The sequence below is a fragment of the Mesobacillus sp. genome, from assembly GCF_057785455.1.
This window is the reverse complement of record NZ_JBYNSB010000025.1, coordinates 1-56,446: the sequence shown is the minus strand read 5'-3', so window position 1 is coordinate 56,446 and position 56,446 is coordinate 1. Positions and strand designations below refer to the sequence as shown.

At 39.9% G+C, this 56,446-nt stretch carries 61 protein-coding genes; 46 read left to right on the top strand and 15 right to left on the bottom strand.

Annotated features, from left to right (window positions below):
* Positions 1–187 precede the first annotated feature (187 nt).
* Positions 188–646, top strand: coding sequence for an STAS domain-containing protein (locus tag AC3EBE_RS09770; protein WP_488594837.1), 459 nt, complete (start codon positions 188–190; stop codon positions 644–646).
* Positions 647–693: 47 nt separating this feature from the next.
* On the opposite strand, the gene AC3EBE_RS09765 is transcribed toward AC3EBE_RS09770, so the two are convergent.
* Positions 694–1,119 carry a CBS domain-containing protein gene (locus AC3EBE_RS09765; RefSeq protein ID WP_488594836.1) on the bottom strand — a complete coding sequence of 142 codons (426 nt, stop codon included), beginning with the start codon at positions 1,117–1,119 and terminating at the stop codon, positions 694–696.
* A 133-nt stretch (positions 1,120–1,252) separates the two neighbouring features.
* On the opposite strand from AC3EBE_RS09765, the gene AC3EBE_RS09760 reads away from it, so the two are divergent.
* Positions 1,253–2,278 carry a threonine aldolase family protein gene (locus AC3EBE_RS09760; RefSeq protein WP_488594835.1) on the top strand — a complete coding sequence of 342 codons (1,026 nt, stop codon included), beginning with the start codon at positions 1,253–1,255 and terminating at the stop codon, positions 2,276–2,278.
* A gap of 72 nt (positions 2,279–2,350) precedes the next feature.
* Here AC3EBE_RS09760 and AC3EBE_RS09755 read toward each other — a convergent pair whose 3' ends face one another.
* Entirely contained in the window at positions 2,351–3,139 is a 789-nt protein-coding gene (locus AC3EBE_RS09755; protein ID WP_488594834.1) for a GNAT family N-acetyltransferase, read from the bottom strand.
* A 168-nt stretch (positions 3,140–3,307) separates the two neighbouring features.
* On the opposite strand from AC3EBE_RS09755, the gene AC3EBE_RS09750 reads away from it, so the two are divergent.
* The 4 genes from AC3EBE_RS09750 to AC3EBE_RS09735 are packed head-to-tail and all read left to right on the top strand — an operon-like array spanning position 3,308 to position 5,374.
* Entirely contained in the window at positions 3,308–3,613 is a 306-nt protein-coding gene (locus AC3EBE_RS09750; protein WP_488594833.1) for an antibiotic biosynthesis monooxygenase family protein, read from the top strand.
* Positions 3,610–3,969, top strand: coding sequence for a hypothetical protein (locus AC3EBE_RS09745; RefSeq protein ID WP_488594832.1), 360 nt, complete (start codon positions 3,610–3,612; stop codon positions 3,967–3,969). The genes AC3EBE_RS09750 and AC3EBE_RS09745 overlap by 4 nt, the downstream gene beginning before the upstream one ends.
* A 9-nt stretch (positions 3,970–3,978) precedes the next feature.
* Entirely contained in the window at positions 3,979–4,641 is a 663-nt protein-coding gene (locus AC3EBE_RS09740) for a cobalamin B12-binding domain-containing protein (protein ID WP_488594831.1), read from the top strand.
* A complete protein-coding gene (locus AC3EBE_RS09735; protein ID WP_488594830.1) occupies positions 4,628–5,374 on the top strand; it encodes an STAS domain-containing protein in 747 nt (248 codons plus the stop codon). Before AC3EBE_RS09740 ends, AC3EBE_RS09735 begins: the two co-directional genes overlap by 14 nt.
* Before the next feature lie 103 nt (positions 5,375–5,477).
* Here the strand turns inward: AC3EBE_RS09735 and AC3EBE_RS09730 are convergent, their stop codons facing one another.
* Positions 5,478–5,660 (bottom strand): hypothetical protein, encoded by a 183-nt coding sequence (locus AC3EBE_RS09730; RefSeq protein WP_488594829.1) that lies wholly within the window; start codon positions 5,658–5,660, stop codon positions 5,478–5,480.
* 728 nt (positions 5,661–6,388) lie between these two features.
* On the opposite strand from AC3EBE_RS09730, the gene AC3EBE_RS09725 reads away from it, so the two are divergent.
* The 6 genes from AC3EBE_RS09725 (at position 6,389) to AC3EBE_RS09700 (ending at position 13,342) form a co-directional block, all read left to right on the top strand.
* On the top strand, positions 6,389–7,666 hold the full coding sequence (locus AC3EBE_RS09725) for a S8 family peptidase (protein ID WP_488594828.1): 1,278 nt from the start codon (positions 6,389–6,391) through the stop codon (positions 7,664–7,666).
* Positions 7,667–7,928: 262 nt separating this feature from the next.
* Positions 7,929–9,149: a helix-turn-helix domain-containing protein gene (locus AC3EBE_RS09720; RefSeq protein WP_488594827.1), complete on the top strand. Its 1,221-nt coding sequence runs from the start codon at positions 7,929–7,931 to the stop codon at positions 9,147–9,149.
* 344 nt (positions 9,150–9,493) lie between these two features.
* Positions 9,494–9,622: a hypothetical protein gene (locus tag AC3EBE_RS09715; protein WP_488594826.1), complete on the top strand. Its 129-nt coding sequence runs from the start codon at positions 9,494–9,496 to the stop codon at positions 9,620–9,622.
* Positions 9,623–9,724: 102 nt separating this feature from the next.
* Positions 9,725–12,010, top strand: a complete 2,286-nt coding sequence (locus AC3EBE_RS09710) for an ATP-dependent DNA helicase (RefSeq protein WP_488594825.1) — start codon at positions 9,725–9,727, stop codon at positions 12,008–12,010.
* A 182-nt stretch (positions 12,011–12,192) separates the two neighbouring features.
* Complete coding sequence (locus AC3EBE_RS09705) at positions 12,193–12,720, top strand: sigma-70 family RNA polymerase sigma factor (protein ID WP_488594824.1); 528 nt, start codon at positions 12,193–12,195, stop codon at positions 12,718–12,720.
* A complete protein-coding gene (locus AC3EBE_RS09700) occupies positions 12,710–13,342 on the top strand; it encodes a hypothetical protein (RefSeq protein ID WP_488594823.1) in 633 nt (210 codons plus the stop codon). The genes AC3EBE_RS09705 and AC3EBE_RS09700 overlap by 11 nt, the downstream gene beginning before the upstream one ends.
* A 79-nt stretch (positions 13,343–13,421) precedes the next feature.
* Here AC3EBE_RS09700 and AC3EBE_RS09695 read toward each other — a convergent pair whose 3' ends face one another.
* Entirely contained in the window at positions 13,422–14,150 is a 729-nt protein-coding gene (locus AC3EBE_RS09695) for a hypothetical protein (RefSeq protein ID WP_488594822.1), read from the bottom strand.
* A gap of 20 nt (positions 14,151–14,170) precedes the next feature.
* Positions 14,171–14,812 carry an alpha/beta hydrolase gene (locus AC3EBE_RS09690; protein ID WP_488594821.1) on the bottom strand — a complete coding sequence of 214 codons (642 nt, stop codon included), beginning with the start codon at positions 14,810–14,812 and terminating at the stop codon, positions 14,171–14,173.
* 194 nt (positions 14,813–15,006) lie between these two features.
* Between AC3EBE_RS09690 and AC3EBE_RS09685 the strand changes: the two genes are divergently transcribed.
* From AC3EBE_RS09685 to AC3EBE_RS09675, 3 genes are all read left to right on the top strand, one after another.
* On the top strand, positions 15,007–15,630 hold the full coding sequence (locus AC3EBE_RS09685) for a class I SAM-dependent methyltransferase (RefSeq protein ID WP_488594820.1): 624 nt from the start codon (positions 15,007–15,009) through the stop codon (positions 15,628–15,630).
* Between the two features lie 395 nt (positions 15,631–16,025).
* Positions 16,026–16,301 carry a YkvA family protein gene (locus AC3EBE_RS09680; protein ID WP_488594819.1) on the top strand — a complete coding sequence of 92 codons (276 nt, stop codon included), beginning with the start codon at positions 16,026–16,028 and terminating at the stop codon, positions 16,299–16,301.
* 122 nt (positions 16,302–16,423) lie between these two features.
* On the top strand, positions 16,424–17,251 hold the full coding sequence (locus AC3EBE_RS09675; protein WP_488594818.1) for an STAS domain-containing protein: 828 nt from the start codon (positions 16,424–16,426) through the stop codon (positions 17,249–17,251).
* Positions 17,252–17,286: 35 nt separating this feature from the next.
* Here the strand turns inward: AC3EBE_RS09675 and AC3EBE_RS09670 are convergent, their stop codons facing one another.
* Entirely contained in the window at positions 17,287–19,029 is a 1,743-nt protein-coding gene (locus AC3EBE_RS09670; protein ID WP_488594817.1) for an AAA family ATPase, read from the bottom strand.
* Between the two features lie 312 nt (positions 19,030–19,341).
* On the opposite strand from AC3EBE_RS09670, the gene AC3EBE_RS09665 reads away from it, so the two are divergent.
* Entirely contained in the window at positions 19,342–20,586 is a 1,245-nt protein-coding gene (locus tag AC3EBE_RS09665) for an MFS transporter (protein WP_488594816.1), read from the top strand.
* A gap of 91 nt (positions 20,587–20,677) precedes the next feature.
* On the opposite strand, the gene corA (AC3EBE_RS09660) is transcribed toward AC3EBE_RS09665, so the two are convergent.
* On the bottom strand, positions 20,678–21,628 hold the full coding sequence (gene corA, locus AC3EBE_RS09660) for a magnesium/cobalt transporter CorA (protein ID WP_488594815.1): 951 nt from the start codon (positions 21,626–21,628) through the stop codon (positions 20,678–20,680).
* 161 nt (positions 21,629–21,789) lie between these two features.
* Here corA (AC3EBE_RS09660) and AC3EBE_RS09655 point away from each other — a divergent pair, with 161 nt between their 5' ends.
* The 5 genes from AC3EBE_RS09655 (at position 21,790) to AC3EBE_RS09635 (ending at position 26,583) form a co-directional block, all read left to right on the top strand.
* Positions 21,790–22,329, top strand: coding sequence for a CBO0543 family protein (locus tag AC3EBE_RS09655; protein ID WP_488594814.1), 540 nt, complete (start codon positions 21,790–21,792; stop codon positions 22,327–22,329).
* Between the two features lie 149 nt (positions 22,330–22,478).
* Entirely contained in the window at positions 22,479–24,152 is a 1,674-nt protein-coding gene (locus tag AC3EBE_RS09650; RefSeq protein ID WP_488594813.1) for a DUF6044 family protein, read from the top strand.
* Between the two features lie 19 nt (positions 24,153–24,171).
* Positions 24,172–25,209, top strand: a complete 1,038-nt coding sequence (locus AC3EBE_RS09645; protein ID WP_488594812.1) for a glycosyltransferase family 2 protein — start codon at positions 24,172–24,174, stop codon at positions 25,207–25,209.
* Positions 25,163–25,639, top strand: a complete 477-nt coding sequence (locus AC3EBE_RS09640) for a GtrA family protein (RefSeq protein WP_488594811.1) — start codon at positions 25,163–25,165, stop codon at positions 25,637–25,639. The genes AC3EBE_RS09645 and AC3EBE_RS09640 overlap by 47 nt, the downstream gene beginning before the upstream one ends.
* A 113-nt stretch (positions 25,640–25,752) precedes the next feature.
* Entirely contained in the window at positions 25,753–26,583 is an 831-nt protein-coding gene (locus AC3EBE_RS09635) for an undecaprenyl-diphosphate phosphatase (RefSeq protein ID WP_488594810.1), read from the top strand.
* Positions 26,584–26,663: 80 nt separating this feature from the next.
* On the opposite strand, the gene AC3EBE_RS09630 is transcribed toward AC3EBE_RS09635, so the two are convergent.
* Positions 26,664–26,816: a YpzG family protein gene (locus tag AC3EBE_RS09630; protein ID WP_488594809.1), complete on the bottom strand. Its 153-nt coding sequence runs from the start codon at positions 26,814–26,816 to the stop codon at positions 26,664–26,666.
* 548 nt (positions 26,817–27,364) lie between these two features.
* Between AC3EBE_RS09630 and AC3EBE_RS09625 the strand changes: the two genes are divergently transcribed.
* The 3 genes from AC3EBE_RS09625 to AC3EBE_RS09615 all read left to right on the top strand — a co-directional run bounded on the left by AC3EBE_RS09625 (position 27,365) and on the right by AC3EBE_RS09615 (position 30,151).
* Complete coding sequence (locus AC3EBE_RS09625; protein ID WP_488594808.1) at positions 27,365–28,306, top strand: ABC transporter ATP-binding protein; 942 nt, start codon at positions 27,365–27,367, stop codon at positions 28,304–28,306.
* On the top strand, positions 28,303–29,247 hold the full coding sequence (locus AC3EBE_RS09620; RefSeq protein ID WP_488594807.1) for an ABC transporter permease: 945 nt from the start codon (positions 28,303–28,305) through the stop codon (positions 29,245–29,247). The genes AC3EBE_RS09625 and AC3EBE_RS09620 overlap by 4 nt, the downstream gene beginning before the upstream one ends.
* A 346-nt stretch (positions 29,248–29,593) precedes the next feature.
* Positions 29,594–30,151, top strand: coding sequence for a GNAT family N-acetyltransferase (locus tag AC3EBE_RS09615; protein ID WP_488594806.1), 558 nt, complete (start codon positions 29,594–29,596; stop codon positions 30,149–30,151).
* Between the two features lie 36 nt (positions 30,152–30,187).
* Here the strand turns inward: AC3EBE_RS09615 and AC3EBE_RS09610 are convergent, their stop codons facing one another.
* Positions 30,188–32,305, bottom strand: coding sequence for a transglycosylase domain-containing protein (locus AC3EBE_RS09610; RefSeq protein WP_488594805.1), 2,118 nt, complete (start codon positions 32,303–32,305; stop codon positions 30,188–30,190).
* 329 nt (positions 32,306–32,634) lie between these two features.
* Here AC3EBE_RS09610 and AC3EBE_RS09605 point away from each other — a divergent pair, with 329 nt between their 5' ends.
* From AC3EBE_RS09605 to AC3EBE_RS09595, 3 genes are read left to right on the top strand one after another with little or no spacing between them, the layout of a single operon-like run.
* Positions 32,635–33,168 (top strand): RNA polymerase sigma factor, encoded by a 534-nt coding sequence (locus AC3EBE_RS09605; protein WP_488594804.1) that lies wholly within the window; start codon positions 32,635–32,637, stop codon positions 33,166–33,168.
* Entirely contained in the window at positions 33,155–34,666 is a 1,512-nt protein-coding gene (locus AC3EBE_RS09600) for a hypothetical protein (protein WP_488594803.1), read from the top strand. Before AC3EBE_RS09605 ends, AC3EBE_RS09600 begins: the two co-directional genes overlap by 14 nt.
* 19 nt (positions 34,667–34,685) lie before the next feature.
* A complete protein-coding gene (locus tag AC3EBE_RS09595; protein ID WP_488594802.1) occupies positions 34,686–35,102 on the top strand; it encodes a hypothetical protein in 417 nt (138 codons plus the stop codon).
* A gap of 67 nt (positions 35,103–35,169) precedes the next feature.
* On the opposite strand, the gene AC3EBE_RS09590 is transcribed toward AC3EBE_RS09595, so the two are convergent.
* Positions 35,170–35,505, bottom strand: coding sequence for a winged helix-turn-helix transcriptional regulator (locus tag AC3EBE_RS09590; protein ID WP_488594801.1), 336 nt, complete (start codon positions 35,503–35,505; stop codon positions 35,170–35,172).
* A gap of 190 nt (positions 35,506–35,695) precedes the next feature.
* Here AC3EBE_RS09590 and AC3EBE_RS09585 point away from each other — a divergent pair, with 190 nt between their 5' ends.
* Entirely contained in the window at positions 35,696–36,274 is a 579-nt protein-coding gene (locus tag AC3EBE_RS09585; RefSeq protein ID WP_488594800.1) for a GNAT family N-acetyltransferase, read from the top strand.
* A gap of 89 nt (positions 36,275–36,363) precedes the next feature.
* Here AC3EBE_RS09585 and AC3EBE_RS09580 read toward each other — a convergent pair whose 3' ends face one another.
* Positions 36,364–37,035 (bottom strand): DUF4352 domain-containing protein, encoded by a 672-nt coding sequence (locus tag AC3EBE_RS09580; protein WP_488594799.1) that lies wholly within the window; start codon positions 37,033–37,035, stop codon positions 36,364–36,366.
* A gap of 58 nt (positions 37,036–37,093) precedes the next feature.
* Positions 37,094–38,479 carry an alkaline phosphatase gene (locus AC3EBE_RS09575; RefSeq protein WP_488594798.1) on the bottom strand — a complete coding sequence of 462 codons (1,386 nt, stop codon included), beginning with the start codon at positions 38,477–38,479 and terminating at the stop codon, positions 37,094–37,096.
* Positions 38,480–38,809: 330 nt separating this feature from the next.
* On the opposite strand from AC3EBE_RS09575, the gene AC3EBE_RS09570 reads away from it, so the two are divergent.
* From AC3EBE_RS09570 to spoIIP, 3 genes are all read left to right on the top strand, one after another.
* Positions 38,810–39,436 (top strand): histidine phosphatase family protein, encoded by a 627-nt coding sequence (locus AC3EBE_RS09570; RefSeq protein ID WP_488594797.1) that lies wholly within the window; start codon positions 38,810–38,812, stop codon positions 39,434–39,436.
* A gap of 272 nt (positions 39,437–39,708) precedes the next feature.
* Complete coding sequence (locus AC3EBE_RS09565) at positions 39,709–40,647, top strand: magnesium transporter CorA family protein (RefSeq protein WP_488594796.1); 939 nt, start codon at positions 39,709–39,711, stop codon at positions 40,645–40,647.
* Between the two features lie 135 nt (positions 40,648–40,782).
* A complete protein-coding gene (gene spoIIP / locus AC3EBE_RS09560) occupies positions 40,783–41,913 on the top strand; it encodes a stage II sporulation protein P (protein ID WP_488594795.1) in 1,131 nt (376 codons plus the stop codon).
* Positions 41,914–42,114: 201 nt separating this feature from the next.
* On the opposite strand, the gene corA (AC3EBE_RS09555) is transcribed toward spoIIP, so the two are convergent.
* Positions 42,115–43,065: a magnesium/cobalt transporter CorA gene (gene corA / locus AC3EBE_RS09555; RefSeq protein ID WP_488594794.1), complete on the bottom strand. Its 951-nt coding sequence runs from the start codon at positions 43,063–43,065 to the stop codon at positions 42,115–42,117.
* Between the two features lie 365 nt (positions 43,066–43,430).
* On the opposite strand from corA (AC3EBE_RS09555), the gene AC3EBE_RS09550 reads away from it, so the two are divergent.
* From AC3EBE_RS09550 to AC3EBE_RS09540, 3 genes are all read left to right on the top strand, one after another.
* Positions 43,431–43,820: a VOC family protein gene (locus AC3EBE_RS09550; protein WP_488594793.1), complete on the top strand. Its 390-nt coding sequence runs from the start codon at positions 43,431–43,433 to the stop codon at positions 43,818–43,820.
* Positions 43,821–43,900: 80 nt separating this feature from the next.
* Complete coding sequence (locus AC3EBE_RS09545; RefSeq protein WP_488594792.1) at positions 43,901–44,632, top strand: ZIP family metal transporter; 732 nt, start codon at positions 43,901–43,903, stop codon at positions 44,630–44,632.
* Between the two features lie 165 nt (positions 44,633–44,797).
* The gene (locus AC3EBE_RS09540) at positions 44,798–45,349 is read left to right on the top strand and encodes a GNAT family N-acetyltransferase (protein WP_488594791.1); all 552 of its coding nucleotides are present in this window, start codon (positions 44,798–44,800) and stop codon (positions 45,347–45,349) included.
* 33 nt (positions 45,350–45,382) lie between these two features.
* Here AC3EBE_RS09540 and AC3EBE_RS09535 read toward each other — a convergent pair whose 3' ends face one another.
* On the bottom strand, positions 45,383–46,051 hold the full coding sequence (locus AC3EBE_RS09535; RefSeq protein WP_488594790.1) for a glycosyltransferase: 669 nt from the start codon (positions 46,049–46,051) through the stop codon (positions 45,383–45,385).
* A 265-nt stretch (positions 46,052–46,316) separates the two neighbouring features.
* Between AC3EBE_RS09535 and AC3EBE_RS09530 the strand changes: the two genes are divergently transcribed.
* The 12 genes from AC3EBE_RS09530 to AC3EBE_RS09475 all read left to right on the top strand — a co-directional run bounded on the left by AC3EBE_RS09530 (position 46,317) and on the right by AC3EBE_RS09475 (position 55,014).
* Positions 46,317–46,580 carry a hypothetical protein gene (locus AC3EBE_RS09530; protein ID WP_488594789.1) on the top strand — a complete coding sequence of 88 codons (264 nt, stop codon included), beginning with the start codon at positions 46,317–46,319 and terminating at the stop codon, positions 46,578–46,580.
* A 184-nt stretch (positions 46,581–46,764) separates the two neighbouring features.
* Entirely contained in the window at positions 46,765–47,175 is a 411-nt protein-coding gene (locus tag AC3EBE_RS09525; RefSeq protein ID WP_488594788.1) for an NUDIX hydrolase, read from the top strand.
* A 305-nt stretch (positions 47,176–47,480) separates the two neighbouring features.
* Entirely contained in the window at positions 47,481–48,038 is a 558-nt protein-coding gene (locus AC3EBE_RS09520; protein ID WP_488594914.1) for a phosphotransferase, read from the top strand.
* A 218-nt stretch (positions 48,039–48,256) separates the two neighbouring features.
* A complete protein-coding gene (locus AC3EBE_RS09515; RefSeq protein ID WP_488594787.1) occupies positions 48,257–48,490 on the top strand; it encodes a hypothetical protein in 234 nt (77 codons plus the stop codon).
* 160 nt (positions 48,491–48,650) lie between these two features.
* Positions 48,651–49,901 (top strand): MFS transporter, encoded by a 1,251-nt coding sequence (locus tag AC3EBE_RS09510; protein WP_488594786.1) that lies wholly within the window; start codon positions 48,651–48,653, stop codon positions 49,899–49,901.
* Positions 49,902–50,075: 174 nt separating this feature from the next.
* Positions 50,076–50,627, top strand: coding sequence for a Rossmann-fold NAD(P)-binding domain-containing protein (locus tag AC3EBE_RS09505; protein WP_488594785.1), 552 nt, complete (start codon positions 50,076–50,078; stop codon positions 50,625–50,627).
* A gap of 574 nt (positions 50,628–51,201) precedes the next feature.
* Positions 51,202–51,774, top strand: coding sequence for a glycerol-3-phosphate acyltransferase (locus tag AC3EBE_RS09500; protein ID WP_488594784.1), 573 nt, complete (start codon positions 51,202–51,204; stop codon positions 51,772–51,774).
* An 88-nt stretch (positions 51,775–51,862) separates the two neighbouring features.
* Positions 51,863–52,129 (top strand): phage holin, encoded by a 267-nt coding sequence (locus AC3EBE_RS09495; RefSeq protein ID WP_488594783.1) that lies wholly within the window; start codon positions 51,863–51,865, stop codon positions 52,127–52,129.
* An 80-nt stretch (positions 52,130–52,209) separates the two neighbouring features.
* Entirely contained in the window at positions 52,210–52,395 is a 186-nt protein-coding gene (locus AC3EBE_RS09490; protein WP_488594782.1) for a hypothetical protein, read from the top strand.
* 119 nt (positions 52,396–52,514) lie between these two features.
* Positions 52,515–53,513, top strand: a complete 999-nt coding sequence (locus AC3EBE_RS09485) for an NAD(P)H-dependent flavin oxidoreductase (RefSeq protein ID WP_488594781.1) — start codon at positions 52,515–52,517, stop codon at positions 53,511–53,513.
* 231 nt (positions 53,514–53,744) lie between these two features.
* Positions 53,745–54,320 (top strand): MEDS domain-containing protein, encoded by a 576-nt coding sequence (locus tag AC3EBE_RS09480; RefSeq protein WP_488594780.1) that lies wholly within the window; start codon positions 53,745–53,747, stop codon positions 54,318–54,320.
* Positions 54,321–54,378: 58 nt separating this feature from the next.
* Positions 54,379–55,014, top strand: a complete 636-nt coding sequence (locus tag AC3EBE_RS09475) for a LysE family translocator (protein ID WP_488594779.1) — start codon at positions 54,379–54,381, stop codon at positions 55,012–55,014.
* Between the two features lie 86 nt (positions 55,015–55,100).
* Here the strand turns inward: AC3EBE_RS09475 and AC3EBE_RS09470 are convergent, their stop codons facing one another.
* Positions 55,101–56,075: a LacI family DNA-binding transcriptional regulator gene (locus AC3EBE_RS09470; protein ID WP_488594778.1), complete on the bottom strand. Its 975-nt coding sequence runs from the start codon at positions 56,073–56,075 to the stop codon at positions 55,101–55,103.
* Positions 56,076–56,446: the final 371 nt, after the last annotated feature.

Here is a 56,446-nt window from a genome sequence, read left to right as displayed (position 1 = left end):
ATTATGCATTTGATCAGTGTGATTAACTAGTGCTGAAAAGGGAAAGTAATCATTTGTGAATAAGTGCATCGTAGAACTGCTTTATGACTTGAAGCAGTTTTTGTCTTTTTTATATACATAAACCAATCCCTAAGGGTAATATATTAATTGTTAAATGAATTTGTTAGGTTTAGGAGGCAGGGAGTCCTTGGAGAAGGAAAGAATAAAAGAACTGGAACAACAAATAAAGGAATACGAAACAATACTATCAGAAATGTCTGCACCCATCATCCCTTCCATTGTCCCGGAAACCATCCTTGTTCCAATTACCGGACTTATCAGAGCTGAGCGTTTTGATAAAATACGGCATAAGTTGTTGAACTATATCTATAATAAGGAAATCGAAACTGCGATTATTGACCTTACAGATATAACCGGGGAACGGGTAGAGGGTATATGCCTGGAGGAAATCGGCAGGGAACTTCATGAAACTTCTTCATCAATGGCATTAATGGGGGTAAGAACTTTTTACGTCGGCATGAATGCAGAGCTTGTAAAGAGAATCGTACGTGATGGAATCATCCTCGAGGCACAAGCATTTTCCACCTTCCAATCCGCACTGAAATTTCTCATGAAGGAAAAGGGACTTGAGTTCCGTCAAGCATAAAATAAACAAAACCGCTGATCCATGTTATTCAGCGGTTTTGTTTTTACTTATTTATTTGGCTCTGATGGGGTAGAAATTTCTTCTAAAGCTTCTCCTGCCTCATCGTCAAGTTTTTCTGTTACGGCTAAATCGCCTAATGAGACTATACCAATCAATTTCCCATCTTCAACGATTGGCAAACGGCGGATTTGAACATCCGCCATCAGGTCTGCTGCTTCCTGGGCGGACATGTGGATGGTTCCACGGACAGGATCCTTTGTCATTACTTCTGATACCGGGGTATCCAGAGAAACGTTTTGTGCAACAGCTTTTATGACAATATCCCTGTCTGTCGCAAGACCTGTCAGCTGTCCGTCCTGACAAATCGGTATTACGCCCACATCTAAATCCTTCATTTTCGCAGCCACTTCATGTATTGTAGCTTCCGGTGTGCAATATTCAACATCTTTAGTCATCACTTTTTCTATATTCATAATGAATTCCTCCTCAATTTATTACATTTGGAAAATACCCGTTGCCCCAATGAGCGAAACTGTTAGTTTTTTGCAATGTGTCTTGTTAAAATGGATTAATAGTTCTTACATAACAAAGGGAAGAGGGAAATTAATGATTGATTTGCGAAGCGATACAGTAACGAAGCCAACGGAAGAAATGCGAAAAGCCATGTATGCAGCTGAAGTAGGCGATGATGTTTACCAGGAGGACCCTACTATCAGGCAACTGGAGGAAACAGCTGCAGATATACTTGGCAAGGAAGCAGCCCTGTTTGTGACCAGCGGGACTCAGGGGAACCAGATCGCTGTGCTAACTCACTGCCGACCAGGGCAGGAGATCATTTTAGAAGAACAGTCACATATCTTTTATTACGAATCTGGAGCCGTATCTGCTTTGGCAGGGGTGCAGACAAGAACTCTCCCAGGTTACAGGGGAGCAATGGAGCCAGCTGCTGTTTTAAGTGCAATCCGGACAGAAGATATACATTATCCTGAGACTGGATTAATTTGCCTTGAAAATACACATAACCGAGCTGGTGGAGCAGTTATATCTGTTGAAAACATGGAGGGAATATACAAAATTGCACAGGCAAAAAAAGTACCAGTGCACCTTGATGGTGCTCGATTATTCAATGCCGCAGCTGCTGCTGATGTTGATGTAAAGTCCTTTACGAAAAGCACAGATACTGTACAGATTTGCCTGTCAAAAGGTCTTGGAGCACCTGTCGGCTCTCTCTTAGCTGGCAGTACTGATTTCATTCGCGCTGCCAGGAAGTGGCGAAAACGCCTTGGCGGGGGCATGAGGCAAGCTGGAGTAATTGCGGCACCTGGTCTGATTGCTTTGACTAAGATGAAAGACAGGCTTGGAGAGGATCAATGGAAGGCAAGGATTTTGGCTGAGGGAATTGAATCAATCCCTGGTCTAAAGCTAGCCAGCAAGCCGGAAACAAATATAGTGGTGGCGGATGTTGCAGGACTGAACATTACATCCGATATTTTTGTAGAGAGACTTCGTGGAGAAGGGATTCTATCAGGTACATTCGGTACTACAGCTGTACGCTTTGTCACTCATTATGATGTAACTGAAGATCAGATTCAAAAAGCAATTGAAGCTATTGCCAGTGCAGCGCGAATATAAAATATGTCAGCTGAAATGGCATGAAAATCAAAAATAAGCTGGATGGCAGAAAGCCATCCAGCTTTTATCCTTTTATCTATACATTGTCCACATGCCGATATCCTTAAATCCTAATCGCTTATAAATTCTCCCTGCTTCGGGATTATCGTAGAATAAGCAAAGGATTTTACCTTCATCCATAACATCTCTAAAAAGTTTCTGCATCACAGCTGTAGCCATTCCTTTTCGGCGATGGTCCTTATGAGTACAAACTCCGACAATCATCGCTGATATTGAATTTTCTGCTGCAGTGGAAGCCGATGCAGCCATAATCCCATTTTCTTCTGCATAATAGGTTCGTCCAGTTTTGTTGACCATAGATTCAATAAGGATTTTCCGCGCATTGGGATTCGGAACAAATTCCACAATGGATTTCCGCAGGTCAAGGATTCGATCGACATCCTCCAAATTGGCTTCCTTGACTACTGCATTGGTTTCTCCTATGGAATCCGTTGAAGTGCATTCTGCAAAGTAGGTGACCTGTTTTCGTCCGAGGTTCAGTCCTTCGATCCCTTCAAACATAGAAACAAGTTCACTTTTCCCTGACAAAAATATTTTTTCCGGGTAGTCTTTCATTATGTCAGCAAAATCTTTTACAGGCAATTCAGTATCTAATGATGCATATGGAATAAAGGAATTATGAAATCTTAACAGCACAGCTGTGATTTCTCCGGAATTCTTAAAACTCCCCCAGAGGTCCTGGATTTCAGAGTCATATCCAAATGCTTCTATATCCCCGATAATGAAAAGATTGAGCGATGCCTCTTGTTTTAAAAAGTTCATTACCTCTGGATGATTATTCTTTTTTAATTTTCTAATCATACCATTTACTCCCTAATTTTCTTTTTTAGTATCATAGATTAATTGGCAATTATAGTCAAGGAAGTATCTATAAAACTTACAGAAAGTAACTGAAATTTGATACCCTTTATTTATAAGGGTATAATTGAACCATGTTTTTTTTAAGCTGCAGAAATGGGGAGATGCAAAATGTATATTGTCCACTCAACAGTGCTCATACCTGAAGGAAAAAGTGACGAAGTGATATCTATATACCAGAATAGATCTAGATTGGTAGATGAGTATGAAGGCTTTATCTCCTTTCAATTACTGCAAAACGAACAGACACCTTCCGAGTTGACCGTGCAAATCTGCTGGGATACAAAGGAAAGCTATATAAACTATATTACAAGCGATGCTTATAAAAAGGTGCATGAGCTAGAAAAAAACTACCCTGACCAGGAACTTGCGTCAATCAGGCCAAAGGTTCAGCGATACAAGGTGGTGGCTGAATGAAAACTAGTGAATACCAACATATAATAGATGAAGTAACAGAGGGTATTTTTCGGGATTATCCCAGTTTGCTTGAAAAGTTTGGTGAGCAGGGACGGGAAAAGTGCCGGGAGGATAATGAACATCACATAAAGCATCTGCAAACCGCTTCTGTAATGGAAGATGAGCAATTTTTTATCGATTATGCCCATTGGTTAAACGGCATCCTTACATCCAGAGGGATGAAAACTGACCATCTTATTGATAATTTTGAACGGCTTCATAAAGCGTTTAACAGTACAAAAGAGGAAAACAAAGGTTACATTGAAATGCTTGAAAAAGCCATTGATTCATTAAGAACAGCAACAATAAAGAAATGAGGTGATGGCTTGGAAAAAGGAATCGTGCTGGCACAATTATTGCTTGAAGGAGACCAAGACGCTGCTTGGGAAATTATTGATGCTGAGCGCACCGCTGGAAAAGACAGTTTATATATATATGAGAATATCATTGCTTCGGCGATGAAACACGTCGGCTCCCTGTGGGAAAGTAACAGGATAACGGTAGCTGATGAGCACTTGGCTACATCTACTTGTGATTTCTTGCTTGCAACGTATCTATGGCGAAAGACAAAAGACCGGTCAGGAGCAGATATTGGGAAAAAAGCCATGTTCCTCTGTGTCGAAAAAGAACAGCACTATCTGGGACTTAAAATGGCAAGTCAGCTTTTTAATGAGGCAGGATGGGAGACGAGGTTCCATGGCCCTAATCTTCCGCTTGAGTATGTAAAAAAAGCTGCGGTCGAGTGGAAGCCTAATGCAATCTGCATTTCCTTCTCTATCCTTTACCATGCTGAATACCTGGCACCTTATATAAATGAATTAGAAAAATTGCCTCACCGGCCGGAAATCATCATAGGCGGAAGGCTGCTTGAACAATATGAATTTAACCGTCATGGTTCAGAACGGACAAAATTCATGAAAAACCTGGAGGACGTTAAGACCTGGCTGGACCGTCATCCTGATGGGGTGAAAACGAGTGTCGGCTATTAAATATTTGCCTCAACCATACTTTTTAATTAATCGGGAATTCCAGATCCTCGATCATTCTCAGAGAGCAAATACAATCTTTGCTGTAGGCACGAATTTTTTGGACCTGGTCGATTGGGAAAGCAGGGCAAAGGCTGAAAGAATGCTGTCCGCTGGTACATCACGGATAGAGTGTGAATTGATCATGAAAACAAATGAATCACCATATGCCCTGGTTGATGTCAGTATAAACTGGGATAGAAAACATGGCCACATTATCTGTCATGAAAAGGACCATCGGCTTGCAGAACTGGAAAACATCGTCGAAAAGCATCGGTTACGCCTTGCGGAAACCAATTTAGAGTTACTTGAAAAGAAGGAACAGGTTGAAAAATCTCTATATGAAATCAAAAATCTTTCCTGTCCGTTTATCAAATTGACTAAAGCAGCAGCTCTTGTTCCGTTGTTTGGAAACCTTGACCATGACTTGATTGCCCAGAATGAAGAAAGAGTTCTGGAAAAAGCACAGGATGGTGGGTATCAAGAGATATTATTTGATTTTAATGGAGTAGGGGATTTAACAAATGAAGGTGTCACTTCCTTCATCACAATTGTGAAAGAGCTTCAGCTTATGGGACTCCAGCCGAGCATCATTGGTATAAAACCAAACCATGCCTTTTATCTGAACCGAACACATTCCAGACTGGACGTTCCATTTTTGAATAGCCTGAGTAAAGCGTTTAAAAAATCAATATAGAAAGAGCACTTCGGTTTGAATCGAATCGGAGTGCTCTTTTTATTTGGCTCATTTCTAATACTTTGTTGCTATTCTCACTTCTGAAATCTCCTTTAAAATGTTTTTAAAGAAGACTTTGCAATAAAATGCTGTTGATTTCCGTTCCAGGCGCTTCGCTTTCCTCTGAAAAATTATGAAAAAGCCCAACTGCCGGCTTTTTCAAGGGCAAATTTTTCTTGGGGCGTGCGGTGAGCCTCCTCGTCGCTTTGCTCCTGCGGGGTAAAATGGCCCCTTCTTCTTGGGCCATTTCTACCGGGGTCTCACCTGTCCCGCTTCATCCCGAAGGAGTCTGCGCGCCTTCCATTACAATCAACAGGATCTTAATTCAACATTGGTGTAAGCAACAATCTGTGCAAAAACAGCCTTTTATTTTGAAAAAATTGAAGTATGGAGAGACTGTCCCAGTCAATGTGCCGGCCAGTAAACGGACTTAAACCCTGCAAACAGCGGAGCGAATAAGACATATGCACATTGGGAAAGTTTTGCCTCAAGCAGAAGGAGATCATAAAAAGGAAGTGCAATAGACTTGTTATAGGACAAAGCACACTTCTTTTTATAAGTCCCCAATCAACCTGGGTGAACTGAGATAAATAAAAAATATGCTTTTTCAGCCCAATTTTAGTTATTGGAAAGATGTCATTTGCCCCAAATTTTTAACTGTTTCCCAACTATATGACTAACTCGATTTACCATTTTTTAAATACAAAAAAACGTTTTCCATGACATTTAACATAACACTATCTGTATAGTAAAAAGCTAGGCAATTGATATGAAATTATTAAAAAGCAATAATATCAAAACTGGGAATTTACGCTGTAATTATCTTCCATTCCACTTGAAAAAAGGATTGGAATGAAAGGTTTTTTCCCAAACAGCACAGACATGATATCGATTGAAATCGGCTGAAAATTTGCAATATACTAATCACGCAGCCAGCAAGCTGCAATCATTTTTGTAGGTGAGAGGAGCAAAAGGATGAAGAAGAAAAGAATACTCGGCTCTGCAGTACTTAGTTTGGCAATGGGAGTTTCAATGTTCGCAACAGGGGCTTTTGGTGCAGGAGCATCCGAAGGCCAGGATACTTATCGAGTTAAAATTCAGGGTCCGAGTGCTGAAAAAGCAAAAGCGAAAGATCAGTATGGTGAGAGATGGAATTTTGGCAGTGAAGGATTTACAACAGAGGTAAACAGCAAGCAATACCAGGCTTTATTAAACAACAAAAATCTTAAGATCGAATTGGTTGAGCAGATAGCCGTTGATGGCCGTGTTGATAGTACCGGCGGAAAGGGCAAGGGGGATTACAATGTCCAGGCAGCTTACCCATCCGACCAAACTCCTTGGGGAATCCAGGCAATCTACAACGATAATAACATTGCCTATACAACTGGTGGAGATGGAATCAAAGTTGCAGTGCTTGATACAGGTGTCAACCGCAACCATATTGACTTGACCGACAATGTCGAGCAATGTAAGGATTTCACACAAACAAGCTCTTCGTTGGTGAATGGCACTTGTACAGACCGACAAGGACACGGAACCCATGTAGCCGGAACAGCATTGGCAAATGGCGGATATGATGGAGCGGGGGTTTATGGAGTTGCTCCGCAAGCTGAACTATGGGCATACAAGGTTCTTGGCGATAATGGTTCAGGATATTCAGATGATATTGCTGGAGCTATCCGTCATGCAGCAGATGAAGGTGCACGTACAGGATCTAAAGTAGTCATTTCAATGTCCCTTGGTTCAAGCGGTAAAGATTCTATGATTGCTAGTGCGGTTGACTACGCATATAGCAAGGGTGCTTTGGTTGTTGCAGCAGCAGGAAACAGCGGTCCAAGCGCAAACACAATCGGTTATCCAGGAGCTTTAACAAACGCGATTGCAGTAGCATCACTTGATAACACTTTTGTAAACGGAACACATAAAGTTTCTGATTTTTCATCCCGAGGCAACCCTAATACTGATGGAGACTACTATATCCAGGAAAAAGATGTTGAAGTTTCTGCACCGGGCGGCGGAATTTATTCAACCGCAGTTGATGGCAATTACACAACGATGAGCGGTACGTCTATGGCCACTCCGCATATTTCTGGTCTTGCAGCAAAATTATGGTCTTCCAACAAGTCATGGAGCAATGCCCAGCTTCGATCCGAAATCCAGAGACGTGCGAAGCTTTATGATATTAAAGGTGGCACTGGTGCAGCAACTGGAGATGACTATGCTTCAGGATTCGGTTTCCCACGAGTAAAATAAAAGTCTAAAAGATTACTAAGTTGCCAGCCATCCGGGTTGTTTGATCCGGGTGGCTATATTTAATTTAAATCTCGCGAGTTCTAAATCCTGTAAGAAAAAACGCTTATTGATTTACTGTAGAATTAATTGCTAAACAAACAAGTTCTTATAAAACCATGTTATAATTATTTATAAAATAAAGAATTTTGTAAAAATAGTTCTTTTGAACTGTTTAAAAATTCTCTAAAGATGGTAGATTAATAAGAAAACGGCAGGTGAACGTATGCATTTTGGACCGCTTATCAAGTTTTATAGAATTCAGCAAGGGTTAACACAAAAGGAACTGGCAAATGGCATATGTTCGGTTCCGCATTTAAGCAAAATCGAAAGCAATTCTAAGGAAGCAAATGAAGAAACAATGGGATTGCTCCTCGAAAGACTTGGTGTCAATCTTTCCTCAATCACTGAAAACGAGGACCAGGTTAAACAACTTGTAAGAGAACTGAATGAAAAAATCGATTATTTTCAAAATGATGAAGCTGACACCGCAATGGAAAGCTTAAAGGAATACGAAGGAATAATCCCTTTTACTACTAACCTACATACATATGAGCTTACGAAATTCAGGTATCTAATTTTTAAAGGCATGATTCCTGAGGCACAGGTTCAATACGAACTATTGAAAAAGCAAAAGAAAATATTTTCCCAACCTCAGATGGCTTTATTTTCCTATCTTTATGCTGTATGGTTATTAAAGAAGGGATTATATTCCAAAGCTGATCAGCTGCTTGATACAATCGGGAAGGATTCAAAAATCGAAATATCAAGCGGAGAATTGCTATATCATAGAGCAATCGCCAAGACATTGCTTGAAGAGCCACATTATGCAATCCATTTTGGAAAGCTTGCTCTGCAAGAATTCATGCTTGAGTATAATTTCAAGAAGATCCTCCATGTGATGATGCTTTTGGGCATAAATTACACGAATTCAAAAATTTATGACGAAGCCCAGGAAACTTTTAGGCATCTAATCAGGAATGCTGAAATCCTGAAAGAAAAGAACATGCTTCCAGAGATCTACCACAATATGGGGTATCTGCAGAAAAAATTGAATAATTATGAAGAAGCGATTCTATTTTTGGAAAAAAGCAAGGTTTTGCAAGCCCCTGATACAATGAATCATTTAATTACTATATACACTATAGGCGAAATGCAATTTGAACTTAAACATTATGAAACGGCGAAAGATACCTTTCAACAAGTGATACACTTATCCAAAGAATTGGACAGCCGTAAATATCGGATCCTTGCAAACTATTACCTTATGGCAATAGAGTCACCAGAAAAATCACTTGCTTACACGGAATCTAAAGTTATTCCTTACTTAGAGGAAAGCGATGGAAAAAGTGAAGAATTAATTTGTTTTTACAAAATGCTGTCAAACCATTACCAGAACATCGGAAGGTTTGATCAAGCAGTAAAATATATTGAAAAAATAAAGTAATGGAGGAATGAAAGATGAAAAAGAAAATGTTTGCTTTGATGACAAGCGCTATGGCTCTAGGCGTACTAGTAGCGGGAATGCCGCCAATTCTGCCTCCATACTAAAAAGCAATAAAAAAAGGCCCTAGTGGCCTTTTTTTATTGGGTTCATTTTGCGCATTGATAATGCTGATTTACTTTTTAAATCCGATAAGTATATTAGGACGTCAACTTACTCGTTTTTGTATCCGCAAAAGTTGGGAAAATTATTTCAAACTAATTCTACCCCCATACCACTCATAAACTATACGAACTATTTCACGAAACCAGGCAATATATTGCCTGGTACCAAGAAGGAGGTTCGGTATGGGAACGATTAGTATGGATATAGATGATCTGTTGGAAGAGACATTGGATATCGCTGAAGATGAAATCAGTTTTAAACTGAACCCAGTTGAAATTGACAATTTGCTTGAGATTACCCGTCATTGGTAAATTTAATTGATCCGCTCATATTATATGAGCGGATTTTTATTGTCCCATTCAGAACGTATGTACTATAATAGAATAAATATGGATATACAGGCAGGTGAACTAATGGAGAATTCAATCAAAGTGCCTGTAAGGACGCTTGCAGAATATGTATACAGCAGCGGGAGCATAGAATCTGGATTTAGGACAGCTTCTAGCTTTACGGAGGGTTCAAGAATTCACCGGGAAATTCAGAAAACATATAGCGGTGAAGATAAAAGTGAGGTCTATCTTAAAACAGAAATGAATTATGATGGCCTTCACTTTATCATTGAAGGCCGCTGTGATGGTTTGCTGCTATCAGGCGGACAAGTTACAATCGACGAAATAAAATCTACTTCAAGAGCCCTGGAGTTCATAGAAGAATCATCTAATCCTGTCCATTGGGCACAGGCAGAATGCTATGCCTACATGTATATTCAGGAACATGAAATAGAGATGATTGATGTCCAGCTTACATATGTACATAAAACAACTGGCGATATAAAAAAGTTTAAGAGGACATACAGCCGCCAGAAGCTGGAGCGGCTAATGCTTCACCTAATAAAAATATATTCTCCGTATGCAAGGCTTCGCAGAGAACACGAAACCAAACGCAATTTAAGCATTAAAGAACTTGAATTCCCTTTTTTACAATACAGAAAAGGACAAAGGCAGCTGGCCGGATCTGTATATAAAACGATAGTGGACAACCAAACATTGTTTGCTAATGCACCTACAGGCATTGGAAAAACAATATCCACAATTTTCCCCTCTGTAAAGGCCATTGGAGAGGGTGTACTTCAAAAACTTTTCTATCTTACCGCAAAGACGACAACACGTGAAACAGCCGAACAGGCATTTAGATTGATGGCTGAAAAAGGCCTTTCGATGAAGGTTGTGACTATAACAGCGAAGGATAAGGTCTGTTTTACTGCTGAAGGAAAATGCAGCAAAGAGGCATGCGAATTTGCTGATGGCTATTATGACCGCATAAATGGGGCAGTCCTTGATATCCTCTCAAATGAGAAAGCCTTAAGTAAATATTGTATTGAAAAATACGCATTAAAACACAAGGTATGTCCCTTCGAATTCTCACTTGACCTTGCGTATGCTGCAGATGCAGTTATTTGCGATTATAATTATATCTTTGACCCGCGTGTATCCTTAAAACGCCTCTTCGATGACCATAAAAAGCAGTCAGCATTGTTAGTTGATGAGGCCCATAATTTAGTGGATCGAGGGAGGGATATGTTTTCTGCAGTATTGGAAAAGTCCCCATTCCTTGAAATTAAACGGCAATTTAAAGGAAAAAACAAAGAAGTTGCTAACATTGCAAAAATGATAAATGAATATTTCATTAAAATACGCAAGGAAGCGGAGCCTGAAAATTCAGTGGTCTTTCCTTCACAATTAGATGATTTGAACCTTTTAGTCCAACAGTTTGTCGATGCTTCAGAGACAGAACTGCTGCAAAATGCCGGGGAAGAAGGTTCCATTCTGCTAGATATTTATTTTTCAGCACAAAACTGGCTGCGTATAAACAGGCTCTTTGATGAGCGATATATCCTTTATGCAGAAATCAACCGCAATAACATCATCATTAAACAATTTTGCCTTGACCCTTCAAATTTGATTAAGCAAGCAGGGAAGCATTTTAAGGGCAGGATTTTCTTTTCAGCAACCTTGAGTCCCATGGAATATTACAAAGACATGCTTGGCTGGGAAAATGGAAATTATTCTGTCATTATTCCATCACCGTTTTCTGAAGAGCAGACAGATGTATATATCCAGCCAATCTCTACAAGGTATCATGATAGAAGTAAATCTGTTAACCCAATTGTAACTGCCTTAAAAAACACAGTGTCAACTAAGCCAGGAAACTACTTGATCTTCTTTCCTTCTTATCAATATCTCAATACCGTGCTTGAGGATTGGCAAGGACATGGAGATCAAGTACCCACTATCGTCCAGGAAATCGGCATGGCGGATGAGGAACGCATTACCTTCCTTGATAAATTCAAGCCGGATAGCGAAAAATCGCTTATTGGATTCGCCGTATTGGGAGGTGTATTTTCCGAAGGGGTTGACCTGATTGGTGACCGATTAAACGGGGTTCTAATAATCGGAGTAGGCTTGCCTCAGATTGGCTTTGAACGAGACCTGATTAAACAGCATTTCTCGTCTCATGGTAAAAATGGGTATGATTATTCCTATGTTTACCCAGGGATGAACAAAGTGCTTCAAGCGGGAGGGAGGCTGATCAGGTCTGAAACTGATACCGGCAGCATCATCCTGATTGATGATCGATACCTTCAGCCGAAATATCAAAGACTTCTTCCAAAAGAATGGAGAAGCTTTAAAATCTTATAATAAACCATTAAACAAACCCGTAAAAAACATATTCAATGGAAGCATCCCCAAAAGGATGCTTTTTCATTTTTTTAAATGAAATAAAGTTCATTTATAAAATTTATTAAAAATCTAGAGGAATTGAAAGCCAAATAAACGAATCTACCGTCTAATGTATGAAAAGCTTTGAAGGAGGTGGCAGATTGTTAGAGTTAATCAAGAAAGCACAAAAAGGAAACGATAAAGCGTTCTTAACACTTTTTCAGCAATATGAACAGGAAATTTACAGAATGGCCTTTGTTTATGTAAAAAATCAGAATGATGCGCTGGACATTGTTCAGGAAACAGCATACCGTTCCTTCAAGTCAATCAATACCTTAAAGGAACCTAAGTATTTTAAAACCTGGCTACTGAGGATTACAATAAGCTGTTCATTGGATTTACTGAGGAAAAATAAAAAAGTGATACCCCTTAAACCAGAATTTGAAGGGTTTCATTCTGGCCAGGTAAATGAGGATATTATTGAAGGAATTTCGCTTAAAGAATTAATTGACATGCTGGAGGATAATGAGAAAAGTGTAATTTTATTGAGGTTTTATCAGGGGTTAACACTCCAGGAAGTATCCGATACTCTCTCAATTCCTCTTGGGACCGTAAAGACGATTCTCTATCGCAGTTTAAATAAACTGAGGAAAAATATGGAAGGAGATGAAGAAGCAAATGAGCAATAAAATAGTGGATGAGCTAAGTAAAATTGAAATCCCTTCTGAACTGAGCTCACGAAGCCAGTTAGGAGTGGCGAAAGCAAAGGCAGAAGCAGATTCATCAGGAAAAAGAAAATGGTACATTTTCGCGATACCGTCTTTGGCGGCTGCATTGGCATTATCATTTGCCGGACTAGAACTCTTGCCAAGCACAACAGAAAGTCCAATAATTAAAACCATTGAATATACAAATAGCTTTGATGTATCTGAAACAAATAAACTTGTAGGCTGGGCAGATTCTGTTTTTATCGGCAGGGTTGTTGAACAATCAGGTTCAAAGTCTATTGATGGATTTCCTGAAACACAGTTCAAGGTAGAAGTATTGCAAAGCATAAAAGGGGACTTAACCGGCACAGTTACAGTCAATCAGCAGGGAGGGTATGAAGGAGACCAATTGACACTGATAGAAAATGACTCTTTACTTGAAGAAGGTAAGAGCTACCTCTTGGTAACAAAATATTTAGAGGATGAAAATTGGCATACACTTGTACCTGTGTATGGAGATATTGAAATCCAGAACGAGGATCAGAAGCAGGAACTGATTAATAAATATCAAAAGGCAGTTGAAAATCAAGTTCCAGTTGAATAGCTTTAAAAAAGACCAAAGATTCTTTGGTCTTTTAGTGGTGAATCTAACAGTTTTATATGGAATTATCATGAATCAGCGTTTAAGCTAAAAATGCAGAAATGATGTTTTTCATTGATTGTTTATTCTCATTGAATTGTCTGACTCTATGTCCATTGGCGCCAGAAGGATGAGGAAAACCAAATAGGATATTTTCTTCCTTCAATAACCCTCTTTTACAATATTCCTTTAACACTTCTTCTACACTTTTACCTAGTGGAATCATTAGCGCTCTGTCCAAAAGAGTGGCTAGGGGCTTGAAATATTCATTTACAAATTGGGACAGCAGATTATTTTTTAGGATTTTTGGTGAACTGCCGGTATAGTTTTTTCCATTGGTAAATACAGCAAAGGGAATTAGTGATGTTGTATGCAATAAAAAATCCTTACTTTCAAACAGATCTGCACTGCTATCAAGATTAAAATGTCGATTCAGCCCGAGCTCATCAAGCATAGTGGTGATATTTTTCCGCATAGGGCCAACAAACCTTGACTCCCGACTGCAAATATAGGGAATATCAGAAACAAGCCTTTTTTCTTCTATACATCTGCGGGCTGCTGCAATTGACTTGCTCATTTGCTGGAATCCTGGCGTAATTCCAACAATAAAAATCTTTGCAAGGGGATTGATATATTCATTATGGCAGCAATAAAATATTTCCAGGCTTCCTTCACGTGCTATCAAAAAATCATTAGTAAGAATTTCTTGAGGGCTATATGGATCTTTAAGGGGCAGATTTGAAATCCGCCCAAGGTAATCCGTTAATTTCATCTGTGCTGATCCCCATTTTGTTAAAATAAGCTGATCTCGGTTATAACCTTTTTCAAGACATCAATGGAATCTATTGGCCTGTCACTGTAATTTAAACTATGGTCTGTACCAGGTATAAGGATTGAAGTAAAGGATTCCAGGGATTGAATTTCGTCATACCTGCCCTGGATAAAGCACGGATCCTCTTCACCGATGATACATAATCCTAACTGAGTGGAGGACTTCATACTTTCGAATACCGTATCCAGTTGGAATAATGGAGTCAGCCAAATACATTTGGCAAACTTAAATTCCTCCCGTTGAATGACGGATGAAAGGGCGATCGTACCAATCGACTTGCCAAGCAGGATAAAGTTTTCGTAGGATTCAGATTTCAATACCTCATCAATAACTGCATTAACATCCTCGTTTATTCTTATCATTTCCTCTTCCAGGCTCATTGATTCCGCTTCTTTTGTAGTATAGTCATAGTTTACCTGCAGGATGTCAAACCCTTTATTCAAATAAACTCCAGTTGAATAGTGAAAAAGAGGGCCTTGCACAGAGTAGCCTCTGCCAGGGAACATAATGACCAGGGAAGTGGTGGGCTTATCCTGTTTAATAAGAAGATAATTCACTGGAAAATCTTTATATCCTTTTACAGCCTTTTTGCTGAACTTCATTATTAATCTTCCTCCTTAAAAACTTTGAAATCATTATACAATACCCAGCAGAAAATGGAAGGATTTTCTTTTTGATATTGATTGCAGTAAACCAGGGATAAATACATAATAATGTTATGTAAACAGTTGCTTGTTATTATCAATTCGCTAGTATGATAGAATGAAGAAATCCTAACAACGAAATTGGAGAAAATATGAAACTAATTAAAATCCTAAAAGAATACCTAGATGGCCAATATGGGAAACCAGCTGGAGCAATTGGGACCTATATAGGTGAAAAAATGGTCAGACAGCATAAGCCGGAAACAATGTGGACACTCGATATACTTAATCTAGATAGGGAAGAAGAGATTTTGGAGCTAGGGTGCGGAGCAGGCTATGCCATGAAATTGCTCCTTCATATGACTAGTGTTATTAGGGTGACAGGGCTCGATTTGTCAGAAACAGTCCTAAAATCAGCCAAAATGCGAAATAAAACGGAAATAACGACGGGAAGAGCAAATTTGATTAATGGTGATGTTTGTTCACTTCCATTTGAAAATGAGCAATTTACAAAGGTATTCAGTATTCAGTCCATCTACTTCTGGGAGAAGATCGACGAGGCCATCTCTGAAATATATAGAGTTCTAAAACCAGATGGACGTCTGGTTATAACTTTAAGCAACGGCAAGGCAAAAGAGATATGGCCCGGTATAAACGATTTGATTCAAGCACAAGTGATACCAGAGATGGACAAGAGTGGTTTCAGAAACATTCAACTGATAAAGGGGCCAGATTCAAGAGAGTATCATACCATTGCCATCGTTGGTGAAAAATAAACGGGAATTAAACTGCAACACTATTAAGTTACAGCTAATCTGCAGACAAACAGTTCCTGTGTTTGAAAAAAATAGACGTACATATTGCATTTTTTCTTGAAACCATCGTCTTTTTCAAGCCGAATAAGGGAAGTTTTTCCGCTTATATGATTAAAATCTTTCATTTCAGGCACTATTGGAAGCATTACCAGGAATATTTCCGCTTTTTTCAGATTGAGCCTTTTTATTACTAATAGGCAGAATTTCTCCGCGTATCGCCAAAGATTCTCTTTGGATGAAACTGTTTTTAGTGTTGAAACGTAAATATATTCCCCCTATCGAAGCAGTTAACGAATCATTATGACAAAAGAGGGTATAAACAATTGTAGTCCTTGATTTAAAAAGGAGAGATTAAGTTGAAGAAGGTTTTTAAAAGAATTAAACTTATTTTCAAAGTGAAGAAGTTTGTTCCTTTTTTAATAGAATTTTTCACTTCCAGGGCTGTACCATTTAAACAAAAAGCAGTTTCAGCAGGGTTGATTATCGGCTATTTTTTGCTGCCTTTCGATTTAATACCAGATTTTCTTACTTTAATCGGGATCGTAGATGATGTAGGTATATTGCTGATTGTTCTGCAGCAAATCATTAAGATGGCCCCTGAGGACATAAAATCAAAATACAATCTCAGATGATAAAGTTACAGTTAAGATTTTTAAATGCCGGCGAAGTTTTGGTATAATCCAATTATAGGATACGGAGTGTACAACTCTGGCTTATCCTATGCAACTTCCAGCGGAATAACGGGGGAATCATCGTGCACAAGAATCAAGCCTTATATAAATATCTAAAGGACAACACTCGCAATTTAACCGAAGAATGGTATAACAATATTGATAAATCCAAAACTGCTGGCGTTTATGCCGCAACAGATCCAAAGCTGATAGAAGCATTAAAAGAACAAAACCATGAGTTTCATCTTCATTTCATCGAGGTTTTCACTAAAGATGAAGAGGAATTCTTCAAGGAGTTTGAACCTTGGATCATTAAGATAGCAAGTGATATTGAACATATTAATACTCCAATTCAATATGTGATTAAACAATTCAAGTCGGTGAGGAACCAATACCTTGACCATGTCAAAAAATTCGCTGAAGAAAATGGCAATATCACAAGACATGAGGCCGACGCGTGGGTAAACATAATCCTGAAAGAATTCGATGAAGTCATTTTGCGATTTATCGAGGCAACCTATAAATACTCTGAAAAAGTTCTAAAGGCGCAGCAGGAGATGATCAACGAGCTAAGTGCACCAGTCATTTCCTTAGGCAATCAACAAGGTTTGCTGCCATTAATCGGCGATATTGATACTTCCCGAGCAAAAATGATTCTTGAATATACTTTGAAGCAATGTTCAGAAAGAGATATCAACCATCTCTTTATCGATTTATCGGGAGTAGCAATGATTGATACAATGGTCGCTCATGAACTGTTCCAGCTGTTAAAAGCTTTAAAACTCATTGGAGTAAAAGCAACTCTATCCGGAATACGTCCTGAGATAGCGCAGACTGCTGTACAGCTAGGACTAACATTTGATGGGACAAATATTAAAAATAGCCTTGAGCAAGCTCTCGGCAAAAAGTAACAGAAAAACGGCTTCCGAGGAAGCCGTTTTTAAGTTTAAGCCATCATATAACTGTCTTCAAGGAAACCAGATTTGTCGTGCACGATTGCATCCACTTCGTTACCTTCAATCGTTTCCTTCTTCAATAAAGCTTCTACCAGCTTTTCAAATTGTTGCTGATGCGCATTAATAATCATTTCTGATTTCTCCAGCGCGTCCTCGAACAGCTCCTGCATTTTTGTTTCCTTGAGGCCTTTGCTGAAAGTTAGTGAGAAACCTTCCTGGAGGAGACCGGTATCGACCATCTGCTCAATGATTTGTTTAGCCTGCTGTACATCTCCGCTTACACCAATACTGTGTTCGCCAAGGAACATTCTCTCTGCAACACCTCCGGCAAGAATCATGGCAATACGATCAATCAAGTCACTAGTTGTAGACAGTTGAAGCTCCTTAGGTATAGGGGCTACATACCCAAGTGCCTGTCCACGAGGAATAATCGTTGCCTTTCTCACTGATCCTGGTTTTGTTACAGAAGATACTAAAGCATGTCCTGCTTCATGGATAGCGACTCTGCGCTTAGTGTCAGCATCCTGCAGAGTACGGGATGTACTTCCTAGAATCGTACGGTCAAGAGCATAATCAATATCACTTCTGGAGATGAAGTCCTGGCCATTTCTCAATGCACGCCTGCTTGCAGTTTCAAAAAGGGAATTGAGCTCAGCGCCCGAGAACCCAGATGTACTTTCCGCAAGGTCATCAAGAGAAGCAGCAACATCGTCTGCAAGGTTCTTGCCTTTAACATGAATATCAATAATTTCTCTTCTCCCTTTTGTATCAGGAAGGGGAACATTAAACGAAAAATCAATTCGTCCTGGACGAAGGAAAGCATCATCCAGCATATCTTTTCTATTGGTAGCAGCGATAAAAAGGATGCCGTCATTCGCGTGGCCTCCATCTAACTGAACCAGAAGTTCCGTCAGCGTTTTCTCGCCTTCCTCACCACCATGCGGCTTTCTTTTTCCCGCAAGTGCGTCCACTTCATCAATGAAAATTACCGCAGAACCTTGTTTCCGGGCATTCTGGAAAAGGCTGCGAACACGTGAAGCTCCAACTCCAATGAACATTTCGTTAAATGCTGATCCACTTGCCGAAAAGAAATTGGCATTCAGTTCCCGGGCGATTGCCTGGGCAAGCAGTGTCTTCCCTGTGCCAGGAGGTCCATAAAGCAAGATGCCCTTTGGCGGTTTTATCCCCATTTTGGCTGATCTTTCTGGATCCTTTAAAATAGAAAGAGTTTGGAGAATTTCTTCCTTCATCTCATCCTGAAGCCCGCCAACATCTTTTAATGTAATGGAGGGAAGAGGCATTGGCTTAGAAACGCTGTTCTTCATCCTGTTGCCAGTCCCAATTCCACCCGTCTTCTTTTGGATGACATATACTGCACCCATCAATAATAAAACGACTCCACCAAGAATCCATGCACCATATTTGCTGTTGCTCGCATATTCATAGTTAACATTATTTTTCTCTACTAATTTATCTACCATTTGGCTGCCGGGAGGAACTTGGGAAACAAATGTAGAATTCTTCGTTTTTAGAACAAGTGTCCCGTCTAAACTTTCCGTGAGGGTAGCTGGTTCACCCTTCAGATTTTCAACTGTATTAGCCAGGGAAGAAAAAGGAACAGAAACCTTGTCTTCTGTATTTTGAGCCACAAAAGTAGCTGCAATTGTAATAATCACCATAAACACCGCAAATAGCGGAAGGACCTTAGAAACAAATTTCGGATTTGAATTCATGTGTTCAGCTCCTTATCGAATCTACCTACCATTATAAGTAATAAATAGGGGTTATGAATGGGTAAATTGAAGGAGTATGAGTGGTAAATATATGAAAATACCAGACAAATGGTTTAAATTCCTTTTACACAGGGGATATATCAGGTTTTTATTTTGTAAATTGGGAAATTATTTGTGAAAAATTTGTGACAAATACTCTAATTGGAAAGATATACAAGTAGATTGCCAAAAGCTACTTGAAACTTTTGGAAGTTGCGGATAGGATGAAAAGAGATTCATAACAATTTATTCGCAACTAATGGAGGGGTCTGTTTGAAGGACTGGAAAAATCCGTTATTGCTGATCTTTGGAATCGGAGTATCAAATATCGGCAATTGGATTTATTTTGTGGCAATCAATCTTTTGGTTCTCAAGATTACGGGGTCGGCAGCAGCAATCGCAGGGTTATTCATCATTAGGCCACTAGCTATTCTTTGTACGAACACTTGGGCAGGCAGTGTAATCGATCGTGTAAATAAAAGGAAGCTGATGATTTATATCGATCTTATCCGCGGAGTCCTAATTGCAGCAATACCGCTGTTTACTTCTTTAATACCAATCTACATCATTATGTTTTTGACCAATATTGCCGGTGCCTTTTTTGCACCAACGTCAGAGACTTATATTACCAAATTGGTGCCAGCAGACAAGAGAAAGAAATTCAATTCCATGTTTTCATTTGCTACCTCAGGCGCTATGCTTGTAGGGCCAAGTGTTTCAGGAATTTTAATTATGTACGGAAGCATCAATACAAGTATATACATAAATGCTGTTACATTCTTCTTATGTGCAGCAGCCATTTACTCTCTGCCTGATGTGGACCTTGATTTGGGCAAAGATACCTATAGAGAACGGATTACACTCAAAATGGTTGTGAGTGATTGGAAAGCGGTCATTGATTTCGGCAAGATGGCTGCTGGCTTCATGCTCGTTTTCCTTCTTTTCCAATTCATTACCCTGATTTCCTTTGCTCTGGATTCACAGGAGGTAACATTTATACAGCAGGTAGTCGGTCTGTCTGAAAAAAATTACGGTTTATTGGTAAGTTTGACTGGTGCTGGATATGTAGCGGGCTCTTTTGCTGTTTCGGCATTGGCAAACCGATTATCGGTAAAGCTCCTTTTAGGAATGGGTTCATTCCTAAGCGTAACTGGATATCTTCTCTTTTACGCTGCCAATTCTGCAACAGTACCACTTGCCGTCATCGGGTTTATCATAATAGGGTTCTTTTCACCGTTTTCCTATACAGGCTACAGTACATTCTTTCAAAATAATGTACCTGTCGACCTAATGGGCAGATTCAGCAGTGCATTCGCATTTTTTCAGGCAATCATTCAAATTGTTTTAACCTTGATACTAGGTTACCTCGCTGAGTCGCTAAATCTTCAGGGTGTAAGCATCGCGTTTTCTGGAGTTGCCCTTTTGCTGGCCATCTCCCTGACTTCGATCGTGTACCTTCAATCGAAACAAAGATTATTCGTGCTCGAAGCCGATTCGAATTTAACAGAAAAAGGATAAGAGAAAAGCTGTGCCTGTCACCGACAGACACAGCTTTTGTTTTATTTCAGAAGTGGATTGGCCACATACGGGGATGACCTCAACAATAACCTCACTTATCGGGCTTCCCCCACCAGCCTTTAGCACGAAAAACTAGGGCTATGGCTGTGCCAATTCCAAACATCAGGAACAAAGCATAACCGTAACCGTACCTCCACCTGAGCTCAGGCATATCCTCAAAATTCATTCCATATAATCCGCCAATAAATGTCATCGGCAGGAATATAGCACTTACTAGAGTGAGTGTTTTCATAATCGAGTTAGCATGGTCACTCTTTAAGGTCATTTGCAAGTTAAAGATGCTGTCTAGGCCATCCTTAAAGGAATCCAGGGCATTTACCACTCTCGAGTAGCTATTTTTTAGATCGTTAAAATACAAAGCAGTATCTTCATCCACAAACCTGAGTTCCTTCCTGGATATTGTGGACATAACCTGATCCTGCGCTTCAATTGTCTGTCTCAGGTTGTGAAGTGAAGACTTCCAGCGGTGGATGCTCCTCGCAATTTCATTGGCAAATGGCTTATCAAAAACTTTCCGTTCTAGCTCCTGTATGTTATCAGCAATCTGGTCAATCATACTCAAATCTACAGAAGTGACCTTGTCAAATATATGGTAAAGGATTTTGCCGGCAGTTTCCATTTTATCTGGATGCTCAGTGAAAAGCTGCTTTAGCTGGGGCAATAAGTCTATATTTTCTTCTTCCTTTGTAACTACATAATTCTCACCGATTAAGATAGATATTTTCGCCTGTGAGTAATCATCCTGAATGGCAAATAACGATATGATCGCTTCATTATTAAAAACATCAATCTTCGGGATATCACTGAACTGCTGCAATCCCTTCAGTGCAAGCGGGTGTATTTTCATTCTGGAAATAAAATCATTAAATCCCTTTTCATTATCTGGATCAAAATGAATCCAGACAGTGTCTCCTGCAGTTGAGGGAAGGGTATATGCCTGGAGATTATGGATTGAAGCATCTGTTCCTTGAAAACGAAGCATACCGATCCTCCTTTTCCAAAATATAATCATCTTATTACCATTTAAGACTTCCCAATTTTGAAAACGATATCCTTCTATGCCGAAATAACTGTTTCTTGGAAAGTGTACATAAAAATGAAAAGTTGGATAAAAATACAAAAGATTGCTGAAGAGGAAATAAAATGCTTTCAGGTTTGGGGGAGAAAGGGGTTGATGGATTGTTTCATGCTGCAGTTGTAGCAGGAGGGCTTCTTCTTTCATTAAAGATGGGAAAGTGGGAAAATTGGCGCTTATTTTTGCCGACCTTTTATTATTGGGCTTTATTTAGCTGCTTCTATGAGTATATATCTTATATCGGAAATATACATTTGTGGGAGTTCCAGAAAAATTTCGTCAGTCTTTTCTTTACAGAAACAATGTACACCTTCATTTTTTACCCAAGTATGATCATTTTATTTTTAGGCAATTACCCAGAAGAAAAGGCTAAAAAAATTTGGCATTATTTTAAATGGATTTCTTTATCAATACTTATAGAAGCTATGGCTCTTCAATATGGAGCTATAAAGTTTTCGCACGGCTGGTCAATGGCCTGGGAAGTCTTCTTTTACAGCACAATGTACCCGATGCTTAGGCTGCACCATAAAAAACCCTTATTTGCACTTGTACTATCAGTCTTTTTTGTCGCATTTTATTTAATTGTCTTTGATTACAATCTTTTTTAGCTGATAGGCGTAAATCGTGTACTAATAGAAAAGCCAGGCAACTAGGGGTTTCCAGGATTTCAAGTGGGAACTGAGCAGCTGCCGCAGAAATCTCCAGTTATAAAAGAGCATATGGCCATACGGCAATAACAAATTAGAGGTGTAAGGATATGGCATATATTCAGGAAAGGGAGAGACGATTGGTTCTCTGGGCTGTGATAGGAATCGTCCTTTTTCTATCGCCCTACTTTATCCTAGGAGAGGATGCACATATCAGAGTTCATGATAATCTTGACTCGAACCTGGCATGGTATAAAGTACTAGCAGAAAGCGGCAAATTGACCGGGAGCGTCCAATCGGAGATTCCACAGGTAATCAATGGACTGCCGCGAAATGCAATGGGAACGGAATATACCTTGATTGTTTGGCTCTATTATTTATTCCCGACGATCTATGCATACGGAATAAGCCAGGCAATAACCAGGTTTACTGCTTTTGCGGGTATGTATTTGCTGCTTAAAAGGCATTTCATCAAAGACAACCAGTGGAGCATAATCCGTATTGGCACCTCACTGGCTTTTGCCTTAACCCCTTTTTGGCCATCAGGGATGCTAAGCACACTGGGTATGCCATTGGCACTTTGGGCCTTTCTGAATATTAGGGAAGGGGAACGAAGGCTGCATAATTATCTTGTATTGACACTGCTTCCGCTGTATTCAAGCATTGTCCTTGGATTTTTCTTTTTCCTATCCGGAATGGGATTTCTTTGGGCTGCTGATGTCATGCGTGGCAAAGGGTGGAATTGGCGTTTCCTCCTGTCCATTGTTTATATGACACTAGTCTACTTTTTGACTGACTACCGGTTAGTCTATTCCTTTTTATTTGACGATGAACCAAATAGCAGGGATGAATATTTCCATGCGCGCTTGAGCTTTGGGCATTCTCTTAGGCTGACATTCAAGAATTTCATCATTGGGCATCATCATGCACATACGGTGCACACATGGATCATCCTGCCTGTACTGATCATTTCTCTAATCTTAATAGCAAAAAAAAAGGAATGGAAATCGGCAAGAATATTCTTGTTCCTCTTTTTCTTGAATTTCATCCTTTCTGCTTGGTACGCATTTTGGTTTTACAAAGGGTGGCTGCCTTTAACACAAAGATTCCATTTTCTCGATACATTCAACTTTGCCAGATACCATTTCTTGCGGCCGTTGATTGTTTATGTGTTATTCGCACTGGGATTGAAGATTTTATGGGAACAGGGAAGTGTATTTAGGAAGGCTGTGCCCTGGCTTATAGCCGGACAGCTCGTTGTCCTGTCACTCACAAATGAAGAAATTTTCTACCGAAACAAACCATCTGTGAAGCAATTTTATGCCGAGGAGCAATTCAGACAAATCAGGGACCATATTGGCATGCCGCAGGAGGATTACCGGGTCGCAAGCATAGGATTACATCCGGCCATCGCTCAATACAATGGGTTTTATACGCTGGATACATATAATAACTTCTATCCATTGTCCTATAAGTATCAGTTCCGGAAAATCATTGAAAAGGAACTCGAGAAAAATAAAAAAATCCGCACTTATTTCGATGAATGGGGCGGACGCTGCTACATTTTCACAGATGAACTTGGCAAGCATTATATGTTCAAGAAACACTCAAAAAAGCGGATCAAGAATCTTGAATTGGATTTACAGCCATTTAAACAAATGGGAGGGAGATACCTTTTCTCCTCTGTCCCGATTGATAATCACCATGAAAACGGACTACAGCTAGACAAGATATTCACCTCAAAGGAGAGCGCATGGAAAATTTACCTTTATAAGGTTATATAACAGCAAGGAGGACACCGAAATGCTCACACCAATTTTGACAATCGTCGTTCCATGTTATAACGAAGAAGAAGTATTAAATGAAACTTGTATACAGTTAAAGGCTGTGCTGAAAAAAATGATTGAAGAATCGTTCGTATCCACTAAAAGTAAAATACTTTTTGTGGACGATGGGAGCAAAGATCGTACCTGGGATCTAATCTATAAAGAAAGCTTACAAGATGAGCTTGTTAAAGGGTTGAAGCTTTCAAGAAATGTCGGACACCAAAATGCACTTCTTGCAGGGTTGTTTGCTGCAAAGGAAGCTTCCGATTGCCTTGTTTCAATTGACGCTGACCTTCAGGATGATATTCATGCAATTCAGGAAATGGTCGTGAAATTTCTCCGGGGCTATGAAGTAGTCTATGGTGTTCGCAGCAAGCGGGACACAGATTCATTATTCAAAAGATGGTCAGCAGAAGGTTTTTATAAATTGATGGACAAACTTGGAGTCAAAATTGTCTTTAATCACGCAGACTTCCGGCTGATGAGCAGGAGGGCAGTGGAGGAGCTGGAAAAATTTGCAGAGACAAATATGTTCCTGCGCGGAGTAGTACCATTGATAGGGTTCAAATCAACCTCTGTCTATTACGATCGAAAACCAAGACCAGCTGGGGAAACGAAATATCCATTGAAAAAAATGCTGTCATTTGCGTTTGATGGAATCACTTCTTTTTCCGTCACTCCAATCCGGTTCGTTTTGCTGATCGGTTTCATCTCGTTCTTTGTGAGTCTGGGTTTCGGGGTGTATTTTCTTGCATTAAAATACTTTGGCAGCACAGAACTTGGCTGGACTTCACTGATCACTTCAATTTGGCTGATCGGCGGCCTCCAGCTAATTGCCCTGGGGCTAGTCGGGGAATATGTAGGAAAGATTTATAAAGAAACTAAACGGAGGCCGAAATACATTGTTGACATGGACCTGTTTAATTTTCCAGTAGCAAGAAAGCTGATAAATGAGGATGGAATGAGTTATGAGCCAGCTGGCTTCAATGCTCGGAAGCTATCTGAAACGAACTAGTCATATGTCGGACAGGTTGATGGCCACCCTTAAGAAAAGGCAGACCTTCATTCGATTTCTGCTTGTTGGTATTTTAAATACCATTATAGGAATGGGTTTAATGTTCCTGCTTAAGATAGGATTGAACTGGCCCTATTGGATGGCAACTTTCATAGGTAATTCAATAGGAGCGGCCGTAAGCTTCTTTTTAAACAGGAGCTTCACTTTTAATAGTAAGGTATCAATGGGGAAGGGGATGATTAAATTCATCGCTGTCATTCTCATTTGCTATTTGGCCTCATTTTCAGCCGGGAGATTTATTGCTTCCTTCGGCATTGCAATACCAATCACAACGGTCATCCCAGCTGACAATTTGGCAATTGTAATTGGCACAGGCCTGTATACAATCTTGAATTATTTGGGGCAAAAGCAAATTGTGTTTAATAAGTAGATAACACGGGAGCCGGCAGAAGCCAGCTCCTAATTTAGTTGACTAAAACTGAAAAAAGGTATAAAAAGAAATGAGGCAACGTGAAATTAAAAAGATAGAGGAGAAAATGTTACATGAATTTATGGGAGTTGTTCGTAGCCTTTATACTAGGCTTAGTAGAAGGTTTAACAGAATTTGCCCCGGTATCATCAACCGGACATATGATCATTGTGGATGACCTGCTGCTGCATTCAAAAGAATTGTTCACTGAGCCTGTGGCCAACACCTTTAAGGTGGTCATTCAGCTAGGTTCAATTTTAGCTGTTGTGATTGTGTTCAAAGATCGTTTCATGAATTTGCTCGGCTTGAACAAAAAAGAATCATTTGGTGATTCATCCGGCAGATTAAGCCTGTCAAAAGTGATCGTTGGATTAATCCCCGCTGGCATAACTGGAGTACTATTTGAGGATTATATCGATGAACATTTGTTTTCAGTGGAAACTGTCATCATCGGTTTGGTAATTGGAGCCATTCTGTTGATATTGGCAGACCGTCTTCAGCCGAAAAACCTGAAAACCGAGGATGTTGACCAAATCACATACAAGCAGGCTTTTGGAGTTGGCTTGTTTCAATGCCTGGGGCTCTGGCCTGGTTTTTCCCGTTCAGGTTCAACCATCGCAGGCGGTGTATTGCTCAGCATGAGCCATAGGGCCGCATCAGACTTCACCTTTATTATGGCTGTTCCTATCATGTTAGGTGCAAGCGGAATCTCTTTGTTGAAAAACTGGGAATACTTCACGGTTGATGCCCTTCCATTTTTCATTGTTGGCTTCATCAGCGCATTTGTGTTCGCACTTGTTTTCATCAAATTCTTCTTGAAATTGATTAACAAAATTAAACTTGTTCCATTCGCAATTTACAGGATCCTGCTTGCAGGATTAATATACTTTATTTTTTTACAGTAAAGCTTTAACGAAATTGTATAAGAGAAATAATAAAGGAAAAGGCAGACAAGCCTTTTCCTTTTTACGTTTCACAGAATCCTTTACCAGCGGTGAGCTTTCGCATTAGCCCTCGCAAGAATGGTATTCTTTGTAACTTGAGTCTGCCCATTCACCTGCGAATTGGTACGCTTCCGCCTAGTCCAGGTATGGTGGAAAAGTTCTGAGTGCGGATCCAAATGATCTTTGTAACTCATACAATCACCTCAGGAATGGATTTTTGAAACGCATGATATTCCATTGGAACATCTTCTATAGCGTTTGTTTAAACCCAGTTCACTATTCACCGAGCCGTCCGTTAGTCGGGGAGATTTGAAGCGAGTACATTAAGTAATTGATATGGTTACATGTTAATTATCCTGTGTTGGTTACCCAGAATTATAAAATATGTCTAGGATGAGGACCAATAAGCCACATGGGAGAATGAAATAAGCAAAATTTGAAAAAAAGATGCAAATTTGCTTGGCACTTCATTGGTGACCGAATATGAATCATTTGGAAAAAATGGGCACCAATCGTGACAAAAAAAATCCTCTAGAAAAAATGGCCGCCAATACAATTTATTCACACCTTTTAATAAGCAAGATATGTATTATAGCCAAACACATTAATTTACAATATCCCCAAAATTCTCGATGCCCAATAAATTATTTTTGCTTTTTTTGTAACTTTTTACAATTTCCGTCGTAATAAAGTATGTAAATTAGAATAAACAGTACATAGCAATGGAAGTGGGGGAACATGTATGAATGGGTATGCCCTTGAAGTAAAGAAACTAACGAAAACGATCCGGAAAAAGACAATCGTTGATGATGTCAGCTTTCAGGTTGAGCGTGGCGAGATTTTTGGCCTTTTAGGGCCGAATGGGGCGGGAAAAACGACGATCATCAGAATGATTGTCAGTTTGATAAATCGTACAGACGGTTCAGTTATCGTTAATGGTCATAATTTGGATGATTCTTTTACTTTGGCGATGAATGAACTGGGAGCGATTGTTGAGAACCCGGAATTTTACAAATATCTCAGCGGCTACAAAAACCTGCGCCACTATGCACGCATGGCCATGAAGGATATAACTGAAGAAAGGATCAAGGAAGTAACGAGGCTGGTTGGGCTGGAGGATGCCATCCATGACAAAGTCCGTACCTATTCACTCGGTATGCGGCAGCGCCTTGGTGTAGCACAGGCAATTTTACATAAGCCTTCGATTCTGATTCTTGATGAGCCGACGAATGGACTTGATCCACAGGGAATCAGAGAGTTTCGTGACTATCTGCGCTTGCTGGCAAGCCAGGGTACATCTGTATTGGTGTCTTCTCATTTGCTTTCCGAGATGCAGCTTATGTGCGATCGATTTGCGATTATTGAAAAAGGGAAGCTAATCCATATTTCAAGTATGCATGATCAGGAAAACGGAGCAGAAGAGGCAATGAGAACTGTTGAGATAGAGGTCTCGAATGCTGCTCAAGCTGCACAGGTCATAAAGGAGAATATTTCTGAAGTAAAACTAGACGGTATAAAGGATTCGAGAATCATTCTATCCGCTTTTAAGACTTCGATTCCTGCAATCAATAAGATATTGGTACAAAACGATATTGACGTTTATGAAATACTGAATGTTAAAGCCACCCTTGAGGACCGATTCCTTGAAATCACAAACAAAGATAAAAAGGAGCAGACGGTATGATTGCATTAATACAGAACGAATTAATGAAGATATTCGGAAAAATGGCGAGCTGGATTTACATGGTGATCATTATAATGGCTGTTTTAATAGCAGGAATCATCTATTCAAAATTTAGCGGTGAACCAAATCCGAATTGGCGCCAGGATACTCAGGCGGAAATAACGATGCTGGAAAATCAGCTGGAATCCGCGCCTGATGAAGAGAAACCGTTGATTCAATCTCAAATTGATCAACAGCAAGAGCTTTTGGACAAGAATATCGATCCAACAGCAAAAACGAATTGGCACTTTATGAATGATGTTGTCGTCGGAGTCAGTTCACTTGTCACGCTGTTTGTAGTCATCGTTGGAAGTGCAAATGTAGCTGCGGAATTCTCAGATGGAACCATTAAACAACTGCTGATCCGGCCGCATAGAAGATGGAGCATTTTGCTATCCAAGTACATCGCAGTCATCATCTATGCGTTGCTAATGACAGTGACGCTTATCGCATCTGGATATTTAATCGGACTCATCCTATTTGGCAGCGGCGACTTTAATATGAAAATCTTTGAGATCACTCTTGAAGGACGCAAGGAAGCAGTGGTTGGCACGCAGTTTTTCCTCAAAATGCTTTACTATATCCCAAGCCTATTGGTAATCATGACAATTGCCTTTATGCTGTCTACTTTATTTAAAAGCCAGGCTCTGGCTGTCGGTATCGGTATTTTCGTCCTATTCTTCTCATCTACTTTAGGCGGGATCATCCTCATGCTGGCTGATAAATACGCTTGGGCAAAGTTCCTTATCTTCCCGCATCTGGATTTAACCGTTTATGCGCTGCAAGATCGCATTTTAGAGAATATTACACTGCCCGTTTCATTATCGATCTTGGCCATTTACTATGCGATTTTCATGATGGTGACTTTCTTCTTTTTTCAAAAAAGGGATATCAGTATTTAAGTTGAATATTAATTAGGAGCGGCCTTTGCCGCTCTTTTAATTATTAGGCAGCGTTAAACAAAGCTGCTGATTTTCGTTCCAGGCGCTTTGCTTTCCTCTGAAAAATTATGAAAAATCCCAATTGCCGGCTTTTTCAAGAGCAAATTTTTCTTGGGGCGTGCGGTGAGCCTCCTCGTCGCTTTGCTTCTGCGGGGTAAAATGACCCTTCTCTTCGGGCCATTTCTACCTAGGTCTCACCTGTCCCGCTTCATCCCGAAGGAGTCTACGCGCCTGCCACTACAATCAACAGGGTTTAAAAATCAACATACACTTTAAAAGAGCCAATTTTTATAAGGGGGTTGTGGGAGTGGACCCAATATTATTGGATTTTCCTGCACAATTTGAGACAGAGAGACTTTTAATCCGCATGCCGTTGCCAGGAGACGGAGCGATTACCTGTGAATCGATCAATTCTTCATTGGCTGAGCTGAAACCATGGATGCCGTTTGCCCAAAAAGAGCAGACGTTAGAGGAAACCGAGAGCGTCATTCGTCAGGGATATATTAACTTTCTTAACAGGTCCGATTTACGGTTATTGGTTTTCAAGAAAGATACGGGCGAATTCATCGCCTCATCCGGTTTGCATCGGATTAATTGGGAAATACCTAAATTTGAAATTGGCTACTGGATTGACTCCCGTTTCAGCGGGAAAGGATACATGACTGAAGCTGTTAAGGGCATAACAGATTTTGCGGTCAGGGAATTGAAAGCAAGAAGGATCGAGATCCGCTGTGATTCTAAAAATGTAAAAAGCAGGGCAATACCTGAGAGACTTGGTTTTGATTTGGAAGGGATATTGAAAAATGATTCCTTATCGGTAGAAGGGGAAATAAGGGATACCTGTGTCTACGCCAAAGTATTCTAAAAACAAAAAAGAGCAGCTCATCAGCTGCTCTTTTCATTATTGGCCTTGCCATTGTCTCAGTTTATCGATAACTTTATCACTTGCTTTGCCAGCATCCTCTTGCATTTGTTCCAGTACCTTTTTCCACTTTGGAGCTTCCTCTTTTAACTTATCTTCTACCTGTCCCGCTTTTTCCTTCAATTCCTTTTCAAGTCGATTCGCTTTTTCCCTTATGGCTTGTTCAGTTTCTTTATAATCGATCGTTTTACCAGATGTCCTCGCATTTATGGATTCTACTGCAAATTCCTCTGGCTTTATATGAGGGATGGTTTCTTCCATAATCGCCCGGAAAATTGGCACAACGTCTCGCGAGCTGCTGCTTGATAAGTAATGCTCACGATCGGTTTTATCATAGCCCAGCCAGACAGCCCCTACAATGTTAGGCGTATAGCCAACAAACCATTGGTCCTTTGTCCCGTTAATGTCTGCGTATGGCAGCTGTGTGGATCCCGTTTTTCCAGCAATTTGGGCATCCTCCATTTTTGTCCCTTTACCGGTACCGGTTTCTACGACATTCAGAAGCATGGAGGTCATTTCGTTTGCTACTCCTTTAGATGTGACACGCGTTTCCGATTCATCATGTTCGGCAATAATCTTACCTGTCGGCCCTACGATTTTCGTAATCAAGTGGGCATCATGCCGTTTGCCTCCGTTCGGGAAAACAGAGTAGGCTTCCGCCATCTTGAGAGGGGAGACTCCATTATGCATCCCTCCAAGAGCAAGAGCAAGGTTTTGGTCTTCTTTTTCCACCTTGATGCCAAAGCGGCGTACTGCATCGATTCCTTTTTCCAGTCCGATTTCATTTAACAGCCATACCGCTGGAAGATTAATTGACTTCTCAATCGCTTCATACATCGGGACCTCTCCCTGATAGGTGTCTGAGAAGTTCTTTGGACTGTATTTTCCAAAGCTCATTTTCTTGTCTGCCAACATGGAGTCGTATTTATAACCCTCTTCAAGTGCTGGTGTGTATACAGCGAGCGGCTTCATGGTCGATCCAGGCTGGGCCTTTAAGTGAGTAGCCCTGTTAAATCCGCGGAATACCTTTTCGCCACGTCCGCCAATAAGAGCACGTACTCCGCCATTGCCCGGGTCAAGAAGGACTGAGCCGCTTTGTACTAAAACATCGCTTGCCCTGTCAGGGAAAAGATAATCCTTTGTATATACGCTTTCAAGTCCTGATTGAAGATTCTGGTCCAATTCAGTATGGATCCGATAACCTCTAGTCATAATTTCATCCTGTGTAAGCCCGTATTTTGAGGTTGCTTCATCTAATACAGCATCCACATACGAAGGATATTTACGGTCAGCAAGGCTGCCGCCGCCATCTTCAAGCTCGATTTTTTCCTCTTTTGCGTCCTTGTACTCCTGATTGGTAATCATGCCTTGTTCCTTCATTTTTGCTAACACGACATTACGGCGTTTCATCGCGCCATCATAATTGTTATATGGATCAAGAGCAGATGGAGCATGGAGGAGGCCTGCTAGCATCGCTGCCTCACTGATGCTAACCTCCTGAATATTCTTTGCAAAATACTTCTTGCTTGCATTGTTTATTCCAAATGCTCCGCTGCCGAAATATACCTGATTGAGGTACATCTCCATTATTTCTTCCTTCTTATATACCTTTTCGAGCTCGACTGCTAAAAACAGTTCCTCAGCCTTACGCTTATATGTGCGCTCAGGAGAGAGGAGGGCATTTTTGGTCAGCTGCTGGGTCAATGTACTTCCTCCGCCAGTGATCCTGCCGGCAAATAAATTGCCGAAGAAAGCACGGGCAATTCCCTTGATATCAAAACCATTATGCTGATAAAAGCGCTCATCTTCAATTGCGACGACGGCATTAGGTACATATTCAGGAATGTCATTGATCGAAATGCCGCCTGTACGGTTGGTCGCAAGCTTGCTCGCTTCGTCGCCATCTTTATCATAGATGACTGTCGCCTGGCTTAATCCATCCTTTAAAGATTGGACATTGGCCCTGCTGGCGATAAAGGCAAACCAGAGGATGGACAGCAAAATAAACACTAACAGAACTAATAACAAAATTTGAGTAAGGTGGCGCCTTTTCCAAAAGCGGACGATTGCCTCCCAAAATCTTCTTAATAATTGCATAGATGTTCTCCTTTTTGAAAGGTAGCTTTTTTGTTCGGTTCCTTATTGGTAAAATCAGGTTAGAAACCAAATCATCCTTATATTATAAATGATTTTCGTTAAACGGGAAAAGCGTAAGCATATTTGGCTTATTCCTTCGCCTAATTAGTATTCCTTTTAAACATGCAGACTATTTTTAGGAAAGTGCTTTTGAATGATTTTCAAAAAGTTTTGTAACATTATTTGCTGCTAACCATTTGTAAGTTTAAATGGACTTTCTAAATAAAATTTAAAAAACTTGAAACAAAACTACGCTTCAAGCGACTTATACAGGAATGGGGGAGTGATATGTGGGGGACAGCCGGCCGGACATGAATGATATATACAATCGCTACCATCGCGATGTTTATCATTTTGCACTTTACTTTACAAATAACAAACAGGAAGCTGAGGATATTACGCAGGAAACATTTATCAAGATTATAAGATCATATGAAAGTTTAAAGGATTCTGAAAAAATAAAAACCTGGATCCTTTCGATCGCCAGGAATACTGCTATGGATTTACACCGAAAAAAGAAGTTTGTCAGTCTTTTTCCAAATTGGGTATTTGAAAAAGGCAGTGACAAGGATACACCTGAAGATCTCCTGTTAAAAAAGGGGGATTGGGATGAACTCCAAAATGCTCTTATCAAATTGAAGCACCAATACAGGACAGTCGTCATTTTAAGAGGTCTAAAGGAACTAAGCATTAAGGAAACAGCTGAAATCCTTGGGTGCACAGAGACGAAGGTGCGCGTGGATTACCATAGGGCACTTCAGCTTTTGAAAAAAGAGGTATTATCGACTGAAGAAAGGTGGGAACTGAAGGATGGACAATCGTAAGCCTATGTCTTATGACCAAAGGTTCCTGGCACCATTAAAAAACAGGCCAGATCTTGAGCCGGACGAGGACTTTGCAGAAGAGCTAAGGACGAAACTACTCCTGGGAGAAAGAGTCATAAAAGCAGACAGCAAACCCAAATGGCGATGGCCATCACTGTTGCCTTTGATTATGGCAGTAATGCTATTCTCTGTTTTGACAGCTTCTTACATCGGCCAGAGTTCAAGTCATCTTAAGAAAGATGAAGAAGATACCGCAAAAATAATTGATGTCAGAGAGAACAAAGATGACGACAAGCAGACTGAGACATTAGAGCGGGATTTAAATAAAATTACTGCAAGTAAGCCAGCTCTAAATAACATTTATCAGGCGGCCTTTAAGATTACAGGCAGTTCTGCTATTGGCAAGCAGCTAGTTTTTTATTTTGATGCACTTGAAAAGGGTGACGAGGATTATCTAAAAGAAATTCTCCGTAATGAGGAATATCAGCAGCCGGAAGAAGAGGTAATTGAATACTACAAAAACACAGATTTCTCGACAATTGTACTAGAGAGTATAAACCAAGAAGATGATGTTTACCATGTTGTTTACTCCTATACAAAAAAGAAAACTGGGGAAACTGTCCGCCGGCGCATTATGATGAATAACGGAAATCCGAATTTAACATATATAGTTGACGGAGTCCCTGCTGTGCCGATTAATAAAGAAAAGGATCTGCTCATTAAGGACAAAGTGGATTTCCTGATGAAGTCGTTTAAGAACGGGATGACAGTAAAGTCCGCCAAAGACCTATTCGGTTCCAGCTATAAGGTGGTCACAGAAGTTGAGTCCGAGGATGGAAGTGTCAAACTTTGGGAGTATCATTATTTTGAGGAACCAGGTACAGTCAGGGCGGTTGATAATGAATCAATGCTCGACTTGCCCAACTTGATGAAGCAAAACATAGGGATTATTTTCACAATCAGCTGGACTGCTGAGGAAAAAGCATTAAAAGCAAATATCTTTTATACACAAAACGGAAAATTTCTTGCTAAAGGCATTATGGCCGATGGCACTTTCTATAAAAGAGAACAGAATACAGGTGAAATTGCCTATAATGTATCTGAAATTGAACTCACTGAGGAAGAGAGTGAGGTCTATCGAACATTTAAAATAAATCAGGATCCTAATGCTTTGAAAAATCTCTCACCGTTATCGATAGCAAAGCTATACGTGCAGGCAAGCCTGGAAAATGATCCGGAAACTCAGTATGCATTTTATACAACGCGCCCTGAATATATTAGGTGGTCCAAAGAAGAGCACTTGGAAAATGCTAAAAATGATCCTACATCGAAAGACGTAATTTTGGAAGCTTTAGGCGGAATACAAGAAGGCATTTTTCATAAAACTAGCGATTTTGAGGGTTATATCAGTTTTGAAAATAAGCATGGTTCCCAAGGTTTTCAAATGTTAATGGATCCAGATGGAATTTGGAAAGTGAGCTTTATGCCGATACAATAGATAAGAGAGGGCGGCTTATATGAAGAAAATTCTAATAGGAATCCTAACGACGATCCTGCTGGTTTTGCTTGGGGCAACAAGATCGCTTTATGTTGAAGGAGCAGAATTAGTCATCATTATTGCCGTAATTGTTTGCTGGAGTCTAATTATTCACTACTTTTCAAACAACACGAGCATTGGCAGACATCTAGTTATTACAGCTTTTGCTGCATTCCTCCTTAGCTGGCTGCTTGGCGCAGCAGATATTGTAATAGACCACTATCTATATTTCCTCCCATCAGGATTGGAGGATGGTGCGCCTCTGACAATTGGATTTAAATTAGAGGAATTTAAAGATGACTTACTTTTAGCCAGTCTTTATGTCATGGTGATCGCTGTAATTACCTCATACATTATAGTAAGTATCAGAGGCTATAACATATTCAAGAATACGTAAGTACTTCAAAAAACGTCTGGCAGTCAATTTGCCAGACGTTTTACCAATTATAAATACAGTATTACTTTTAGTTCTTCTTCCCCTCATTTTCCGACACATCAAGCTCTACCCAATCAACCGACCAATTTTCAATAGCTTCTAAAACCGGTTTAAGAGATAGCCCTTTTTCAGTTAATGAATACTCTACCCTGACTGGAACTTCGGGCAAAACTTCACGTTTTATTATTCCTTCCTTCTCCAGGTCCTTCAGTCTTTCAGATAATAATCTTCCGCTAAGAGGGAGGGAGGCTTCAATTTCCGAAAAACGATGAGTACCTGTAAGCAGCTTGTGAATGATCAATCCTGTCCAACGCTTGCTCATAATTTGCATCGCATATTCGAACTTAGGACAAAGCTGGTACATAAAATCACCTCAATTACAGTATAGCTTGTTATAAAATACTATACAAAATTAAAACTGCCAAAAACAAGGCTCATATCAGCACCTGGAAACCAAAGGAGAATTCATATAGTCAATATTTTTGGAAAATATTGCAATCAAGCAAGCTGGTAAGCTATTATTTACATTAATATATAAATAGGGGGATCTTTTTATGGAAATAGCAAATATTTATTCAAGCTTGCCTATATTGGAGACAGAAAGGCTGATTCTCAGAAAAATTACAATGGATGATGCAGAGGATATGTTCGCTTATGGATCGGATCCCGAGGTGTCCAGATATGTGACCTGGAACCAGCACCAGACGAAGGATGATACTAAAGAATTTGTTGAATTCGTTTTAAATCAATATGAAACTGGCAGGCTGGCACCATGGGGAATTGAATGGAAGGAGACCGGTAAACTAATCGGGACCATCGATTTTGTATCCTGGAATACTAACCATCATTTTTCGGAAATTGGCTATGTCATAGCGCGAGATTACTGGGGAAAGGGCATTACAACGGAAGCAGCAAAGGAATTGATTAAATATGGTTTCACAAACATGGGACTGGTAAGGGTTCAAGCGAAATGCTTCGTTGAGAATATCGGATCTGAAAGAGTCATGGAAAAGGCCGGCATGAAATTTGAAGGCATTTTAAGAAAAAGCATGCTGATTAAAGGCAGATATCGGGACTTGAAAATGTATTCCATTTTAAAGGAAGAATTTGAAGCCTTGTATCTGGGGGGATAAATAGGAAATGTTATTAACTTTAAAGTAGGGGATTTAGGGTAACCATCATAAAAGGCATGGAATTTAAAAACCATGCCTTTTAAATTTGGTTAAAAATCGATCCTGGCCGTGTACTCCTTAGCCACTTCATCATCTTTTTCAGTAAATACTTTGCTTGTTGTAAGTGCAATAGAATCAAAGTTAGCTTTCTCTATGATAAATCCTAAATTTCCTTGTTTTACTTCACCGGGATTTAATTTGCCGTTCAACTCTTCGAGATAAATATCATCTTCCCAGGTTTTCTTTTCTCCGGAATCTGTTTCGAGAAGAGCCACTGGAGCAAACCTGACTATGTGATCGGAATTATTTTTTATGGTTACAAATACTTTAATAAAATCGAAGGTTTCATCATGAGTATAGCCATGGAAAAAATCGATGAGGCTGTAATCAGGAGTATAAGTAATCACTTTTGCATCCCGAATGGTCATTTCAACCGGGCCAATGGTCAGCTTCTCACCAGATTTCTTGAATGCTTTCAACACAGCCTCACCTTTTTCATCAGAAAAAGAGTCGCCAATATTAGTTAATGAAGTGTCATCCGTGACTTGTGGATTAGAAACATACACAGCATTCTTCTTTGGCGGATTTTGTTCTCTTTTTTCCTCTTTCGTTGCATTGGATTTTTTAGGAACGTCAGATGATGAAGGTGAAAAATCTGATGATTCCGCTGAACAGCCGTTAATCATGATCATCATTAGCAGCATTATTAAAAGTTTATTCATAAGAACACCGTCCTGCAATTTGAAACCCGCTGCCAGAGGCAACGGGGAGGGGTCATCACTATTTGTCCTCAATTACAATTTCTTTATTCCCTTTTTCCAGAACGCTGAATACATGTTTTGCTAGGTCTGTGTTTTCGATTTTTCCTGCCAATTTCTCTCTGCCAGGACCGAAGGCATACACGTTCACATCTTCACCTGTATGACCGCTGGTTGTCCAGCCTGTATGGGAGCGCTGATTGAAGATTTCTTCAATGGCATTATCAATTTCAAGAACCTTTTGTCCAGCAGCTGCCTGTTTTACCGAGTCAATTTCCGCCTCAGTAAGCTCTAAGCCGATATTCTCTTTAAGCGTTCGCTCTACATCAGCGCCGGCTGCAATTTTCTCAGCCATATAATCTGGAGTCTTTTTTGCAGCTTTTATTGGCTCAGGGAACCAGTTATAAATACCGTCAGCACCTATTGAATAACCGCCTGTAGAATGGTCAGCTGTAGCAATAACCAGGGTGTGCTTGTCCTTCTTGGCAAATTCTACGGCAGCTTTAAAGGCTTTTTCATAATCTTCCATTTCACTCATTGCGCCTACAATGTCATTATCATGACCTGCCCAATCAATTTGGCTGCCTTCCACCATCAGGAAGAAACCATCCTTGTCCTTATTCAGTCTTTCGATTGCTGATTTTGTCATATCCTCAAGTGAAGGGATATCCTCCGTGCGATCGATCATCTTAGGCAGACCGCGGGGAGCAAATAGGCCAAGGATCTTGCCGTTTCTGTCTTTAGATAAAGCTGTCTTGTTTGAAACGAAGCTGTACCCGTCATCCTTAAATTCCTCGATAAGATTGCGATCCCCCCTGTCAAACAGATCGGTTCCGCCTCCGAGAAGGACATCCACCTTATGCTCGCCTTTTATTAATTCATCAAAATAATCATCTGCAATCGCATTCATGTTCTTTCGAGAAACATCATGGGCACCGAAAGAGGCAGGTGTTGCATGCGTGATCTCAGAGGTTGCAACCAGACCGGTTGCTTTTCCTTTTTCTTTTGCTGCTTCAAGGACAGTTTTGACCTCTGATTCATCATTATCCACTGCAATCGCAGCATTATATGTTTTAATACCAGCAGACATCGCAGTTGCAGAGGACGCGGAGTCGGTTATATTTTGCTCAGGATCTTCGGCATATGTAGACTGCTGCCCTATCAAGAATTGGTCAAACGCCGTCTTTTCTGCTAGTTTTGTAGCAGGATCATCTTTCAGATAACGGTATGCAGAGGTATAGGATACTCCCATCCCATCGCCAATCATGAAAATTACATTTTTGATTTCAGGACCCTGATGCTGATTTTTCCCCTTGGCTTCAGCCGTAAATGTTCCTGCCAGGCTTCCTAAGGCCAAAGTCGATATTACTGCAAATGGCACTAGCTTTTTCTTAAGGCCTTTACTCATATATTTTCCCCTCCATTACTAGAATGTAAGTTCATTATAGTATATATTTTGAAAATTTCATTTTTTAGGAGAGTTAGCTTTCAGAAGGCAAAATAAGCTTTTATAACCAAATGCTCATCCTTAATATTGGCGTAGGATTTTTGAAATACTTAATTTGGAAGATAGTCAGCTTCTTTTATAGCTAAATAGACTTAGATGCTAGTAAAGGATGGATTGTTTGATAAAAACATGACATTTGAAGCATTTTTCCAGCTGGGCTGCTAAAAGCTTCCAGCATTTCTCTCTGACAATTTTTAAAAATGATAAAATGGGATCGAAGGGGTTGGGGAAATGTTAAATTTATATATTACTCGTCATGGAGAAACATGCTGGAATGTCGAAAAGAGACTTCAAGGGTGGAAGGATTCACCACTAACAGAAAATGGGATCCGAAATGCTAAAGCTTTAGGTAAATCACTAAAAGGCACTTCGTTTGATGGCGTTTATTCAAGTCCCAGTGAAAGGACCCTGCATACTGCAAAATTAATTATCGGAAATCAGGACCAACAGTTCAAGCTTGATGACAGACTCAAAGAAATAAACATGGGAGAATGGGAAGGGCGAACCCATGACGAAGTATCCGGATTTGATTCGGAATTTTTCCATGCGTTCTGGAATGCACCTCATCTATATAATCCTCAAAATCGCGAAGGCTTCTTGGATGTCCAGAACCGAGCTTCAGATGCGGTTAATATGATCAAATCTGAACATAAAACAGGAAATATACTAGTCGTCACCCATACTGTGGTAATAAAGTGCCTGCTTGCTTATTTCAAAAAGCAGCCCATTGAGAAATTGTGGGATCCTCCATATATCTACGATACAAGTTTAACAGTCATAAAAATGGGAAGTGAGCCATCAATCATTCTTGAGGGGGATATATCACACAGAACCTTTGACACCATTGCAGCAAACTGACTAATACAAATAAAAATGGAAGAAGCTGGTCCTCAGCTTCTTTTTTTGGTCATGTAAGAAAAATAGGATTGTGCTTTTAGAAAACGCGGAGTAATATTGAAGAGGTGAAATTAGAGAGGAGTTGGTATTGTTGGGTTATTCAATAGAGCCTGATCCCGAAAGGCGCGGGGAAGTCGATCATCTCTTGGATTTGATAATATTGAATATTGCAAGTCTATCAACTCTGAAAATAGGTTGTTGGCTTCCTCAATAATATGTGAGGAGGTTTACGTATGCTTGAAATCTTTAAAAGCAATGAGTCGAGGCAGCTAGAATCAGTTGAAGAAATTACAAAAGGCTGCTGGGTGAACATGGTTCATCCTTCTGAAGAAGAAATTATTAAAGTAGCGAACGAAACAGGGATTGCGGTAGATTTTATCCGCGACGCCCTTGATGACGAGGAACGCCCAAGGATAGAAAAAGAAGATGGAAATGTCTATATCATCGTTGACTATCCATATATCACACATGATGAATCTGGGTTCCCGATTTATGAGACGATTCCGGTTGGCATTGTGCTCACTGCAGGATGCATTATCACAGTGTCTCTTAAAGAGACTCCTGTCCTGAATGAATTCAGGACTAACAGGGTAAAGGAATTTTTCACATTTAAAAAAACCAGATTTGCACTGCAGATCCTGTATGTCATTTCAATCTATTATTTGAGGTACCTAAAGCAAATAAATAAGAAAACCAATGAGATTGAGCGTGAGCTGCATCAATCTATGAAAAATAAAGAACTGTATGCTTTCCTTGCACTTGAGAAAAGCCTGGTATATTTTACGACTTCCCTCAAGTCAAACAAGGTCGTCCTTGCGAAAATCATGCGTTTCAATTATTTGAAAATGTATGAGGAAGACAAGGATTTACTTGAAGATGTCATCATTGAGAATACCCAGGCGATTGAAATGGCTGAGACCTATAGTTCGATTTTAAGCGGAATGATGGACGCCTTTGCATCAATTATCTCGAATAATCTTAATATGGTAATGAAGTTTTTGACCTCCATTACGATCATTCTTTCGTTTCCAACTATGGTTGCAAGCTTTTTCGGCATGAATGTTGAACTGCCCTACCAGCATCACCCGATGGCTTTCTTTTTTGCCTTAAGTCTTGCAGTTTTCCTTGCAGGATTAACAGCGTTTGTATTTTGGAAAAAGAAATACTTTTAGTAATGAAGCCTGGACTTTTTAATAGTCCAGGCTTTTTTAGTCTAAAATTTTGCCTTCCTACATATTCATTTTGTAAGAATGCTTGTTTCAGGAGTTTCCGAAACCAGGTGATTGAGAGGACTTTGGGGTGATGCAATGGTTGTTCTTCTGAAAAGTATATATAAAAAAATCCTGGCAGTACTCATAATTTGTATAAGCACCTTCTGCATATTTTTCGCAGCTGGATTAATTTCTTCATTTAATATTAGCTTCTTTAAATTTAAGGTCAACGGAGACATTGGTGCTGAAGCATTTCTTAGAATCATCAGTTATGACCACCCATTGATAGGCCATGCATTTACAGACACGAACACGGATTTTTCTTTAATGCCTACAGGGTTCAAGCTGATCACCAATATTGAAATAAATGACCTAAGGACACTAATAAGAAGTGAAATCCCCGGATTCAGGGCATTTGATTCCAATTTCCTGATTGCTGATGAAGGTGTTGACTTTACTGATATTCCATTCGAATCAGCACCTCCAATGGATGTGCTGCTCCAGCAAAGAGAAATGGCCGCAAATGAATTAAAGGAGTTAAATAGCGGAAATGTCCCAATTGGGGACTCACCGGCGGAAAAGGTGGTATTTATTTATCATACTCATAGCTGGGAATCCTATCTGCCGTTATTAGGACTTGAAGGAGCCGAAAATGAGAATGAAGCGGTGGATGGGAAAACCAATATTACCATCGTTGGCGATCTGCTTGGAAAAGAATTAGAAAGGCGAGGGATTGGAGCAACCGTGGACAAGACCAATATCGGTGAGCAACTGAAGGCCAAAGGGTGGCAAACAGAAAGATCCTATGAAGTTTCCCGGACCTTGGTCAAAAGTGCAATGGCAGGAGAAGAAAAGCTCACCTATTTTATTGATCTACACCGGGACTCGGTCCGAAAAGATTCAACGACAGCGAAGATCAATAATGAACCTTACGCAAAGCTGGTTTTTGTGATTGGTGAGGAGAATAAAAATTTTCAGCGTAATTTAAAATTTGCTAATGAGCTTCATCAATTCCTAAATAAAAATTATCCCGGTATCAGCAAAGGTGTTTTGCCTAAAAAAGGAATTGGGGTAGATGGGGTCTATAACCAGGACCTGAGCGGAAATTCACTCGTTGTTGAGGTTGGCGGAGTGGATAATAATATGAAGGAGTTGAAAAATACGATTGAAGCATTAGCAGAGGCGATAAGCCAAATCTCACGGAAGGCCGAAGAAGTAAATGGATAATAAATTTGAAAAATATTTCTGGCTGATTTGGATGTGTGCGACCACGATCCTTTCTTATATATTTTTCTCCTTTACTATAACAATCAGTTTTTTCCTTGCAGGATTGGCACTTGTTTGCAAATGTCTTATTGAAGAAAGTCTGAACATTGGTGAAGAGGAAAAAACCCATTGAGGCTCTTTGGGCCCAATGGGTTTTCTTGTTTATTTAAACCAGCCCTTTTTCCAGAACCAGGCGAACATTGTCATCCCAATTACAAACATGGCGAATAGGGCTCCGAAATATCCAAGATGCCACTTGAGTTCAGGCATATTTTCGAAATTCATTCCATAGATACCAGCTATGAAAGTCAGCGGCATGAAAATGGTAGTTATTACAGTGAGGACTTTCATGACTCGGTTGGTCTCATGCGAATTCATGGAAAGATAACTGTCACGGATGTCAGTCGTAAGCTCCCGGCTTGCTTCCACTTTTTCACCAAGCCTTAACAGATGGTCATGAATATCGGCGAAATATTCCTTCCTTGCCAGGATTCCAGCCAGCCTGTGGGAATTGATCATCCGATACACCAAATCCCTCATCGGAGTAATCGTGTGCCTTAACGAAAGCAGTTCGTGGCGGGTATCGAATAAGTCCTCGAGAAGCACCTCCATTGACCGATCAGCGGAATTTTCATCAATCTCATTCAGAAGGTCCTCTATTCTGTATACATGGGGGAAGTAATTATCAACGATTTTATCCATGACATGATATAAGACCAGTGATGGGTCCCATGAAGAAGGTGATGCTGACTTAACCAAACGATTCCAGACATCATCAATCTCCGGGTTGCTTTGGCCATGAAATGTAACGATATAATCTGAGCCAAGAAACATATCTACCTCTTCTTTCTCCATGGTAGAGGGGTTCAATGACTGAACGACAAAGAAATGATAGTCTTCATAATAATCCAATTTTGGCCTTTGAAGCGTATGGATGCAATCTTCAATAGACAATGGGTGAAAATTGAGTGGATACTTTAAATAACTTATTTCTTCCTCTGTAGGAGCATTAAAATCAATCCAGTACCAATTGTAATTACCGGAAATCAATTGCTGAATCTCCAGGCCAGTGACTATTTCATGAGTTTGAGTAACAGCGAGCGTACGAAACATAGATTCTCCCATCAGTGTTTTTCTATTATTATTTTAATTATAAGGCTGAACAAAGCAAGCCTGGGCTCACATAGCAGCCTAGCTTCCTTTCTTAACATACCACAAAAAACTCTAATTAAATCTGGCATACAGGTATTTATCATGTAATAGCTAGTGGGTAAAAATGATGTTGTATAGCGAACTCAAGATCAGGTAATTAAGGTTTAAATAAAATCAAAAAGATCTTTTTGATTCCAATCAGCAAAGGAGTATGCAAATAATAAGTATATGGGTCTGCCTGCATCTATAACCCAGTAAATTCGTTTTTAAGGCGCCACAGGCCAAATGTACATAACTCAGATTGAAAAAAGAAGGGAAGAAAGAGGATGCTGCATCACGTAGAAATCAATGTAACGGATTTAAACAGGTCGAAACGATTTTGGGAGATGTTGTTAACTGAGCTGGATTATGAAGTATATCAAAGTTGGGAGAAAGGGATAAGCTGGATATCTGGTCAAACTTATCTCGTTTTTGTCCAGACAGAGGACCGGTTTCTTAATGGGACATACCATAGGTCACAGGTAGGGCTGAACCATCTCGCTTTTTCGGCAAAATCCAAGAGACAGGTTGATGAGATGCGCATTAAACTAAAGGAGATGGGAGTGCCCATATTATATGATGACCGATACCCATATGCGGGAGGGCCCGATTATTATGCTTTATTTTGTGAAGACCCCGACAGGATTAAAGTAGAACTTGTGGCACCAAAGAAATAATAGTTTTTACCAAGTGTAATTTCATCTCATTAAGGGAAAAGTATTTTACTTTTGTAAAATAGGAGGCACTTGGATAAATTATGGCAGAAGCGTTTTTAGGCATTGTCATCTCTGCGATGGCTACTGGTGTTGGTGCGGTCCCGATTTTATTTTTAAAAAATGTTTCATCAAGGATAAAGGCACTCCTGCTTGGTTACGCATCTGGTATCATGATGGCAGCAACCACGTTCAGTTTGATACCGGAATCCTTGAAGTCTTCAAACCTTTTAATCCTTTCCTTTGGCCTGCTGCTGGGGACATTCGTTTTGAATTTTATTAATTCAAAAACTGAAGATCTCGATACGGATAATTTTAAATTCCTCTCTGGCATTGACAAAAAAACTCTCGTGATCGTTACAGCAATCACCCTTCATAATTTACCTGAAGGGTTGTCAGTAGGTGTCAGCTATGGAACAGGACAGGGGAACCTTGGCGGTATCATAGCATTTGCTATCGGTCTTCAAAATGCCCCAGAAGGGTTTTTGGTTGGCCTATATCTTATCCAGCAAAAACTATCAAAGACTAAGGCGCTTTTGATTGCGACCTTTACAGGTGCGGTGGAAATCATTACAGCAGCAATAGGATATTTTCTCGCATCAGAGGTCGACGGGCTGGTTCCATACGGACTTAGCTTTGCCGCAGGCGCCATGCTCTTTGTCATCTATAAAGAGCTAATCCCGGAAAGCCAGGAAGATAACCATGTGAAATTCCCAACCTATTCTTTTGTACTGGGGTTAATCTCAATGCTATACCTGACAATTCAATTTGGATAAAAGGACCTTATCTTGTAAGGTCTTTTTATTTTGTTTAAAGACTTTATCGGAGGGAGAAGACAAAATGAAGACTACGGAACACGCTTAACATTATTTATTAAAATTTGTATACCTAAAATATTCCAACCATAGTATAATCGAAAAAAATAGATAAGGGGAAAAGCGATGTTTACTTTCAAAGTCGATGATGAAGTATCATTAGAGTTATTACAGCAGCACCAAAAAGAGGAATTGTATCAATTAATAGAATCCAATCGAGAACATCTAAGAAAATGGCTGTTATGGGTTGATAAACGAAAAAGCGCAGAGGATTTTGAACCGATTATACCGGTCTGGATAAAAAATTATGCAGACAATAACGGCTTTGATGCCGGCCTGCGTTATAAAGGGAAGCTTGTTGGAATGGTAGGGCTCCATTATATCGACTGGAAAAGTAAATCTACCAGTATCGGGTACTTCTTATCTGAGGACGCACAGGGGAAAGGGATAATCACGCGGACAGTTTCAGCACTACTTGATTATCTTTTTGAAGAACTAAAACTCAATCGTGTACAAATCCAATGTGCAGCTAGTAATGATAGAAGTAAAGCAATACCTGAACGGCTTGGTTTTATGAACGAGGGAATCACCAGGGAAGGGCAGTGGCTCTATGACCATTACGAAGACCTTGTCAATTATAGTTTGCTTTCGAAGGATTGGCTAAAGGAACAAAAATAGAAGCTCACCATGATGGTAAGCTTCTATTTTTGCTTATTTTTTTCGCTGATGGCAATTAAATTTCTCCGGGAACTGCTTCATGATCCCTTTTGTCAGGGTATCTGCAAATTTTATCATATGATCTTTACCCAGGTCATGAGCCTGAATATCTGCATCCCAATCTTTTTTCAGCCGTGCAGTTACTTGGTCGGTGACAAGCTTCAAATGCATATACAGTGCTTCTTTTAATTCCTTTTGATCGAATTTTGGGTTTGCAGCGGTAAGGAATGCGACAATGTCATCCGCATTTTTGTACCAGGCATCATTTAGTTTTTTAAAAGTGGCCTCATCACCTTTTTTTGCGGCTTCGACCAGCTGCCCTGCAATGGCGATATGATCTTTAAGAAGGGCGGTTAATTTATTTCCGGCATCTTCGCCATAGTAAGGTTTAATTGCATTGCCGATATCTTCCTGATTTCTCATCAGACGTGCGAGAACCTTCTCCTGGTCCTCAAGGCCTTCAAGATTGCTCTTTACATAGTCCCTGGTCCACCAAACATGGTCAATCCAAAGCTTCCTCATTCCATTTTTCAATTGTACAATTTCGTGCCAGTTGCAATGCGGGTGGCGGTGCTGATCATTATTTGCTTGCGCTGTTACTTGGGGCGTATTTAGCCCTAGGCCTAACACAATCAGGATTAATAAAATTAATTTTCTTTTCACCACAATCACTCCTTGGAAATTTTACTCCATTGATATTTTGGTTAAATTTTCTTAAATCATGCAGAAAACTCACTGATATTTTGCTTTAGGATTGAATGGTTTGGAGAACTCCTGTTTTTGTTAATCCGTGTGAACATCCTTGAACTAGCTGGCTGCTATTTTTACAGACACATGCCCAAATCAAAAAAGACCAGTAACTCCCGATCCTTTTCTTCGTCAAATCCTTTACCAGGATCAAAAATCTAATTGGATTGGAATGAGTTTCATGTTGTTTTTTCTTATCTTCCTGCTTGGTTTTGGTATTCCTTTTTTCTTCATGAAGAACAGGATTATATGGCTAAAGTGGCTGCCAGGACTAGTATTACTGGGTGCTGCAATAATGATGGGATTAAAAATCCTGTTTTTCCCTGCCCCAGAAATGGCTGTATTGGGAGAGATCGTGTATGCCATGCTTTTGGGCATGGCCGCGTTCGGCAGCTTTGCCGGAGCAGCGGCCGTACAGATTGTATTAAAACGTAAACGGTCCTAATCGGGGCCGTTATTTTTTATACGGGAGTTTTTTCGCCATCATTAAAGCTTGACCCTATAGGCGCCGCCCATACAAAGGATACGGAAAGTGAAAGATCATAAGAATAGCGATTCGAACGTCCAGGAAGGAAATAAATAGCTTCGAAAAGAATATATGATTATTCAGCGGAATTTGAGGTGACAACATGGAAAGAGTAGACGTAGTATATGCTCTCATTAAGAAAAAAAACGAGGAAAAGGTTCTGGTTGTAGAAAATGCCGGAAGCAGCTGGACCCTTCCCGGAGGTGCAGTCGAAACAGGTGAAAGTTTAGGTGACGCAATCGTCCGGGAGGTAAGCGAAGAAACAGGACTGGAAATTAAAGCAGGACGAGTAGTAGCGGTAAATGAAAAGTTCTTTCCTGAGAAAAAGGTACATGCCATCTTCTTTACGTTTATCGCTGAGATCATTGGTGGAAAAATTGCTATTGAGGATGAAACGGAAATTTCGGCTATTGAATGGGTGGATTTTCAAACAGCCAATAAATTGCTGCCTTATCATCCAGAAGGGGTTGAATCCCTTCTAGCATATTCGGCTCCATATCATTTGGGACTTTAAAGGAGGATTTAACCCTGAAGATAGATGACATAATCAAAGAGCTAAAAGCAGCCAACATTATCCCAAAGGATTCAAGCAGGTTTGCTAAATTGAGCGGCGGGACCACAAGTGAGTTGTACCTTATAGATTCCCGTTATGTTATAAAATTGAATAAACCACAGGTACTGCAGGCCGAAGCTTTTTACCTTGATCTTTACCAAGAAATCGAATTATTCCCCAGCATTGTTTATCACCATCCAGACTTTGCTTATATAGTCTATACGTTCGCAGAAGGGGATGGAGCAGCCCCAATAAAGAAAGCCCTCATGTTAACAGATTTGGTAAAAAAAGTTATCAATAATTATAAAATGTATTCACCTGGTGGATGGGGATGGCTAGATGAACCCAGCAATTCCTGGAGGGATTTTTTGAAGAATCGAACGAAAGATGCACGATACATATTAAGAGACCACTTAACTGAGCATGACCATGAAATGGTTAATGCGCTGATCGATAAAGATTATAAATACCAGCATATTCAGCCATACTTGCTCCATGGGGATTTTGGCGTTCATAATTTCCTATTTAAAAATGCAAGGTTATCAGGAATAATCGATCCGGCTCCTGTAATCGGTCCGCCTGTGTATGATTTGATCTATGCATTTTGCTCCAGTCCTGGCAATCTCGTAAAGGAACTCATTTATCCAGCAGCTGTTTTATTAAAAGTAAAAGAACCCCGCCTTAATGAAGAGATTCTGATAGGACTTTATTTGCGAATGGCGACTTGTATTAAGCATCATCCTGCGGATTTAAAACAATACATGGGCGCCTGGGTGTATTGGAAGGACATTATTGGCTCTTCAGAGAGCAGGAAGGGAAACTAGTGAGTTACTTCAACTCACACTGGCAGTGGGGAATTGTCTAGAGTTGAACATTCAGCAAACAGGGAAGGGAACGAACAGAGTAAGGAATGGGCATGGCAGAAGTGAGACCAAACTTTCAAACGGAAAAGCAAAAAAAGATGCAGGCTAAAAGTGAAAAATTTAGGGTAAACATATTGATAGTTTGTTATTCTAAACCTAGAGACGAGGGAGGTATTATTATGGCAGAATGCAGTATTGACCACAGCAAAGAGGATGTTAAAAAGAAGTACGAATCTCAATCGGAATTTCTTCCTCAGGAACTGAAGGAGCGGTTCGAGCAGTTCTTCAAGGAGGATCATACACAGGATATCTTGAATGAAGTTTTTCATCTATTGAAAAAATATGACCTTTCGACTGAAGAAGAAAAAGAAAACAGGAACAACCGCTTATTATTAGTATTGAGAAATGTGTAAAAACAGGGGAGCTATATGCTCCTCTTTTGGTTGAATTAACAGAAGATTCTTAGTTTATTTTATCGATAAATTACCTATTGTCAGCAATAACCAGAAGGAGTAAAATTAGGTGAAATTTCGAAATACAAAATAATTTTACTATTCGAAAGAAGAGGAATCTATGCCAACTCCTTCTGAAATCACAAAATGGAATGAAAAAAACAGTATTATAAATGGTGTTGCTTCAACAATCGTCCTAAGTATGAGCAACAACTATTTCGCACTATTTGCGATAGGAGTGCTCGGTGCAACGAACTATCAGGTAGGTTTACTAAGCTCACTGCCGCAAATCATCGGAATGTTTGCTATGATTCTTGGCACAGTAATAATGAGCCGCCTGCAGACAAAGAAAAAATTCACGGGGCGTTCCATTTTATACACCCGTTTATTTTTGATCGGCATGTTCTTCGTCATGTATCTGCCTGAAGATTACAGAGCTTGGACTTTTGTTATCCTTGTCGGATTAATGAACCTTCCTGGATCTTTCGCGATGCTCAGCTGGCAGTCATTTATCGGCGACCTGGTTTCAGATAGCAGGAGGAGCAGCTTTTTCAGTGAGCGGAACCGAATCCTTACTATTGCCGGCATGGTCACGACATTATTAATCGGAATTGCATTGCAATGGTTCAATAAAGAAAATCCAATGCCTTATCAAATTTTATTCCTATTGGCTTTTATCTTCGGAGTAGTAGAAGTCTTATATTTAAATAGACATATAGAACCTGTAAAGGAGCATCAGGCAGAAAAAAAGAAATTCAACTTTGGCTGGGATGCATACAGCCATAAACCGTTTATCTATTTTTTGATTTGCGGCTTGTTTTTCAATTTTGCCTGGCAGCTTGCCTGGCCTTTATTCAATATTTATAACATCAAGGTAGCCCATATGACCGGATTCTGGATCAGCATTATCACGGTGGCGAATCAAATTGGTCAGATTATCAGCTTTAAATGGTGGGGCAGGATGGCCGACAAGCACAGCAATGCAAAGATGCTTGCTTTTACCGCTGTAGGGATGGCTACAGCACCTTTTATGACAATCCTTTCTACAAATATGTATTATTTGACAATTGTTAACTTCACATCCGGCTTGTTCGTTTCCGGTACAGTATTATTGCTATTCAACCAGCTGCTGGAGGTAACAAAGGAGGAAAATCGGGGAAGTTTTATTGCTCAATATAATATTCTCCTTGCGATCATAGGATTTATTGCGCCACAAATAGGCGTTTACCTGCTCCATCTGAGTTCTATTGATACAGCCATGAACATTGCATCCGCATTAAGGGCATTGAGTGGTGGCGTTTTCCTGTTATTCTTTATATATATGAAGAAACAATACTTTCCAAAAAGCAAGATAGCAATCCAAAGAACATAAGAAGGAGCCCAGCTGCGGCTCCTTTTTTCATCAATTGATCCACTGGCTATCTAAAGTTATCCAGTTTGCAGCATTATGAGTTGGTAGTTATGTAATATAAGTATATTATTTTGCTAGCATTCCCTAGCTAATAGATATAAAGAATCTTTTTATTAAGGAAAGGGGCTGTTTTATTTGAGACACGCTTTAGTTATCGGCGGGACTGGAATGCTGGCACCTGTAGCGGTTTGGCTGGCTAGAAATGGCTGGCACGTTTCTGTGATTGGAAGAAGGATGGACCGGCTTGAGGATTTACAAAGGAAAATAGGAAATAACGATCTCACAGCTATACAGGCAGACTACAGGGATAAGGAGGTCCTTAGAAACAAGCTATCGACAGTAAGTGCTGAACGCGGGGCATTCAACCTGGTCATCGGCTGGATCAGATCGGACGCAGAGTCTTCGATTTCTGAGATTTTCAAATTGAATTGCTCTCAAAATTTTCTATGGACATTCTTACATATCCTTGGAAGCACAAAAGATCCTAATGAAACTAGAAATAGTTTAAAAATCCCATATGGCTGTAATTATCGCCAGGTCCAGCTTGGCTTTAAAATAGAAGGGAAAACATCCAGATGGCTAACTAATGAAGAAATCACAGAACGGGTTATCAGTGCGGTAAATAATACAAGTACGCTGACCATAATCGGTCAAACCGAGCCTCCAGATAAGAGGCCGAGTTATTGAAAGGGTTACATCTGTTACATTGTCATAATCAGTAATACTATAAAAGTTAAAATTTTTCAGGAGTGATACCTAGGGCAAAATTATTGCAATTGAAAAAGGAAAACAATAAATGGAAGAACAAGAATCCTGTAAATCAACATTCTTGTTCTTTTTTTTGCTTTTTTGCTCACTCTTTCCGCAATTTCCTCTCCCGCAGGGTATCAAAGGATTCGACGATATATCTATAGGCGGTTTTTTCTTTCACGGAGGGCATCTAGAACAGCTCCGCGTTAGTTCTAATTTCTTCTCAAAGATGGCATCTTAAAGGCTCTCTGCATTTTCCATTGCCTTTTTATTAAATACTATCAAATATCAAATTACCTTCCTGATCCTCCTTTTCCCGGTAACATAGCATTTTGCAGACACATAGGGGTATCATAACTCCATATTGTCACTTACCCGGGAGCAAATGAGCATCCACTCAGTATAAACAAAGTTTTCAAGCTGGGTCTTGATAAAATAACAATTAAAGGAATTTCTTTACTGGCTGGCGAATACACCTTTAGTAATTTATATAAGACAGGTTGTGCTCAATATGGAGTTAATTTTATATTTTATTTTTGCATATTTTTTAGGAAGCATTATGGCTGGATTTTTTGTAGTCAAGCTGCTTGGCAACAAAGATATCAGATTTGAAGGCAGCGGGAATGTAGGAGCAAGGAATGCAGGAAGGGTCCATGGAAGGACTTCCTTTCTATTGACTTTTCTGGGGGATGCCTTAAAAGGCGCTATTGTAGTCTTGGCTGGCAATTACTTAGAACTTTCACCTGTACTGATTTTAGCGGGATTGGGAGCAGCCATTATTGGCCATGTAAAACCAATTACATTAAAGTTTAAAGGGGGAATGGGAATTTCCACCTTTATCGGCGGGATGCTTACGTTTGAACCTATTCTTGCGATTGTCTTGATTGCAGCCTTCCTTATCCTATATCCATTCTTAAAAAGCTTTACCTTTGCCGGTCTTGGAGCATTCATTTTACTCCCATTCGCACTTTATTTTATCGCAGCATCTATAAATTCCTCTTTAATGACAGGAATACTAGTTTTGATCATTTTATATGTCCATCGCGAGGATATTAAAGAAAGACTGGATAAAAGAATAAATTAATAACAGAAAGGACAAATGCAGACAACCATTTTCCATGTACAGCATATAGTGAACCAGGAAGGTAAAATGCTTGGAAGGAAGGGTTTCTGTGATTAACTGGCGTGTTAGGCTGAGAAATAAAACATGGGTAATTGCTTTTGTCTCCCAGATTATGATTGTATTACAAATTGTTCTTGAGGGGATGAATATGCTTGGATGGACGACAATCCGGCTGACAGAGCAAATTCAGAACGAAGTCCTTATGCTGGTCAACGGAATTTTTATGATCCTCTCCATGGTTGGAATTGTACAGGATCCCACGACAAGGGGCTTTAAGGATAGCGAAAGGGCTATGAGCTACAAAGACCCAAACTAATTTCAAATTGTTTAATATGGACACATTTGGAGGTAAAGAGTTGAATAGGATAGATTATCCATTCAAAAGGAGGCCATCAAATGTGGAGCTGGGTTTTGGTATTGCTTCTGCCTTTGGCATTTTTGCTGCTGATTGAAGAAGTAAGCCAATATATATGGAGGTCTTATTTAAAAGAGCCTAAGGATTCAAGCCAAACTAAATTTTCTTTAATGAAAGAACATACAAAAAAATTCATTCATAAATATCGGAAGAATCCTTCGCATTAAACGTGCAGGATTCTTTTTTAATATAATTTAGTCCACTTTTAATTTGAATTATTCCCAGTCATACATTAAGATAATATAATATATCTGAAAATTTAGAAATGTAAAAAGGAGAGATTTTTATGAAAAAAGCTATACCAGAAAACTGGTGGAACCAGCTCGCAGTCCCAGCGATTGCTGCACCTATGTTTCTTGTTTCCGGCCCTGAACTTGTAAGCGCTTGCTGCATGAATGGAGTCATTGGTTCATTCCCTGCACCAAATGCGAGGCCAATAGAAGTGCTTGACCAGTGGATGGCCAAACTTAATGAAGATTTAGAAAAGGCGAGAGATAAGGAACCGGAAAGAAAAATTGCACCGTGGGCCATGAATATGGTTGTACATAGCTCCTATAGCCGATTGGAAGACGAACTGGAATTATTGAAAAAACATAAGCCCCAGCTTGTGATCACCTCACTCGGAAGTCCCAAAAGAGTAGTAGAGATTGTCCATGATTATGGCGGACTTATATTTTCGGATGTAAGTGATGTGAATTTTGCCAAAAAAGCGGCTGAAAGTGGAGTAGATGGCCTTATTTTAGTTGCAAGCGGTGCAGGTGGGCATGCAGGGGAAATCAACAGCTTCGCATTTGTTGATTCCGTCAGGGCCTTCTGGGATGGAATCATAGTATTGGCCGGTTCCATTTCTACTGGCAAAAGTATTTTGGCAGCCCAGGCAGCCGGCGCAGATCTCGCCTACATGGGTACTAGATTTATTGTCGCTACTGAAAGCATGGCAACTGATGAATACAGAAACATGCTTGTCGATGCTACCCAGGACGATCTGATGCTCACAGATGCTTTTTCAGGAGTTAAGGCTAATATGCTAAAGCCAAGCATTGTAAAAGCCGGTCTGGATCCGGAAAAACTGGCGAAAAAAGAAAAAGTTGATTTTGATGCAATGCAAAAAGAAACGAATGCTAAAGCATGGAAGGATATATGGTCAGCAGGACAGGGAGTTGGCGCTATCCAAAAAATCCAGCCGGCTGCAGAAATCATTTCAGATTTAGAAAAGGAATATAAAGAAGCACTAACTGATTTGAATAACCGAGCTAATATGTTAGGCGCAATTGCAGTTAAGTAAAAGTAATGGTCACCGGGAAAAACCAGGTGGCCAGTCTTTTTGTCAACTTCTAATTTTATTCTAGATAAATTAAAAAAGGAAAATACAATGAATTAACGAATATATAGTGTATATTCAATCACCGTCGCTTGGTAATTCTTCCAATCCTTTGAACAAGTATCTATGTTACAATTAAACACAATACGCGAATTCATTGATTGTTTTCCTTGGATTCCAAAGGAGACTGATACAATGAATAAGGATCTTACCCAGGTTTTCAATGAGGTCAAATCGACTGGTGCACATATTTTTTATCAGTTCCATGATGAAGACCGTTATATCAACAATGCAATATCCTATGTAATTGCGGCTCTTGCTATAGGGAACCACGTTATGCTTATTGAAAATGACAGGTTCCTGCCTAAAATTAAGGAGAAAATCGCTTCACAGCTGACCAAGGAGCAAAGTGAAAAGGTCCATACAATGAATAATTATGATTTTTACTGTTACCGAGGCAACTTTCATAAAGAGACAATTCTTAGTTATTTAACAAATATGATAAATCCCTATATTGAAAAGCAGATTCCCATTCAAACATGGGCACATGTGGAATGGAGAGATCAGGCAGAGATTTTTCAAACTCTTGGCGAGTATGAGAGGGAAGCCGACCAAATGCTCCAGAAAAATAATTTAATTACTGTCTGTGGATATGATGCAGCTAGAGTCCCTGAAACCTTAAGGAGCACCCTTATGGATTGCCACGATTATTATATGACTGACAATTCAATTGCCAAGATTGATCGAAGACTTTCGAAAATAAAAGATTAATAATGCCTACCCATTATGGGGTAGGTTTTTCATAATACTCGCGAGGGGGAGTCTTGCTATGGCAGGAATAATGAACTTTGAAGTTTTTATCATTACTGCTATATTACTAAATATCACACCTGGAACAGATACGATGTATATCGTAAGCAGAAGCATATCTCAGGGCAGGAAGGCCGGCCTATACTCAGCACTGGGAATTTCTGCAGGCATTGTCGTACATACTTTGTTGGCTGCGTTTGGATTATCCGTAATCCTCGTACAATCTGCACTATTATTCAATTTGATAAAAGTCATCGGAGCTATTTATTTAGCCTATCTTGGAATCAAGATGATCCTGTCTAAAGCTCAGGAGGCGAAAAGGGAGCCACTTTTAAAGCAAAGCCACAAAAAGATATTCCTACAGGGAATGATCACAAATATAACAAATCCAAAGGTCGCCCTGTTTTTCCTTGCATTCCTGCCGCAATTCATAAATACAGGGGGAGGAGCCGCCGGTCCACTTCCCTTTATTATGTTAGGGCTTACGTTCACTTTAACCGGGACAATATGGTGTTTCTTTACTGCATTTTTCTCTTCCCTGGCAACAAACAGGCTGAGGGCCAATCAACGCTCACAAATGATTTTGAACCGGTTGACTGGTATTGTTTTTATTGCGATGGGCATTCAATTACTTAAAACTAAAGCAGCTGTATAAAAAAGCATGGCATCCAGTTATTATGGATGCCATGTTTTTTTATTGAATTATTGAAGGATCGTCCTTTTGTTGAAAATGAACAAGGATCAAACGGATTTTCGGCAAATCAGTTTAAAGGGCAGTATGATCTTTTCATTGTATTGAGCATTTGCCGACCGTGAAAGAAATGCTCTAAATGCAGAGTGACCAAGTTCTTTGGCGGGAATATCTATTGTGGTTAGATTGAATATTTCTGAAACTGGATGATTGTCAAAGCTTAGCAGCGCTAAATCCTCAGGAACTTTAATACCTTTTCTTTGAGCCTCAGCTATCATGCCGACAGCCACCTGATCATTGCCGACCAGGAAAGCAGTTGGCTTTTCATCCCATCCAAAAAACTGCTGTATGACTCTTTTTCCATCTTCCATCATCAAACATTGATCTAAAATCCATGATTCATTCATTACTTCCCCCAAGGTTTCCAGCTTACTCTTATATGCAGATATCCGCTTTATGCTGTTCGTACCCTCAAGCCTTCCCAGACAGACAGCTATTTTGCTGTGCCCATTTGCTATCAAAAAGTCAAGACCCTGGTCAAAGGCTTTAACATGTTCTATCGAGACCGAAGGAAACACTTCCTGGTCGGCATCTTCACACAAAACAATCGGACCAGTAGTTTTATAATTTTCAAGCAGCCCGAATTGGACTGCACGAGAACAAAATATAATGCCATCAATCAAATTCCCCCTGAGCTGTTCCAAAGCATCCAGCTCTTTTTCCTGTTTATAATCCGTCTGGAACATGACAAGCTGTATGTTATGCTGCTTGGCTTCTTCCGCCATTCCTTGAAGCAGACTTGCAAAATAAGGGTGGTTGATAGTTGGCAGGACAATGCCGACCATATTTGTTTTACCGTGTGCTAAATGGACCGCATTAAGATTGCGGCTATAATCCAATTTTTCTACCGTACTCCATACTGCATCTCTTTTTTCTTCGCTGACATATGGGTGGTTATTTAGCACCCTGGAAACAGTCGTGACAGAAACACCTGCCATCCTTGCGATTTCACGGATATTTGCCATTTTGTTTAAGTACCTCACCTAGTTATCAAAAAACGCTTGACCTGAAACGCGTTTCACAATTTATCGTTATTTTACACCATATAAGGAGTGATTTACTATGATTACAAGTATAGCGATCCTTGCAGGATTATGTATATTAGAGCTCGTGTTTGCTAAAATAGCTATCGGGAATCTAGAAACAAGGGAGTATAACTTCATGGATTTTTTTGATCTTCATGATCAACAAAGGTGGAGGCTGGGACAAAACCCACCTCTGAGATGAAAAAGCCGGTGAAATTTTACGACAAGTAAAATTTCACCGGCTTTTGATTATTTATTAAATAGAAATAAGGACCCCTTCTGATAAAATAAAGTTACCACACAAAATTCAA

What these genes read in the sequence shown, in the direction of transcription:
- AC3EBE_RS09470 (WP_488594778.1), bottom strand. Translation starts at nt 56,075, where the DNA reads ATGGCAAATATCCGTGAAATCGCAAGGATGGCAGGTGTTTCTGTCACG.
- AC3EBE_RS09645 (WP_488594812.1), top strand. Translation starts at nt 24,172, where the DNA reads ATGCTCACACCAATTTTGACAATCGTCGTTCCATGTTATAACGAAGAA.
- AC3EBE_RS09475 (WP_488594779.1), top strand. Translation starts at nt 54,379, where the DNA reads ATGGCAGGAATAATGAACTTTGAAGTTTTTATCATTACTGCTATATTA.
- AC3EBE_RS09765 (WP_488594836.1), bottom strand. Translation starts at nt 1,119, where the DNA reads ATGAATATAGAAAAAGTGATGACTAAAGATGTTGAATATTGCACACCG.
- AC3EBE_RS09725 (WP_488594828.1), top strand. Translation starts at nt 6,389, where the DNA reads ATGAAGAAGAAAAGAATACTCGGCTCTGCAGTACTTAGTTTGGCAATG.
- AC3EBE_RS09595 (WP_488594802.1), top strand. Translation starts at nt 34,686, where the DNA reads ATGAAGAAAATTCTAATAGGAATCCTAACGACGATCCTGCTGGTTTTG.
- corA (WP_488594794.1), bottom strand. Translation starts at nt 43,065, where the DNA reads ATGTTTCGTACGCTCGCTGTTACTCAAACTCATGAAATAGTCACTGGC.
- AC3EBE_RS09550 (WP_488594793.1), top strand. Translation starts at nt 43,431, where the DNA reads ATGCTGCATCACGTAGAAATCAATGTAACGGATTTAAACAGGTCGAAA.
- AC3EBE_RS09745 (WP_488594832.1), top strand. Translation starts at nt 3,610, where the DNA reads ATGAAAACTAGTGAATACCAACATATAATAGATGAAGTAACAGAGGGT.
- AC3EBE_RS09670 (WP_488594817.1), bottom strand. Translation starts at nt 19,029, where the DNA reads ATGAATTCAAATCCGAAATTTGTTTCTAAGGTCCTTCCGCTATTTGCG.
- AC3EBE_RS09490 (WP_488594782.1), top strand. Translation starts at nt 52,210, where the DNA reads ATGTGGAGCTGGGTTTTGGTATTGCTTCTGCCTTTGGCATTTTTGCTG.
- AC3EBE_RS09525 (WP_488594788.1), top strand. Translation starts at nt 46,765, where the DNA reads ATGGAAAGAGTAGACGTAGTATATGCTCTCATTAAGAAAAAAAACGAG.
- AC3EBE_RS09565 (WP_488594796.1), top strand. Translation starts at nt 39,709, where the DNA reads ATGCTTGAAATCTTTAAAAGCAATGAGTCGAGGCAGCTAGAATCAGTT.
- AC3EBE_RS09755 (WP_488594834.1), bottom strand. Translation starts at nt 3,139, where the DNA reads ATGATTAGAAAATTAAAAAAGAATAATCATCCAGAGGTAATGAACTTT.
- AC3EBE_RS09510 (WP_488594786.1), top strand. Translation starts at nt 48,651, where the DNA reads ATGCCAACTCCTTCTGAAATCACAAAATGGAATGAAAAAAACAGTATT.
- AC3EBE_RS09590 (WP_488594801.1), bottom strand. Translation starts at nt 35,505, where the DNA reads ATGTACCAGCTTTGTCCTAAGTTCGAATATGCGATGCAAATTATGAGC.
- AC3EBE_RS09685 (WP_488594820.1), top strand. Translation starts at nt 15,007, where the DNA reads ATGAAACTAATTAAAATCCTAAAAGAATACCTAGATGGCCAATATGGG.
- AC3EBE_RS09570 (WP_488594797.1), top strand. Translation starts at nt 38,810, where the DNA reads ATGTTAAATTTATATATTACTCGTCATGGAGAAACATGCTGGAATGTC.
- AC3EBE_RS09620 (WP_488594807.1), top strand. Translation starts at nt 28,303, where the DNA reads ATGATTGCATTAATACAGAACGAATTAATGAAGATATTCGGAAAAATG.
- AC3EBE_RS09580 (WP_488594799.1), bottom strand. Translation starts at nt 37,035, where the DNA reads ATGAATAAACTTTTAATAATGCTGCTAATGATGATCATGATTAACGGC.
- AC3EBE_RS09730 (WP_488594829.1), bottom strand. Translation starts at nt 5,660, where the DNA reads ATGGCCCAAGAAGAAGGGGCCATTTTACCCCGCAGGAGCAAAGCGACG.
- AC3EBE_RS09720 (WP_488594827.1), top strand. Translation starts at nt 7,929, where the DNA reads ATGCATTTTGGACCGCTTATCAAGTTTTATAGAATTCAGCAAGGGTTA.
- corA (WP_488594815.1), bottom strand. Translation starts at nt 21,628, where the DNA reads ATGCTTCGTTTTCAAGGAACAGATGCTTCAATCCATAATCTCCAGGCA.
- AC3EBE_RS09610 (WP_488594805.1), bottom strand. Translation starts at nt 32,305, where the DNA reads ATGCAATTATTAAGAAGATTTTGGGAGGCAATCGTCCGCTTTTGGAAA.
- AC3EBE_RS09540 (WP_488594791.1), top strand. Translation starts at nt 44,798, where the DNA reads ATGTTTACTTTCAAAGTCGATGATGAAGTATCATTAGAGTTATTACAG.
- AC3EBE_RS09650 (WP_488594813.1), top strand. Translation starts at nt 22,479, where the DNA reads ATGGCATATATTCAGGAAAGGGAGAGACGATTGGTTCTCTGGGCTGTG.
- AC3EBE_RS09500 (WP_488594784.1), top strand. Translation starts at nt 51,202, where the DNA reads ATGGAGTTAATTTTATATTTTATTTTTGCATATTTTTTAGGAAGCATT.
- spoIIP (WP_488594795.1), top strand. Translation starts at nt 40,783, where the DNA reads ATGGTTGTTCTTCTGAAAAGTATATATAAAAAAATCCTGGCAGTACTC.
- AC3EBE_RS09715 (WP_488594826.1), top strand. Translation starts at nt 9,494, where the DNA reads ATGGGAACGATTAGTATGGATATAGATGATCTGTTGGAAGAGACATTG.
- AC3EBE_RS09530 (WP_488594789.1), top strand. Translation starts at nt 46,317, where the DNA reads ATGTTGTTTTTTCTTATCTTCCTGCTTGGTTTTGGTATTCCTTTTTTC.
- AC3EBE_RS09760 (WP_488594835.1), top strand. Translation starts at nt 1,253, where the DNA reads ATGATTGATTTGCGAAGCGATACAGTAACGAAGCCAACGGAAGAAATG.
- AC3EBE_RS09485 (WP_488594781.1), top strand. Translation starts at nt 52,515, where the DNA reads ATGAAAAAAGCTATACCAGAAAACTGGTGGAACCAGCTCGCAGTCCCA.
- AC3EBE_RS09635 (WP_488594810.1), top strand. Translation starts at nt 25,753, where the DNA reads ATGAATTTATGGGAGTTGTTCGTAGCCTTTATACTAGGCTTAGTAGAA.
- AC3EBE_RS09575 (WP_488594798.1), bottom strand. Translation starts at nt 38,479, where the DNA reads ATGAGTAAAGGCCTTAAGAAAAAGCTAGTGCCATTTGCAGTAATATCG.
- AC3EBE_RS09515 (WP_488594787.1), top strand. Translation starts at nt 48,257, where the DNA reads ATGGCAGAATGCAGTATTGACCACAGCAAAGAGGATGTTAAAAAGAAG.
- AC3EBE_RS09545 (WP_488594792.1), top strand. Translation starts at nt 43,901, where the DNA reads ATGGCAGAAGCGTTTTTAGGCATTGTCATCTCTGCGATGGCTACTGGT.
- AC3EBE_RS09600 (WP_488594803.1), top strand. Translation starts at nt 33,155, where the DNA reads ATGGACAATCGTAAGCCTATGTCTTATGACCAAAGGTTCCTGGCACCA.
- AC3EBE_RS09700 (WP_488594823.1), top strand. Translation starts at nt 12,710, where the DNA reads ATGAGCAATAAAATAGTGGATGAGCTAAGTAAAATTGAAATCCCTTCT.
- AC3EBE_RS09655 (WP_488594814.1), top strand. Translation starts at nt 21,790, where the DNA reads ATGCTTTCAGGTTTGGGGGAGAAAGGGGTTGATGGATTGTTTCATGCT.
- AC3EBE_RS09710 (WP_488594825.1), top strand. Translation starts at nt 9,725, where the DNA reads ATGGAGAATTCAATCAAAGTGCCTGTAAGGACGCTTGCAGAATATGTA.
- AC3EBE_RS09480 (WP_488594780.1), top strand. Translation starts at nt 53,745, where the DNA reads ATGAATAAGGATCTTACCCAGGTTTTCAATGAGGTCAAATCGACTGGT.
- AC3EBE_RS09625 (WP_488594808.1), top strand. Translation starts at nt 27,365, where the DNA reads ATGAATGGGTATGCCCTTGAAGTAAAGAAACTAACGAAAACGATCCGG.
- AC3EBE_RS09695 (WP_488594822.1), bottom strand. Translation starts at nt 14,150, where the DNA reads ATGAAATTAACGGATTACCTTGGGCGGATTTCAAATCTGCCCCTTAAA.
- AC3EBE_RS09585 (WP_488594800.1), top strand. Translation starts at nt 35,696, where the DNA reads ATGGAAATAGCAAATATTTATTCAAGCTTGCCTATATTGGAGACAGAA.
- AC3EBE_RS09750 (WP_488594833.1), top strand. Translation starts at nt 3,308, where the DNA reads ATGTATATTGTCCACTCAACAGTGCTCATACCTGAAGGAAAAAGTGAC.
- AC3EBE_RS09690 (WP_488594821.1), bottom strand. Translation starts at nt 14,812, where the DNA reads ATGAAGTTCAGCAAAAAGGCTGTAAAAGGATATAAAGATTTTCCAGTG.
- AC3EBE_RS09520 (WP_488594914.1), top strand. Translation starts at nt 47,481, where the DNA reads ATGTTAACAGATTTGGTAAAAAAAGTTATCAATAATTATAAAATGTAT.
- AC3EBE_RS09630 (WP_488594809.1), bottom strand. Translation starts at nt 26,816, where the DNA reads ATGAGTTACAAAGATCATTTGGATCCGCACTCAGAACTTTTCCACCAT.
- AC3EBE_RS09640 (WP_488594811.1), top strand. Translation starts at nt 25,163, where the DNA reads ATGAGCCAGCTGGCTTCAATGCTCGGAAGCTATCTGAAACGAACTAGT.